Source organism: Nitrosomonas marina, from assembly GCF_900111605.1.
GTDB classification, from domain to species: Bacteria; Pseudomonadota; Gammaproteobacteria; order Burkholderiales; family Nitrosomonadaceae; genus Nitrosomonas; species Nitrosomonas marina_A.
Map to the genome: position 1 here is coordinate 1 of NZ_FOIA01000004.1, position 57671 is coordinate 57671.

The window sequence follows — 57671 nt, forward strand, 5'->3', positions numbered from 1 at the left end:
GATAAAAACTTATACCAATATCGACATTTAGTGGAAAATGCATTCTTACATCTGAAGCGTTGGAGAGGCATTGCAACACGATACGCAAAGAATGCCGCATCGTTTCTGGCGGCTGTCCATATACGGTGCATCGCTATTTGGGCTAGTATCTTATGACGACACTATCTAGGATCGTAAAAAAAATTAGAAAGAAGCTTTGCTACTGCTATTGTTCGTAAAATTTGCTGGTTTAAGAACTGTGCCTGTAAATCTTGTGAAGAATAGGCCTGTGAAATTAGATGCTAACCATAACCAAGCAAGCGGTATTTACGATTATTTTTTTATAGCAAATAAATTTATATATTGCAGCAAAACTATCATTCTTGAAACAGCTGCTTAGCGTAATGCAGCCGCCTTCCAGTTACAAAATCTCAAATTAACCTACAGTTCTGGTGCTGATTTAAAAAAATGTATGAAAATCGACAAGCTCGTTCATGAATCGATTGGATCATTTGGTTTATCAATGAAAGTAATAATAAGTATCGATTCAATATAATTAGGTTATATGATTTATGCATTGTTTCTATTCTGGGTTGTAACAACTTAAATGGAGAACCACAAATGATAAACAGTCCATTTCTATTTTATTTGCCAATAATAATACTGGCGATGATATGCAAATATTTTTTAAAAAAAGGAGGAATTATCCTCAAAATGGATGGTTTTCTCCCAAGAAAAACGGGCAATAGAGAAAAAGATAGTAAATGGGCATCGACCGTTTCAAATATTGTAGTTTTTGGTTCAATTATATTTTTAATTGATATGTGGATCAGATTTATACAAACGGAGGCAGCTAAAATACCCGCGCTTAGTGGAGGCGAGTAAGTGGCAAAATATACACCGCAACAAGTTGCAGATTTAGCTCGGCCCATAGCAAGTAAAATTGACGAAGCTATTCAAAATGGAGGTGAAGCTACTTCAGTCGCTGTTGCGACGGAGCAAATGACAAGAGAAGGCGCGCCTTCTCTTTCTCTTGGCACTATGTCAGCAGTAACAGTCATCGCTTCCTACGTTGTGAATATTGCTGGAAACGAGGCTGCCAGTGGAGCAATGGGAGCAATTGCTAGGCAGCTTGCTGGCGTAAATATTTTTGTAGAATTTCTTGATTTAGAGTTTGATTGGGATGATGTGGCTGCATTATCGACAGCTGTTGGAGCCAACTTATTATCGAACCCATCACCTGATCCTGTAACAAAAAAATTGGGCATAGCATTTTTATTTTATGGCGAAACAATACCTTTCTGGAATTGGATTGGATTTACATTTGGGGCTAATTTATTACGAAATTGGGATCCTCTTGGACTTTACGACGATATCAACACAAACTATAACCAATCTAAAAACTGGATGCCACCTCGCACAGATCCACTGGTGCTCGATCTTGATAACGACGGTATCGAAACCATTGGCATTGGAAATACTGTGGTGGTCTTTGATCACGATGGCGACGGTATTAGAACCGGTACAGGCTGGGTTAAAAGTGATGACGGTTTCCTGGTACTTGATCGTAATGAAAATGGTACGATCGATACCGGTGCGGAATTGTTCGGGGTTGATACGGTAAAAACCAGTGGCGCATTGGCGACTGACGGATTCGATGCGTTGGGCGATCTGGATTCAAATGCTGATGGAGTGTTTGGTGCGAGCGATGAAGCGTTTGCATTGGTTCAGGTTTGGCGCGATTTCAACCAGAACGGGATTTCAGCCGCTAAAGAATTGTTTTCCCTGGCAGAACTCGGCATTGTCAGTATCGACCTGAATGCCACCAACCAGAATGTTAACTTCGGCAACGGCAATGTGCAAACGGCAGCAGCAGCGCATTTAACCGTCGATGGCGAGGGGCAGACGGGCAATCTGGATTTGGCGAACAATTCGTTTTACCGTGAATTTACCATCAGTATTCCGTTGACCGAAGAAGCTAAAAATCTGCCCGATAGCAAAGCATCCGGCTTAGTACGCGATTTGCGTGAGGCAGTCAGTCTGTCGCCAGCTTTGGCAAGTGTGTTGACAAACTATGCCAGTCAAAGCAGTCTTGCTGGCCAACGGGCCTTACTTGATGATTTGTTATCCGCCTGGGCGCAGACGTCTACGATGAAAACCAGCATCGAGCAGGCCGCCGACCAGAATTTTTTATTGTTATACCTGGTGCCCGGTCAGTCGTGGTCGGATCATGATGCGCACCTGGCTTACTGGAACACCACGGACACCGCATTTCTGGATTCGCTCAGCGCTGAAGCGCGCACTGAATACCAACAGATGTTGCAACAACAGCAAGAGATTGTTGAGATTATCAGTATTCTGGAGCGATTTAACGGCACACCTTTCGTGACTGTCGATGCTGACAAGGTGACATTGGGTAATGGATTCAGCAATACGGTCAATCCGGTACCCGGCATGCTGGGAACGAAAAGATTCTATGTTACCTTGTCAACCCAGCAGATCGAGTTTATGCAACAAAGCTATGAATTATTGAAAGAATCTGTCTATGGCAGCTTGATTCTGCAAACGCGGCTTTCACCATATCTGGATGAAATCGCGCTAAAAGTGAATGAATCATCCGAAGTTTACGTGGATTTTTCGGCGATGGATGCATTGCTGGACAGTCAAAAAGCGGCTGACCCTGCGGCTGCATTGGCTGATTTGATCGAACTGAATAAATATGCCGGTGAAATATTGCAGGATAAGGGTTGGAACGGTCTGGATTTGTTGAGAGACTGGATTGATGCGGACGCTGCTGGTGAACAATCCAGTGCGATTCTGCAGGATCTGGGTGTGAGTATTATCTGGCACAATCAGATGACCAGTGCGAACGACGATATTGTTTTCAGTGAACCGGGCGATGCCAGCATATCCGGGTTTATCGGTAATGATATTCTGAACGGCGGTGCCGGTAACGACAATTTAAGCGGCAGTAGCGGGGACGATATCCTGTTTGGTGGAGACGGCCGTGATTTACTGGTGGGTGGTAACGGTGATGACATCCTGCGCGGTGGCGGTGGAAAAAACGATCATTTGCGCGGCGACCGTGGTAACGACACGTATCTCTTTGCACCGGGCGACGGCGATATATCCATTAATAATAATTATGGGGACGATAACCATGATGTATTACGTTTTTTGGGAGGTATAACACCGGAAAACGTCTCAGCGGCGCGTAACCTAAACAGTCTGGATTTAATCGTAGAAACCACTGGAGAAGTAGTATCGATTTTTAATTACTTCTATGGTGATCTTGCCGGTACATATGTGCTGGACACTATCGAATTCAGAGACGGAACCAGTTGGGATATTTCAACGATTAGATCGCTGGTAATAGAAAGTACAACTGGTGACGACAATCTAACGGGATTCGAGACAGACGATATTATTGACGGTTTAGCCGGGGATGACATCATTGCCGGAACCAGTGGTAACGATAACCTGAGTGGTGGTGATGGTAATGATTCATTAACTGGCGGTGAAGGCAACGACGTATTATCAGGTGGTGCTGGCAATGATGGTTTATATGGTGCTGACGGCAGTGACAATTTGGATGGCGGTGACGGCACCGATATGCTTTTTGGAGGTGCTGGCGATGATATCTTGCGCGGTGGCACCGGTGCTAATGATCATTTGAGGGGTGATGTAGGCAATGATACCTATCTGTACGCAGCAGGTGATGGTAACACTGCCATTAATAACCATGATAAGGGAGACAGTCATGATGTTCTACGGTTTATGGAAGGAATCACGCCGGCTGATGTAACGGTATCGCGCGATACGTATAGTTTGTTATTGACAATACTGACAACCGGAGAACGAATCACAGTCACCAATTATTTTTATCTGGATACCAACAGTAGCTATATGCTGGATGCGATTGAATTCAGTGATGGTACCAGTTGGGATTCATCAACAGTTAAACAATTGGCGTTAACCGGTACGGATGGTAACGATACCATGTACGGATTTACTTCAGACGACATTATTAATGGTCTGGGTGGTGAAGACACGATAAATGGCGGAGAAGGTAACGACACCATATATGGTGGTTTGGGAAACGACTATCTATATGGCGTTGGCGGAAACGATACACTCTTAGGCGGTGACGGTAGTGACTCAGTCCACGGGGGTATGGGTGACGATACTCTCAGTGGTGGTGCTGGTAGCAATGATATTTTAAGTGGTGATGAAGGTAACGATATTTACCTGTTCTCGGCTGGTGATGGCAATACTACCATCAGTAATTATAATACCGACACAAACAGCAATGACGTTTTGCGTTTTGGTACGGATATTAACCCTGATGACGTGCTGGTATCACGAGTCGGTCAAAATTTGTATCTGACGGTGCTAAGTACCGGTGAAATCATCACAGTACAATATCATTTCTATGGTGATCAATACAAACTCAATTCAGTTGAGTTTATCGACGCAACTAGCTGGGACACTGAAGTCCTTGCATTTTTGGTGCTGACAGGTACGGAAGGCGCGGACTATATCACCGGTTTTGCGACAGATGACACAATCAACGGTCTGGATGGTAACGACATATTACGCGGTGATGGTGGCAACGACGTTATTAACGGTGGAGATGGTGCAGACCAAGTTTACGGTGGTGCCGGTGATGATACACTCAGCGGCAATTCTGGTAGTAATGACACATTAGATGGCGGCGCAGGCAATGATGTCTACCTGTTTGCGGCAGGTGATGGGAAGACAACCGTCAACAATTACGATACCGGTGCAAGCCGTCACGATGTGTTGCGATTTGATACCGGAATTGGCCCAGGTATTGTACTGGTATCCCGATTTGGTAATGATCTGAAACTTTCTGTAGAAAGTACTAGTGAAATCATTACTGTAAAGAATCATTTCATCGCCGGCAACCAATACATGCTCAATGCCGTTGAATTCGCCGATGGTACCAGTTGGGATAGCACAGCCCTAGCGCTAATGGCACTGATGGGAACTGAAGGAAATGACAGTATTATTGGTTTCGTTTCAGATGATACTATTAACGGTCTAGGCGGTAATGATACGTTGTATGGTGGGGACGGCAATGATGTAATTGACGGAGGTGATGGTGCGGACAGGCTCTATGGGAACTCAGGTGATGATATACTCAGCGGCGGTTCTGGCAGCAATGACTCGCTAGATGGTGGTGCAGGCAATGATACCTACCTGTTTGCGGCAGGTGATGGTAATACCATGATCAGTAACTATGACACCGGTGCAAACAGCCAAGATATTTTGCGCTTTGATTCGGGTATTTCACCCGATGATATTTTAGCGACCCGAACCGGGAGTTACGATCTTGCGCTAACGCTACAGAGTACTGGTGAGAAAATCACGGTTTCATACTTTTTCTACCTGGATACGGCGCATCCATCATACAGGCTGGATGTAATCGAATTTGCCGACGGCACCAGCTGGAATCCAGATGCCGTGATGCAAAAAGTGCTTCAGGGTACCGATGGTGTAGACGTCATTAACGGCTCTGCAGATGAAGATACGATAGATGGTTTGGGTGGGAATGATACGATCTATGGCAAAAGCGGTAATGATACTTTGTATGGCGGTACCGGAGATGATTACCTGAACGGTTATGACGGTAATGATATGCTTGAAGGTGGAAACGGTAACGATCGGCTTTATGGTGGTTCGGGTGACGATATTCTAAGTGGTGGCACGGGTAGTAGCGATACGCTGAACGGTGGTGCGGGTAATGATACCTACCTGTTTGCGGCAGGTGATGGTAATACCATGATCAGTAACTATGACACCGGTGCAAACAGCCAAGATATTTTGCGCTTTGATTCGGGTATTTCACCCGATGATATTTTAGCGGCCCGAACCGGGAGTTACGATCTTGCGCTAACGCTACAGAGTACTGGTGAGAAAATCACGGTTTCATACTTTTTCTACCTGGATACGGCGCATCCATCATACAGGCTGGATGTAATCGAATTTGCCGACGGCACCAGCTGGAATCCAGATGCCGTGATGCAAAAAGTGCTTCAGGGTACCGATGGTGTAGACGTCATTAACGGCTTTGCAGATGAAGATACGATAGATGGTTTGGGTGGGAATGATACGATCTATGGCAAAAGCGGTAATGATACTTTGTATGGCGGTACCGGAGATGATTACCTGAACGGTTATGACGGTAATGATATGCTTGAAGGTGGAGAAGGGGCAGACCGACTGTACGGAAGCTCGGGTGATGATATTCTTAGCGGTGGTACGGGCAGCAATGATACGCTGGATGGTGGTGCGGGTAACGATACTTATGTCTTTGCAATGGGTGATGGCATAGATTCAATAAGCAATTATGATGCAAATGCGTTAAGTATCGATGTGCTTCAATTTGTCAATATATCGTATGAAAATCTTTGGTTTAGCCGCAGTTCGAATGATCTGAAAATAAATGTGGTTGGTACAAATGATCAGATAACGATCAGCAACTGGTATTTTAACAATTCATACAAATTGGATCAGATTTATGCTGGTTCAGCATCGCTGTCGAATGAAGAAGTTGATCAGCTAGTTTCTGCAATGTCATCATATTCTGCGCCGAGTGGTGAAGATGCGGTTATTTCACAGGATGTGATGGAGATATTACAATCTGTTTTTACAGAATTATGGCTGTAATCAGTAATTAAGTTTAATTGAAATCGAGCTGAGATTTCTGTTATCGGATAAAATATAAAATTTTGTATTGTAATATCTTGTTGTGTAGGTTGTAGATGTCGGTTTGAAGTTGATAGTCATCTGCCCCCTCCTTCCAGACTGTAGCCGGAAGGGTTATAGTTAATGGTTTGAGACAATCTTATCGATAGAAGACGAGATGAGATTTCCAGGATAAACTTGCAATCAAACAACAGTTATATAGTGATTATTGATGATCAGGATAGAGTTGTGTGCACTGTAGGCAGGATGCCAACCGATTGGCCGAGACTTTTATAGCCATGACCTCTTATAACCGTAATGCTTGGACTGCAGACTAATCTGGTCAGAATTAAAAATTTTATACTTTCAGTACGCGAATAAGGTCGGTACCACCGACTCGATGTTGAGTGCCTGCTGTTACGACAACGACATCTCCTGCTTTGATGTAACCCAGCTTCTTGGCCCGGTTTATTGCAAAATCCAGTTTGGCGCTGTCGTCACTGCCTTCCTCGCAGAGCAGCGGGATAACGCCCCAGTTCATGGATAGGCGTCGCGCTACAAGGGGAGAATAGGTTACTGCCAGGATCGGGCAGGCAGGGCGGTTTTTGGAAATCAGGCGGGATGTCAGTCCGGTTTCAGTAAGGCTGAAAATAGCAACAGCCTGGAGCTTTTCAGCCATGTTTACCGCTGACTGGCTGACTACCTCTGGAATAATATTCACCGGATCCATACGGGTTTTTTGCAAATACCCATATTCATTCAGTGATGCTTCTGCTCGCTGGGCGAGAATCGACATGGTCCGTACCGCTTCTACCGGAAATTTGCCTATCGCGGTCTCTCCGGAGAGCATGACTGCTGATGTGCCGTCAAGAATCGCATTGGCCACATCGCTGGCTTCGGCGCGGGTTGGTTTGGGATTGCGTTCCATGGAGGCCAGCATCTCGGTGGCGGTTATCACCGGCTTTCCATTCATTACTGTGGTACGGATGATTTTTTTCTGGAATCCGGGTACTTCTGCGAGCGGCAACTCAACACCGAGATCACCACGTGCCACCATTACACCATCTGCTGCTTTTACGATGTCCTCAAGGTGCTTGATACCTGCTTTGTTTTCGATTTTTGCAATGATCGGTGTGCGACGATCAGTTTCCAGAAAAATATCCCGAATACGATGGATATCCTCCGCACTTTGTACAAAAGATGCAGCCAGGTAGTCTACATCATTGTCAGCTGCAAAATTAATTTCCCGTACAATATCATCCCTGAATTCGGGACTTACTGCACTGACAGCCAATTCAGTGTCTGGTAGATTGACGCTTTTGTTTTCCTTTAAAACGCCGCCATGGATGATCTGGCAGATAATTTCGTTATCCACGATGGATGTTACTTCAAGCTCGATCGCTCCATCGTCTATCAGAATTGGAATGCCGGATTTTACCTCTCTTGGCAGGTTTCTATAGGTTACGGAGACGCCCTTATCGGTACCGATACGTCCATCGGTGTACAAGATAAATTTTGCACCGCGCACAAGTTCTGCCGAGTTGTTTTCAAGCTTCCCGGTTCGAATTTCGATTCCTCGAGTGTCGACCATTATGGCCAGATGTACTCCCATCTCACTGGCAGTATCTCGAATCCGATCCAGTCTGGCCTGATGTTCTTCGATAGAGCCATGGGACAGATTCAGACGGGCGACATTCATGCCCGCAGCAATCATTTTCTTCAGAATATCGGGAGAGTCACAGGCCGGGCCGATGGTTGCAACGATTTTGGTTTTACGCAGGCTGTTCAGATTATTCATTGAGTATTGTTTTAAGACGTCATCTTGTCAAAAGGTAACGAATGGCTTGATAGATAATTAAATTATAAACTAATCGCGGCCACAAATTAACGTCTAAACATGTTGTATATATGTTTGAAACAATTGATTGTGCAAGCGTGTTCAGTATTTGTAGCTTTTTCTGTAGACGGCGGATTAGAATCAGTCTCAATAGCATCCTTTAAGCTCAAAAAGAATCAACAGTCTCAGGGTGTGTTGTCGCCGCTCATTCCTCTTTTGGCAGAGCTGAGAATGGCTGTGGAATTGTGGTTCACGGGCTGATTCAAAGTGGGCTGATTCAAAGGGTCTGGCAGTTCCTTAGCTAAAAAAATCATTGATTTTGGGCCGTTGCCTTAGGCCGTCATCATAACCAAGATTTATAAGTTCACGGGCGAAAACACCTTCAAACAACAAAAAACTTGGCAATCGCCATTCATGGCCCCAACCACCAACAGTACGCAGAAACAGGCGAATTCCACGCGGTAGTTTAACAGCATACCGTGCTGCGATAACGCGCAAGTCTTGGGATGGGCGGATAACCATCACTTTGGTTTTTCTGAGACCGGTTTTCTTGCGTTGCCACCAATTCATATGACCGAGCATATGATTGATTTGCTGCATGCGCTCTATGTCAGTGTTCAGGTTTTCGGCAAACAGGGAATCAAGTGTAAAGCCGGCGATTTCGGCAACACCGGGCTGGTAGTCACCTTCGTCTCCAAGGGGGAGTGTCTCATTGCGTACGCCAATTACCAGGATTCTGTCAGCCCCCATTTTGATGGCTGGCCGCAATGGTTCGGTCATACGTAATGATCCATCAACGAAATATTCGTTACCGATACGTTGCGGTGGAAACAAAAGCGGTAGCGCGGCGGACGCCAGCAAATGAGGTACTCCGATTCTGGTACGAACACTATCACGTCGATGATCGTGCCAATAGAGTGATTCAATACTTGATTCAAAAAAAGTCGTGGCTTCTCCAGTTGAATAGTTTGAGGCGGTAACCGCCAGTCCTTTGAGATGACCTTTCTTCAACTGTGCTTCAACCAGCCGGTCATTTCCTAGCTCGCGCTGTAACAGTTCAGCCAGGGGAGCAACATTGAGAAACGAGGGGGGTTTGTTACTTTTTGTCATGAAGCCGCGCATCAAATTGTAGTCCAGTGTGAATACATTGTGTGTATACAATCCGGTCCAGATGCGTTCCAAACGTAATACCGCGTCAAAAAAATTGTCTGCATCCTGGGCAAGAGCCGTTGCATTTAATGCGCCAGCACTGACCCCAGATATCGACTCGAATGGCAAGCATCTGCTGCCAAATAGTTCGGCTATGGCTTTTAATACACCGACCTGGTACGCAGCAAGGGCGCCTCCTCCGGGCAAAATGAGGCTGGCTGGGCCTTTAATCTGCACGCATATTCTCCTTCAATCCGGATTTTTCATTTGTTCCCGGAAAAACATTGTCGTCTTTCCTATACTGGTGTCCAGTCTGAAAACAGGCCACTGTCCGTAAATCAGTTTGTCCCAGTGTTGTACAATGAAATTTTTCAGGTTCTGGGATACTTGTCATGTTCAGTTCAAGGGGTATTGGTTTTAGAATCATGATTGGGCATGCCCAATGATTCCTCGAATTCCAACTGCGCCTCATCAATGGCATCAAGGATCTGTTTTTTAAATTCATCGCGTGAATAGTGTTCTTCCAGTTTAAGCAGCAGATGCTCGACACCGAGGCCGACTGATATGCCGCCTATGATTCCGCCAAGTGCTGCACCGATTGCAGTGCCAATACCGGGAAAAACAGAGCCGATAGCGGCGCCGCTGGCAGCGCCGGCAGCTGCTCCCCCGAGCACGCTGGCCGCTTTGCCGGCGGCAACCTTAACCAATGCCTTGGCACCCAGGCTGATTGCGCCTTTGGCAATGACTTTTCCTGTGACCTTGCCGGCAATCGCGCCGGTGATCGCACCAGCCGCACCGATACCGCCCGAAATCAGCAACCGGTTCTCCAAATTGATGATAACGCTGTTGCTGGGTGGTTCCTTGATGGCATCCAGTGGGGAATATTGAATGACTTCAGGTTGCTGAGTTACCGGTTCAATCTGGTTTTCGGCGAGTATTACGCTGATTTTATCAAGATATTCGGCACGCAGCTGTTCATTCTTGCGCAATGCGTCTTCTATGGACTGTTGTACCGGGCCAAATGCATTGCCTTGCATCAGGTATGCCTCGAGTTTTTCTGTCATCCAGAGCTCCAGTTTGCCAGTTGCCAGTGCTACGATTCGTTCATATTCTCCAGGCAGACTGTAATACCAGTCCAGATAGTCATCCACATTTTGTGCCATAAGCATAAAACTCTGATCTGATGTTTTTTTAAGTTGAAGAACTGATGCCTCAAGCTCATTAACAATCTCGAAGTAGGCCTGTCGTGTTTGAGCGATGGTGCCCGGTTTGTAATAATCGTCACCAATTTTCTCCAATGATTCGATTTTTGTTGTAACGGTACGTTGCGTATCATGCAGGCGCTCTACAACCTCGGGTGTTGAACGCAGCCAAGCATCGATATACACAGTTGACGGTACGTAAATAAACAGCATGAAAAAAGTTAGCAGTGCAGAGGAAACGGCCAGTGAACGTGGCGGAATACGCGAAGGCGCATCCACGTCCTGCAATGGTGTTAGCACACGGCGATATTCGGATAGCGGCACCATAAAACTGGAGATGGCAAGTGCTATATTGTAGAAAAGAACGGCGCTGCAAAGAAAAACCGCAAGCAGAAAAATAATATCGCTGAATGAATGCAGGTTCCCTAGTGCATATGCTTTCAGCCCCTCGATAAATCCAAGCAGGCGAGTGACTTCCAGTATCAAGATGCTCTGGCTTGTGCCCGTGATACCCTGACTGTTCGCTTCAATTGCTGCGGATAACGAAGCATAGGACGGATATCTGCTTGCCAATTTGATATAAAGTACATAAAAAGCGGCCATTGCCAGTGCTGTTGCCCAGCGCGTCCAAATCAGTGATTTGTGTAATGCGATATAAGGTCTGAATTCCCGTGCTGCCAGCGGTGCGAAAACCGCGTGAAAACATGAAAACACCGGGACGGTCAGAAGAAAGACGATCCACTCGATTTTTTTTGTAACGCCCAGATAAAACACCAGCAAAAAAGTGAATGTGACAGACCAGAGCGCCCAACCGATATATGGCATGAACCGTTTGTTCAAAAACCAGTATAAAATGCCGGGACTGCGAAACTGATTAGCGCGATGAATTCGTTGAATAGTTACTGAATAAGTTGCTGCCATATACAATGGCAGGCCGAACAAAAGGGTCACCAGTAAAACAAACCAGAGCTGCTGGTCGGGGATCATTCCGCCAGCATGATGGGCAGATACCAGCCAGCCCAGCGATAGCACCCAAAAAATAATTATCCTGTTGATTGAAACCATGAATTCAATGCTCTTATTCCTTTTATTTGACCGGAATTGGCTGCTAATCCCCGGTACAATTGTTCTTATAGCGGCCAGACCCAAATAAGCATGGGAATACTGACGCTGACAACCAGGATTTCCAAAGGCAGTCCAAGCCGCCAGTAATCGCCAAAACGGAAACCGCCCGGACCGAGTATCAATGTATTATTTTGATGGCCGATCGGTGTCAGAAAAGCGCATGAGGCGCCTACTGCAACAGCCATCAGAAAGGCATCGTGGTTGACGCCAAGCTGATTGGCGGTGCCTAACGCAATCGGGCACATGACCGCTGCTGTAGCCGCATTGTTCATGACATCCGATAATGTCATGGTAACGATCAGTATCAATCCCAGTGCAATAATGGCATGTCCTTGTGCCAGGCTTTCTAGTAACCCGCGCGCAATCAAATCAGCTACGCCGGTGCTTTGCATTGCACTTGCTACCGGTATAAGTGCAGCCAGTAAAACAATGACGGACCAGTCGATCACCTGATATGCATTTCGAAGCGGTACGATCTGAAGCCCGGTTACAGCTAGTACACCGCACAAAAATGCAATGGCTGGCGGCAAGATTCCGGATACAATAATACCGATTGCCGACAGCAAAATCAGGCCGCTCAACAAAGCCTTACGTTTGTCCGGAAAGCGCAGCGTTCTCTCAGCAAGTGGCACGCAACCCGTGTTTTCCGCAAATTCGGCAAGCGCATCAGGTGGACCCTGTAACAGCAGTACGTCACCGGCCCTGAATTGGATAGTACGCAAGCGCGCCATAGTACGACTGCCGGTTCGCGATAATGCGAGCAAATTAACTCCATAATGCGTTCGCAGTGCTATCATGCTGGGCGATCGATTTACCAGAAACGAAGCTGGCAATACGACATACTCCGCTAAAATGAGTTCGCTGGATACGGGTTTTTTATCTTTTTCGTTATCTGGCTGTTCGTTATGCGCCGATGCTTTTTTTTCGTTTTCTTGGTGCTCAGAACTATCCTCGTCGCTTGCCTGTTCTTCAGTTTTTGCTTCTTCCAGTACTAAACCTAAACTGGATAAGGCATTGGCAAGAGGTTCCGCTTCCGCTTCGATAATCAGAATATCATTTGCGTAGATTTTTCGACTCAGACTTGCCGGTGTTACGCGAACATCGTTTCGCACTAAGCCGACAACCTGCGCATCCGCTGCGCTCAGGGCGGCTTCGACTTCGTGCAAACGCATGCCGACGGCTTTGCTGTCTTCAGGGACCCGGGCTTCTGTCAGGTAGGCGCTGAGATCGAAACCCTCGGAACCCGCCTGCTTGCGTTCAGGAACGAGTCGCCAGCCAAAGAGCGTGATGAACAATACGCCCACTATCGCAACACTTATCCCCACAGGTGTAAAGTCAAACATGGAGAAATATCCCAGTTCTGTTGTTTCTGCGCGTATGCCCGAAACAATCAGATTGGGCGGTGTGCCGATCATTGTGGTCATTCCACCCAGAATTGAACCGAAAGCAACCGGCATCAGTATTCGTCCGGGTGGCATATTCAGTCTGGCCGCCATTTGCAATGCAACCGGGATTAAAATTGCCAGCGCTCCCACGTTGTTCATAAAACCAGAAAGCACAGCAGCCAGACAGGTCAGTGCGACCATTGACAATGTCGGGCCGGATTTTACTGGTAACAGCCATCTTGTCAGCCAGTCAACGGCTCCCGAGCTTTGCAGGCCAGCGCTAAGAATTAATATACACGCGACTGTAATAACAGCGGGATGGCTGAAACCCAGGAAAGCATCAGTGTAACTGACGAGACCGGTTATCGTACAGGCCAGCAATGCCCCAACGGCAACCATATCGTGACGCCAGCGTCCCCATAAAAACAATGCGGCAGTTATCAGCAGTATACCCGCAATCTGTAACTGTTCGACCGTCAATTGGATGCTATCCATTTATATTCGATGCTACCATCCGTCCTGATAAAGCATTAAAAGCGAGGATGCGTTATCAACAAGCGTGGTAATACTGTGACGGTTAAATCTGAGTTCATTCAGTTTCCGCAATTCCGGCGGCAGGATTTCTTTCAGATCAAAATCAAATTGTATCAGCGAGGAAACATGCGCTGCGTTCCGATAGAATTTGCCGGTTTCATCGGTGTTGGAAACCGGATCGTGTATGTCGGCGAGTACATGGATAATGTCATTGAGTGTCTCCTGTGGTAGTGCGGGTGGATAATCGTCGAAAAAATCATCTGGAACCGGTGCGGAGTTAAAAGCGAATGTTTCCAGTCCGAATGCTGAACCCACCGCCTGCGCCAGCCCGCCACCTAGGGAATGTCCGGTTACAATGATCTGTCTGCCTTGCGCACGCTCGACGACATTTCGGGCATAGTCCATGGCATCTTCGAACTGTGTGTCGACAAGTCCAAATGTGAGCAAGGTATCAGCTGCCGTATCGAGTGCAAGTTCTGCAAGCTCGCTGAGAGAGCATGGAAAATCACAGGTTTCTGTTCCACGGAAAGCAAGCACTACTTCATCGGTGTTCGGATCATAGTAAACGCCTGCCTGCATTCCGGAGTTGTTATCTTTTGTCTCGATCAGTATCCACCGATCGATGACTGTGTTGTCAAAATCATAGACAGCGTCTGCCAGATTTGCATAAGGCAGCGAACGGCCCAGCAGATCGACAGCATGTTTCTCTTCCCTGTCGAGCATTCCATAAGGCTTCCAGGTAACATTGGGAATAAAATCAGGGTTGATGTACACCGATACGGATACAAGCTCGAATATTGAAAAATCGGTTTTGTCGGCCAAGGCCAGATTGACCACATAACGTTCTGTGCCGTAGGTGCCGGGCACGTCGACTTTGGGCAAACTAAGCAAACCGTTTATTGTTGAAAAAGACGGACTGTTTAGATCAGCGCTTTTATCCAGACCTGTACTCAATAATCTGAACTGATTGGGGTTATTTGTATCTGACCATGCCAGAGACGCGTTGTAAAACGCCATTTCAGGCTGCTCTTCAATAATGATTTTCTGCAGGCAAAGCAAGCCATTATCTATAATAAAAGTAGCAGGGGCGGTGTGTTCAGAACAGTCAACAGTTGAGGCTCTTGCCGGTGCGATGTTGAGCAGAACGCAACTAGCGACTATCAGTATCAGTAGGTTAGCAAAACAAGTATTCCTGAGCATTATTCTTTCTTTTTACAGTTTTATATATTCGATAAAGATCCGGGAAAATTATAACTCTGAATGCCTCATATGTGATATGTATCTATAATAATCAGTTGCTAACTCGATAGATACATTTTGAGATCACTCATTCTTATGTGCAGCGTTAGCTACACAGCTATTGGATGGAATTTATTTTTAAGAGCAAATGTTGTATCAAACAGCCGTTTTTATGCCTGTGTTTGAACTTGATCGCTTTCTGATTAACTGAAAGAATACCGCAATCAATGTTCGAGAGTTATGCCGTGAATGAATGACAAGGTCGTCAAGAAACAGGATTTGCCAATTGAGTTGGGCGGGCTCAGTAACGAGGATACGCAAAGAATATTGGCGGCAGCAAAGCGCCGTACCTTTATCAGCGGTGAAAAACTGATACGTCAGGGTGATATAGGTACTAGCATGTTTATTATTTTATTCGGGCGGGTACGTTTAAGCATGCTCCAAGAGGACGGTAGTGAACGGGTTGTCAATATGCTGCAACAGGGTGATCATTTTGGCGAACTGTCATTGCTGATCGGTGGTCGTCGTGCCGCAACAGCGACGGCCGTTTTGGATACAACAGTGCTGGAGATTTCAAAGCGTGACTTTTATCAGCTGGCCAAAACTTTGCCCGAGTTTTCAATCAAGCTTAGCCGTACTATTGGTAAATGGTTGCTGGGTGCTCAGTCTCGAAAAATCGTGCGCCATAAGCAGGGAATAATCGGACTGATTCGTACCACCGAATTGACATCATTGATTGCGCCTTCCGTTGTGCATTTTTTTTCCCAGAAAAATAAAGCGATAGAAGTTTTTACTGACCGCTTATCATTTTGGGAGTTAACTGCACATAAAAATTCTTTTCCAATCCATACATTAAATCCATCAACTGACAGAACAAAATTTTTACTGGAATTGATATCCGCCACGAAACGCTGTGACCATGTGTTTATCGATTTGCATGGGGGGCGGATAACTGCGGAACTGCTATTGCAATGTGAACGAATCTGGTGGTTGATTGAGCAGAATCGACCAACTAAACAGGCGTTTATTGAACTGGCCGAAGCGATGCTTCAACAGCATTTGGAACTTAAAAGGCGCATCCAGACTGTCTGGATACAATCAAAATCCTATAACCTGGCGGATAATTCCACCTACGTAATGCCGACAGATCTTGAAGCGGTACGATGTATCTATAGCGCGTATAACAATGAAATGCGGCCTGCAGACCTAACGCGTCTCTATCATATTGCCAGAGACGTTCACATGGGGCTGGCACTGGGCGGCGGTGGCGCACATGGTCTAGCGCATATTGGTGTTATTGCGGCGTTTGAAGAGCATGGGTTGTATTTTGACCGTGTCGCAGGCACCAGCGCAGGCGCGATTATTGCCGTGGGACTTGGAGCAGGATTTAATCCAAAACATTTGCTAAACCTGTTTAACAATGAAATGCAACCGCCCAGATTCATGCGCTTCATACCTAAAATGAGCCAGTTTTATCTGTGGACGTTATTCAGGTTTGGTTTGATAGAGCACAGGTTAAGAAAATATTTGAAAGACCTTATGCTCGAGCAATTGTTGTTGCCGGTACACACGATTTCAGCTGATCTGATCAGCGGCCAAGCAGTTATCCGTTCAAACGGGGGAGCGGTTAATAGTATATTGGAGAGTATTAATTATCCGGTTTTTGGCAAGCCGATCTGGCGGGACGGGCTTGCTCTTGTGGATGGAGGCGTATTGATCAACGTACCAAGTTCCGTTCTCAGAAAACAGTGTGCGGACTATATTGTCGCCGTTGATGTTGGAACTAAATTGCACCCTACATTTGGCAAAAATAATGCGCATACTCTTGAAAGTGAAATGCAGCATGTTGGATATTTCTCTACACTCAACCGCGTTCTTGAGGTCAGCTCACATGAATTGGCCAAATTGCATATGTCAGAAAGCGATTTTCTGTTGACTCCGGATACTTCAGCCTTTCCGTTTGCCGACTTTACGCGTGGTGAGCAGCTTTTCGAATCGGGATATACAGCGGCAGAGAAGGTTATGCCGGAATTGAAGCAGCGCTATGAACGCTTTGTGGAGATGGAATAATGTTTGTCTTATTGCCGGTTCAGATCAAGCGGGTTAACGTTCTTGCCTGAAATTGTTTGAAATTACCCAGGCTGTAAAAAGAAATGGTCATACCAGAACAATTATAAGGCAAGGGAATCAACCTGAGTTCAATCGGTCTCAATGAAATTGCTTGGAGATACGAAGATGCCCTTACAGTTATCGAACATATTGATAGAGTACTAGGTGGAGATGTACTGGCTAAAGAGCGTGCTAATACCGTCACATTTACGACAATTGGTACTTAATTAAAGATCGGGTAACCTGTAAAGACAGCATTGCTAAAACTAAAGGATTTATCAGAAACTATTCTGATGGAGAGTATTTATCTGTTTTTGTTGCAGAATAAACAGTCAACAAGTTATTCATGTTGGATGTCTGAAAGCGCTTCGCATTTTACAGGCACCACAATATTCCGCCGACAGGTGACTACAGGATACTGTGAATGAGCGATAGTTGTTGCGATGGACACCTAGATGCCGCCGAGCTTGAATATCGGCAGCGACGCGTATTGATCATTGTGCTTTTAATTAATGTCGTTTCTTTCGTTGTGATGGCCGCAGGTTCGATTTTGAGTGGTTCATCATCCTTGCTCTCCGGCATGCTTGATAATCTTGGTGACGCACTGACCTACGGACTGAGTCTCGCAGTTGTCGGAGCAAGTCATTTGGCAAAAGCAAGAGTAGCCCTTTTCAAGGGAGTGCTCATCGCAGCAGCTGCATTAATCGTCGCTACTCAAATTTATCGGCATTTCCTGCATCTTGAGGTTCCAATGGTTGAGGCTATGGGTATCGCAGCCTTAGTCAATCTTTTCGCAAATCTCATCTGTTTGTGGCTTCTGACCCCTTTTCGCCATAGTGATATCAACATGTCTTCGGTGTGGGAGTGTTCCCGAAACGACACTTTTGACGGTGTCGCGGTGTTAATCGCGTCATTCAGTGTATGGATATTTGGTTCGGCCTGGCCAGACATTCTGGTGGCCATCATACTGCTCCTGTTGTTTACCAAATCCGCCCTTCGAGTTCTTCGCGGTGCGTGGAACGAACTGAAGAAATCTTCTTAACGGCCATGTAGCCAGGTTGCTACTTGCATTTAATTTTAAGCAAGCAGCGAAAGTACTGAAAACTGTTTAATGCTTGCAGGTGGGGTGACATAGCGCATAGTTACGTAGGTGTCCAGCGGCGATCAATGAAGCGCCAATAAGTGTTGTGGCACGTTCTACGTGCTTGCCCAACGCTTCTTGTCCCATAATTGCAGTGAATATTAAAACAATTAATCCGGTCAGACCTAATAGAGCGACGCTCCAGCTCTTGTGTCGTTTGCAGCTAGATGAAAGAGAGATGAGGCTAAGCGGGATAACTAACCCTAACAAGAATTCATGAAAAAATTCTTGTCCGAATACAGAAACAGCCAATCCCGGAAATAAACTCAGCAAGAAAGGAAGGCTGAGACAATGAAAGGCGCAGATTGCTGAAGTACATATAGCGCATTTATCCAAAAGGGAAGTATATTTTGAGAAATTAATCATCAAAGTTCATCAAGCTTGGTTATGATACGTTATAACATAACAAAGTTTAAATCAGTATGTCTATGGATTTCTTTCTGTTGTCAGTCTAAAAACCGTATATGAATAATTCTTGTTAGGCTGGCAAGCACGTTCAGACAAACAGGCTAAAGCGCGTAGTGCTTCCATTGGCTGCTGACGCGGGGCATTAGATTTTGATAAGCGGGGGTGGGGAGGTACGAAAAAGTCCGGCTATTACCAATAGAGAACCTTGAACGTGCATTGGTTGCCCACAATACCGAGAATTGGCTTCGCCTGGTGATGATCTGAAAGACTTTGAGGTAGTGTTGTGTTGGTCAAATAGCTATTGCTTATAGATTCGGAGCTTCCTTGAAGACTTTAATTCTGATCGGGTTAGAGTGATTGCGCAGTTCACGATTGGCTTTTTTATTAACCGCGTCAAAAAGGTAGCTGGTTTCAGCTATGTCTTATCCTGCTTCAGAATCTGAAAAAGAATACTGAGGTTACGAATGCGCAAACAGATAAGTGCGTGGCGTTTATGTGGATTAATTACGCTAATGCGTGAAGAACTGGCGCGACATTATTTGGTCAATGAGGTATTCACATGCGTGGATGCGACAATTTGTCACATTTTCAATGAAAGTGGTTGACATTACAATTCTTTCTCACTACAGATATAAATATAATTTGAAGAAGTTTTTTTATTGATTAGTTTCCAATTTATTGGGACAAGTCTTCACTGCTTCAATAAAAACCCACTGTTATTTAAAGGAAATACATTATTCAAATGAATAAAAATAAAAATATTTTTTTACATAATACAAATTATGTATTGATCTTGCTAATTCTTTCAATGGGAATCAACCTTAATGCTTACGGGCACGGCGATGAGGATCATGGGCACGGTAATGAGGATCATTCTGGATCTACAACGGTAGTGCCTGGTCTTCCGGAATGTCAGATTCTTACTGCAGCACGATTATTTGACGGTATCAATTTTCCCCAAGATAACAAGGCTGTTCTTATCGAAGGAAATAAGATCAAGCAAGTCGGTACCTTGGCAGAGCTAAGTAGTCAGTGCGCAAATCAATTGGATTTAGGAGATTCAACCATATTGCCGGGTTTTATCGAACGTCACGGCCACATTACATTTCAGAATGTCAATAAAAGTGTTGTGTTGAAAAACGGTATCACGACGGCACAGGATGTCGGCGGTCCTTTGAAAGCGATGGAGGGCGGTCAAGGCACATTGCGATTATTAAGCGCGGGGCCTATTATTCAAGCTGTTGACGGTTATCCACTTAATATTTTCGGTGGTGATGGCGGCTTTGACAAAATTGGAATTACCGTTTCATCAGTAACCGAAGCCGAAGCGGTCGTGCAGGAATTGGTAAGTGGGGGAGCATCAGCCATTGTCATTTCTCTGGAACCCGGTGGCGAACCAGGAAGACACTGGATGACTCATGGTAATCCGATTCCGGCTACACCTTGGCCAATGCTTTCTGCGGAGATTACGCAAGCCATCGTGACCAAAGCACATGCGCTTGGAAAACGTGTAATGGCATTTGTAGGCGAGGAATCTGGCTTAATTCGTGCTCTGGATGCCAATGTTGATGAGCTGGTTCATATGCCGTGTGCTGAGATCAGTGATGATTCGCTGCAACGAATTACGGACGACGGTGTTACGGTTGTTACTACGCTCGACACCCATTCAACTTGCGAGCATATGTTCGGCAATGCGGTCGAGCTTGGTATGAAAGGCGCCAAGGTAATTTACGGTTCCGAAATTGCGCATGATGATGTTCCTTGGGGAATTAATGGACAGGAGTTGCACACCATGTTACACGCGCTGAGCGGAGAAGAGGTTGATTTCGCAGATGTTGTCAATGTTATTAAAGCTGCAACGTCAAAAGCTGCGGAAGATCTTGGCCTTCCTGGCTTGGGTACATTGACTCCGGATGCCCCGGCAGACATAATCGCCGTAAGGGGTAATCCATTTGAGAAATTCAAAATCCTGGAATACCCAGATTTGGTTTTGTCCGGCGGACGTGCAGTTGTCAATAATTATATCAATCAACTATCCGAGGAAAAGATCGACTGTTTCTTTAATTGGGCGGAAGGGAAATATTTCGGAGTTTTGTCGCCTGCTGGCGCGACTACGCAAATTTCCGGCGTTTACAGTTATCGCTATTATCCGGGTACTAAAGCTTATTTGGGTGTATCCTCGGCCGACCATCATCTTTATTACATGAATGCAGGTGAAGGCCAATTGCACGACCAGGGCTTGTTGGTTAATTGGCTGCCGGTATCTGAATGCAATATATAATTATTCAATCCAGAAAATTCACACAAGCATTCGATATTATTTGTAAATAATCAGAACTGAAAAAGTTTTTGCTGAAAATTTTCAGCAAAAACTTTTTCAGATTTGACTCAGTAACCCACGTGCCTGAAACAGAATTTCAATTGTAGGAAATACATACCGAAGTGTTGCTTTAGTCCATGAATGGAATCTGTCCATTGAAAAACGGGTAACAGTCTTTTAAAGTATGAAGTATTAAAAATATTTCATACTGATTACGCGTCATGATTTTCATTGAATCTCCTGTTCCGATGAAATCGGGAGTACTCAATATCCTTGGAGAAGTACTGGTTGAAGTTTTTGAGAAATACGATGCGAAGCTTCAGCCAATTGTATACACAGCACAAACACATTGTGAACGACTGAGCCTCAGTCAAAAACGAGGTGTAGGATTTGCAAAGTGTAAAGAGATGTCTGCACCCGATACGTAAGTATGCAAATTCTGCTTTTGATACCAGCAGATTCGGGAAAGGTTTCTTTGCAATTCTGCTGGTCTCGATGGCGGTCGTTGTATTCAATACGAGTATTGCAGCAGGTATTCCAACACTGAGTGAAATCGAGGTGCGCGCGAACACCAGAGAACTAATTGGTGTAGCCGATTCTGCGAATGAGGGTACGGTGCTCAAAGAACAACTCGACCAGCGCGTGGTATACCGTCCGGGTGAGCTGCTGGAGACAGTGCCTGGCCTGATTGTTACACAGCATAGCGGCGAAGGTAAGGCTAATCAGTATTTTTTGCGCGGATTCAATCTTGACCATGGTACCGATTTACGGGTTATCGTGGACGGAATGCTGGTCAATCAGCGTTCACATGGACATGGGCAGGGGTGGGCAGATACAAATTTCGTCATACCGGAATTGGTCAGCGCTGTTCAGTATCAGAAAGGACCTTATTACGCAAATCAAGGAGATTTTTCATCGGCGGGTGTTGTTAACATGCGGTACTTAGATACGCTTCCTGCTGGTATTGCCAGTTTCAGTGCTGGCGATCAGGGCTTCAATCGGGGTGTGGTTGCTAAATCACAGGCGATGGGTGGTGGCAATGCGTTGTTTGCACTGGAACTGCTCAGAAAAAACGGTCCGTGGACTAATAAGGAGAGATATAAAAAATTCAATAGTGTTTTGCGTTACAGCCAGAATACGGGCAATACCCGATTCAATGTCACTGCAATGGGTTACGGTGGCCGGTGGAATGCAACTGATCAGATCCCTCAACGGGCTGTCGCTGATAATCTCATTTCGCGACTGGATACGATTGACCCGACCGATGGCGGCGAGGCGCATCGATTCAGCCTGTCAACTGCGGTTGAGCATCAAAGCCACTTCGGTATCACAAAGGTCAATTTGTATACATTGCATACCAATCTTGCGTTATTTTCAAATTTTACTTATTTTCTGGATGATCCGGTCAACGGTGATCAGTTTGTGCAAATTGACAAGCGTTTCCAGTCAGCGCTGGATTTGAGTCACGCATGGATTAATGAATTTGCCGGTCTTGCGTTGGAAAATTCCATCGGCTTTCAGTTTCAAAATGATGTCATTGATAACGGATTGCTGAAAACGAGAGAACGTAAAACGCTCTCGACTACCCGTAAGGATCACATTTTACAGAACAGCATCGCGGTTTATTACCAGAACAGCGTGCAGTGGCTGGAAAAATTTCGAACAGTAGCTGGTGTCCGCAGCGATTTTTACTGGTTTGACGTTAACAGTAATCTGAATGTGAATTCGGGTCAAGCATATGACAGTATGACCAACCCCAAACTAAGTGTAATTCTGGGCCCCTGGCTGCAGACGGAATACTATTTTAATTATGGCAGCAGTTTTCACAGCAATGATGCGCGTGGAACAACTACGACAATTGATCCCAAAACAGGCGAAGCCATCGATCGAGTGCATCCGCTAGTGCGCTCAACAGGGTTTGAAACAGGATTTAGAACAGCAATATTGTCAGGGATACAGGCGTCGCTTGCTTTTTTTCGTCTAGACATTGATTCAGAATTGCTGTTTGTTGGTGATGCAGGGACTACCGAGGCTTCCAGGCCTAGCAGGCGGGACGGACTTGAAGCTTCAATTTTTTATAAGCCATTGGAATGGCTGACGATTGACCTTGATTATGCGATAACCCGGGCGCGGTTTACAGATTTTGATCCCGCAGGCAACCATATTCCTCAGGCAATACGAGGTGTTGGTAAAGCCGCAATTGCATTGAATAATCTGGGCCCATTTTTTGGCGGACTGCAATTTCGTTACTTCGGAAAACGAGCACTGACCGAAGATAACAGCGTACGCACCGACCCAACCATCACTTTAAATGGTCAGCTTGGGTATAAAATCGGCAGAAGAGCGCAGCTTGTATTGCAGGCGTTTAATATATTGAATTCACATGATCATGCTATTGATTATTTTTATACATCGAGATTGCCTGGGGAGCCGGCGGAAGGCAAAAATGATACGCATTTTCACCCTATCGAAACCCGTGCATTACGGGCCAGTATAGTTGCTCACTTTTAACCGCCGGTTCTCACAGCTAAATTGTGAAACGGGTAGCGTCCTCTGATTTGTTAAAACACTGACAATCCTGTTGCCATTCGTCTGCAAAAAAAGTTGGAAATGGATGAAAATTTTATTGAATGGAAAATGTATGCTTAAATGTGCAATCTATTTTAATTATTAGCAGGAGAGATCAATGGCAAGAGCGAGTGCAAGACATATTCTGGTCAAAACTGAAGACGAATGCAATGAATTGAGGAGTGAAATTGTAAATGGTGCGCAATTCAGTGACTTGGCTGCAAAACATTCTTTGTGTCCGTCCGGTAAGCAGGGTGGAGAACTGGGTGAGTTTGGCCCCGGTCAGATGGTGAAGGAATTTGACACCGTGGTTTTCAGTGCGCCAGTAGGCGAGGTACAGGGACCGGTTAAAACCCAGTTTGGCTATCATCTCGTTGAAGTGACTGCACGAGAGGAGTAGCGTATTGAAAAAATCAAGCGATTTTGGAATGTCAGTCAATATGATCAGGGGAGCGGCAGGCTCCCTTTTTAGTATTCAGCCTGCTGTTGATTTTGCGCACCGGTTTGATGGATCTGTTATCTGCAGATAATAACCGGTGGTCGACGGTTAGAAAGCTGCTCGGCTTTGTTGCACCTTACAAACGACAGGTTTTATATGGGCTGTCAGCTTTACTGCTTACTGCGGCTATCACTCTGTCGATTGGGCAAGGAATTCGCCTGCTGATAGATCAGGGTTTTGCAACCCAGTCAAAAGACCTATTGGGTCAGTATGTATTGGTTTTTTTAGGTTTAGTATGTGCATTGGCCATAGGCACATTTACTCGTTATTATTGGGTTACCTGGCTCGGTGAGCGTGTGATTGCTGACATTCGATGCAAAGTATTTAATCATCTTATTCATCTGCACCCCGGTTTTTTTGAGAATAATCGTGGCCTTGAAATTCAATCCCGTTTGACCGCAGATATGACGCTGCTGCAATCGGTGATTGGTTCATCGATTTCGTTTGCATTGAGAAATTTCATTATGATGTTAGGTGGTATCGTCTGGTTGTTTATTACCAATGCGAAACTCACTGTGATCGTAATGATATGTGTCCCGTTAGTTGTCGTTCCCATTTTGATTTTTGGACGCAGAGTCCGTGGTTTGTCAAGAATAAGTCAGGATAGGGTGGCTGCGGTCGGCGCTTATGTCGGGGAAATTCTCGGTCAGATTAAAACGGTACAGGCCTATAATCATCAACCTATCGACCAGCGCAAATTTTTCGATTCTGTAGAGGAAGCTTTTAGAGTCGCGAAGCATCGGACTATACAGCGTGCGTTATTGGTGACAATGGTGATAGTGCTGGTTCTAGGCGCTGTTGGTGTCATGCTCTGGATCGGGGGTATCGATGTCATTGAAGGCCGTATCAGCGGTGGGGAACTGGCTGCATTTGTTTTCTATAGCGTGATTGTCGGATCGGCTGTAGCCTCGATATCGGAAGTAATTGGTGAACTGCAACGTGCGGCAGGTGCTGCGGAACGAACTATGGAATTGCTCCATGCACCGAACGAAATTACATCGCCACAAATAAAACAATTGCTTCCCAGGGTTTCCGGTCAGATCGAAATTGATCGAATATCCTTTGCTTATGCTTCGCGTCCGCAAACTCCGGTGATCGACAAGTTGTCACTGCGCATTCATGCAGGTGAAACTATGGCCCTGGTAGGCCCGTCAGGCGCTGGTAAATCGACGCTGTTTGATCTGCTGCTGCGTTTTTTTGACTGCCGGTCGGGATGTATCAGACTGGAGGGCATTGATATACGACAACTGGATCTGTTCGACCTGCGCCGATGTTACGCATTAGTATCACAGAACCCTGCATTGTTTTATGGCACTATTCTTGAGAATCTGCAATATGGAAAACCTGATGCCGATCAAATAAGTGTTGAGGCTGCGGCGAAAGCCGCATATGCACATGAATTCATAGAGGAACTGCCACATGGATACCGGACAAAAATTGGTGATCTTGGACTAGGGTTATCAGGCGGCCAAAAACAAAGATTGGCAATTGCACGTGCAATTCTAGCTGATGCCCCCATTCTGCTGCTTGATGAAGCAACCAGTGCGCTGGATGCGCAAAGTGAATTCTGGGTACAACAGGCATTGAAACGATTAATGATCAATCGCACTACACTGGTGATTGCGCATCGATTATCAACTGTGCAGTCGGCCGATCGCATTGCGGTACTCAACCATGGGCGATTGGAGGCACTGGGCACGCATGCTGAATTAATGACGACCAGTCATTTGTATGCACAACTGGCTACTTTGCAATTTCAATCTGAGTAACGCCGTAAATAGCTTGAAACGTTTGCCAAAATGTCGAAATGTGAATATGAAATTGGTAAAATACGCGACCAGGCAAAATAAAACTCATTAGTTGGGGCGAACAAGATTTTTACATTGACTGAGCTAGCAGATCAGTATAGAATCCCGCTTTTTTTAGGCGTAGAGAAGATTATAAGGTCTTGTTCCAGGATAGACAGGTATAGATGGCATCTTGGATAACAGTTAAACCACTTGTGATTGTTCTACGCTGGCAGTTGTTAATTACAATTGTGGCGACATGTGTATTGGCACTGCTGATGGATTTGCAGTATGCCGTATCGGCATTTCTCGGAGGAATGGTTAGTATTATCTCCTCAGCGGCATTTGCGATAATAGTCTCACGTCACAAAGGTTATTCAGCTGGCGGGACAATTAGGACAGCTTTAAGAGCAGAAGCCGTAAAGATTTTTTTAACAATTACCTTGCTGTGGATTGTGTTCAAAACGTATGACGGCGTCAAAGCATATGCATTCATTGGCATTTTTATATTAACGGTGATTGCACACAGCTTGGCATTGTTTGTATCAGATAGCAAAAATACAGACCGCATCAACTAAAATTTATTCTTACTATATAACAGGTTGCGAATGGCAGCAGATTCAGAACTAACCCCAACGAAATATATTGATCATCATTTGACGCATATGACGGTGCAAGTCAATGAAGGCGCATTCTGGACATTGCACATAGATACACTGGTGACATCAATACTTCTCGGTTTTCTCGGCATCGGGTTTGTGTGGCTTGTTGTGCGTAAAGCGACACCCGGTGTGCCGAGCAGGCGACAGGCATTTGTTGAATTGATGATCGAATTTATCGATAACGAAGTGAAAAATACATTCCATGGAAACAGGCATGTCTTTGTTGCGCCTACCGCGTTGACAATTTTTGTCTGGGTGCTCTTGATGAATACCATGGATATCATGCCAATCGATATCACGGCATGGGTTACGGAAAATGTTTTTGGCTTGCATTACTGGAAAATTGTACCTACTACGGATGTGAACACGACGTTTGCACTGGCGCTGTCCATTTGGTTTTTAATGATATTTTTCAGTGTAAAAGTTAAAGGGCTGGGCGGATGGATGCACGAGTTGTTTTGCACGCCTTTTGGGAAGAATCCATTGCTGTGGATTTTGAATCTGCTTTTTAATTTTATTGAATATGTATCCAAGCCATTGTCGCATTCGCTACGTTTGTTCGGGAATATCTATGCAGGGGAGATCATTTTCTTGCTGTTAGGCATGTGGGCTGCGACTGGAGTGGCGGGTGCGTTCTTTGGTGCAATACTCGGTGCGGGTTGGGCTATTTTTCATATTTTGATTGTGACGCTACAGGCATTTATATTCATGATGCTTGCTGTGGTTTATATTTCGATGGCGCATGAGTCGCACTAACTAACTAATTAATTAAAAGTTTTTTATTGGAAATCTTTAATCATAAACTAAAGGAAAAGGCATGGAGAATATAGAGTATTTGGCATTGATTCAAGCATACACCGGGATCGGTATTGGTCTGATGATTGGATTGGGTGCTGCAGGTGCTTGTATTGGTGTGGGTGTGATGTGTAGCCGTTTTCTGGAGGGTGCTGCGCGCCAGCCAGAAATGATTCCGACTTTGCAAGGTAAAGTGTTTCTGCTGCTCGGCTTGACTGATGCGTCATTTATTATTGCAGTAGGTTTGGCAATGTTGTTTGCATTTGGTAATCCATTGTTGGCAGTTATACAATAATTCAATTTTGTTTAAAACCAATATGGGTTGGTCATGAATATTAACTTTACATTAATTTCTCAGGCGCTTGCATTTTCAACATTCATATGGTTTACAGTTAAGTTTGTCTGGCCGCCATTGTTAAAGGCAATTGAAGAGCGCCAGAAAACGATTGCAGACGGTCTGGCGGCAGGAGAGCGCGGGAAGCATGAGCTGGAACTGGCAAGTCAACGATCTTCAGAAATTTTGAAAGAGGCTAAACAGCAGGCGGCAGAGATTATTCAGCAGGCTGAGAAACGCGCTTCAGAGATTGTTGAGGAATCTAAAAAAACAGCTAAAGAAGAAGGTGGTCGTATTATTTCAGGCGCGAAAGCAGAAATAGACCACGAGATCTTCAGTGCAAAAGAAGCGTTGCGCCAACATGCTGCAGAACTGGCAATTGCAGGCGCATCAAAAATTCTTCGCAGGGAAGTCGATGCAAAAGCACATGCAGATTTGCTTGCAACAATTGAGGAAGATTTAAAATAATGGCAGAAGCAGTAACGGTTGCCCGGCCCTATGCTGAAGCGGTCTACAAGCTGGCAGTAGCTAAAAATAAGCTTTCTGATTGGTCGAATATGCTCAGGGATGCGGCGGACATATCTCAGCAGGAGCAGATTAAAGGGCTTATAGGAAATCCGGTCGTGTCGGCAAAACAGCTCGGAGAATTGCTGCTTGAAATTGGCAAGTCCAGGTTTAATCAGGAAGGCCGTAATTTTCTGTTAATGCTGGCAGAAAATAATAGAATCGGTATTCTGCCACAAATAAGTCAACTTTATGAGCATCTAAAATCACAGCATGAAGGTATGCTCGAAGCAACCATTATTTCGGCGTTTGAAATGGACAGCGGACAATTAAAGAAATTAGTGGCGTCACTGGAGCGGAAATTCGACAGGAAAATAGACGCAAAAGTTCAGGTGAATCCGGAGTTAGTCGGTGGCGTGATTGTAGAAGTTGGCGATGAAATATTCGATGCTTCCATTCGCGGTAAACTACAAGCAATGGCTAGTGCCCTTAAAAGCTAGGAGTTAAAAAGAAATGCAGTTAAATCCATCCGAAATCAGTGAGCTGATTAGAAATAGGATAGAAGGACTTGCTGATACAGCAGAAGTACGTACGCAAGGTACCATTGTCTCGGTAACAGATGGTATTGTTCGAATACATGGTTTATCGGATGTCATGCAAGGTGAGATGCTGGAGTTTCCAGGCAATACCTATGGGCTTGCACTTAATCTGGAAAGGGATTCAGTAGGTGCTGTGATCATGGGTGCATATGAGCATATTTCTGAAGGAGACACAGTTAAGTGCACTGGAAGAATCCTGGAGGTTCCTGTAGGAGAAGGATTGCTTGGGCGTGTAGTAAATGCCCTTGGACAGCCGATTGATGGAAAAGGTCCTATTACTTCTGAAAGATCGGAGCCTATTGAAAAAATTGCTCCAGGTGTAGTATGGCGCAAATCAGTGGATCAGCCTGTTCAAACTGGTTTGAAGTCAGTTGATTCTATGGTGCCTATTGGTCGAGGCCAGCGTGAGTTGATAATCGGGGATCGCCAAACGGGTAAAACCGCTGTAGCAATCGATGCGATTATTAACCAGAAAGGCCAGGATATGCTCTGTATTTATGTGGCTATCGGGCAAAAAGCATCATCAATTGCGAATGTGGTTCGCAAACTAGAAGAGCATGGCGCTATGGAATATACGATCGTGGTAGCAGCAACCGCATCGGAATCAGCAGCTATGCAGTTTATTGCACCCTATTCCGGCTGTACGATGGGAGAGTTTTTCCGTGATACCGGTCGTGATGCACTAATCGTTTATGATGATTTAACAAAACAGGCATGGGCATACCGCCAGATTTCACTACTGCTTAGGAGGCCGCCAGGTCGTGAAGCATATCCGGGTGATGTGTTTTACTTACATTCACGCCTGTTGGAAAGAGCGGCTAGGGTTAATGCAGATTATGTGGAAAAAGAGACAAATGGTGCAGTAAAAGGTAAAACAGGGTCGTTGACTGCATTGCCTATTATTGAAACACAAGCCGGCGACGTTACAGCGTTTGTACCAACAAATGTGATTTCAATTACTGACGGACAAATCTTCCTGGAAACAGACTTGTTTAATGCCGGTATACGTCCTGCTATCAACGCAGGCGTTTCTGTTTCGCGTGTTGGTGGTGCGGCACAAACGAAAGTCATTAAAAAGCTGGGTGGTGGTATACGTCTGGCGTTGGCTCAATACAGAGAGTTGGCGGCATTTGCACAGTTCGCATCCGATTTGGATGAGGCGACTCGAAAGCAGCTTGATCGCGGTAAAATGGCTACAGAGCTGATGAAGCAACCTCAATATGCTACATTGAGTGTCTCAGAAATGGCATTGACGTTGTTTGCAATCAACAACGGCTATTTTGATGATGTAGAAGTAAATCGCGCACTTGCATTCGAAGCAGCGCTGAAAAGCTATATTCGTGGCCAGCATGCATCAATTTTGGAAAAAATTGAAAGCACCAAAGAACTTGATGCGGATACTGAAAAGAAACTTGTGGCTGCAATAGAAGAATTCAAGAAAAACGGAACCTACTAAGCAATGTCAGGCAGCAGAGAAATACGCAATAAGATCAAAAGCGTAAAAAATACGCAGAAAATTACTCGCGCAATGGAAATGGTTGCTGCATCCAAGATGCGCAAGGCTCAGGACCGTATGAAAAAAGCCAGGCCGTATGGTGAAAAAATACGTAATGTTGCTGCGCATATGAGTCGTGCAAACACCGAATATCGGCATCCATTTTTGGTTGAGCGTGATACCGTCAAACGCGTTGGTATAATCGTGATAACTTCTGACAAGGGTTTGTGCGGTGGACTTAATACAAACGTGCTTCGCCGTGCCCTGAGCGAAATCAAATCATGGCAATCTGAAGGCGAAGAGGTTGAAGTCAGCTGTATAGGCAGCAAGGGCCTGGGATTCATGAACAGACTCAAAGCAAATGTCATATCACAGGTTGTCGGTTTAGGTGATAGACCGGATATGGAAAAGTTGATTGGAGCAGTTAAAGTTGTGCTGGATAGCTACAATGAAGACCGCTTTGATCGCGTCTATATCTTTTATAATCGTTTCATCAATACCATGAAGCAAGAGCCTGTTATGGAAAAATTGCTGCCGCTCAGTGATGAGAAGATGAAATCTGACCAAGACAGCGATAAAAATGCATCGTCTACCGGCTGGGATTATATTTATGAGCCAGAAGCGAAACCGGTTATAGATGATATTATGGTTCGCTATGTAGAAGCGCTCATCTATCAGGCAGTGACGGAAAATATGGCTTCTGAACAATCTGCGCGAATGGTGGCAATGAAGGCGGCATCAGATAATGCAGGTAACGTAATCGATGAATTAACACTTGTTTATAACAAGTCACGGCAGGCGGCTATTACCAAAGAGTTGTCGGAAATTGTGGGCGGCGCAGCAGCTGTTTAAATAAAAAGTATTTAGGATAAAACAATGAGTCAAGGAAAAATTGTTCAGTGTATTGGTGCGGTGGTAGACGTGGAATTCGATCGTGATTCCATTCCAAAAGTTTACGATGCATTGGTAATGGAAGGTTCTGATCTGACATTGGAAGTTCAACAGCAACTGGGTGATGGTGTGGTACGCACAATCGCGCTAGGCTCTTCCGATGGTTTGCGTCGCGGCATGACAGTTACGAATACCGAAGCTGAGATTACAGTTCCGGTTGGTACTAAAACACTTGGACGGATCATGGATGTACTGGGTCGTCCAATAGACGAAATGGGTGAGATTGGCTCTGAGCAGGTAATGTCAATTCATCGTCAGGCACCAGCCTTTGATGAATTATCGGCGTCGACTGAATTGCTCGAGACCGGTATTAAAGTTATTGATCTGATTTGCCCATTTGCTAAAGGTGGTAAAGTGGGTCTGTTCGGTGGTGCAGGCGTTGGTAAAACTGTCAACATGATGGAGCTGATTAGGAATATCGCTATTGAACATAGTGGTTATTCCGTTTTCGCGGGTGTCGGAGAGAGAACACGCGAGGGTAATGACTTTTATCATGAAATGAAGGACTCGAACGTACTGGATAAAGTAGCATTGGTTTATGGACAAATGAATGAACCACCAGGGAACAGGCTTCGCGTTGCTCTGACAGGCTTAACCATGGCTGAAGCATTTCGAGACGAAGGCCGGGATGTCCTGTTCTTTGTTGACAATATATATCGTTATACACTTGCCGGTACAGAGGTGTCAGCATTATTGGGGCGTATGCCTTCTGCTGTAGGTTATCAACCCACACTTGCGGAGGAAATGGGGCGTTTGCAGGAACGTATTACATCAACTAAAACAGGTTCAATTACATCCATTCAGGCCGTCTATGTGCCCGCCGATGACTTGACTGACCCGTCGCCTGCAACAACCTTTGGCCATTTGGATGCTACTGTAGTGTTATCAAGGGATATAGCATCACTTGGAATTTATCCGGCTGTAGATCCGTTGGATTCAACATCGAGACAGCTCGATCCCTTAGTTGTTGGAGAAGAGCACTATAATACCGCTCGCCAAGTACAACAAACATTACAGCGTTACAAAGAATTAAGAGATATTATTGCGATTCTGGGTATGGATGAGCTGTCAGCCGAAGACAAACTGGCTGTTGGCCGGGCACGTAAAATCCAGCGCTTTCTTTCCCAACCTTTTAATGTGGCAGAAGTATTTACCGGTGCACCAGGCAAATATGTACCTTTGAAAGAAACGATTAAAGGATTTAAAGGCATTGTTACTGGAGAATATGATGATTTACCGGAACAGGCATTTTATATGGTTGGCAGTATTGAAGAAGCGGTAGAAAAAGCCAAAAGCATTCAATAACGAGTATATACAAAAATGGGTACAGTTTTTCATCTGGATATTGTCAGTGCCGAAGAATCTATTTATTCGGGTCCCGTAGAGTTTCTCGTTGCGCCCGCACTCATGGGCGAACTGGGTATATATCCGCGACATACACCTTTGCTGACGAAGATTAAGTCAGGAATGGTAAGAATCAAAGCGCAACTAAAAGAAGAAGAATTGGTGTATGTCTCTGGGGGAATGCTTGAAGTTCAGCCAGATGTAGTTACAATATTGGCCGACACAGCGATACGTAGCCACGACCTGGATGAGGCGAAAGCAATAGAGGCAAAACGCGCAGCTGAAGATGCAATGAAAGACCGAACTTCAGAGCTGGATTATGCTCGCGCGCAGGCCGAATTAATGGAGGCTGTAGCGCAATTAGCAGCTATTGAGAAGTTAAGAAAACGCAGACATTAGTACAATATTCATGAATATAAGCTAGGGGCGACAATTGGATGTCGCCTTTTTTTTTATCAGTGATCTTTGTTATTGATATTTAACGAGCAAATCGGAACTGGATAATTACTTCATCTCCAGTAATACGTGTGGTATTGTGCGTTTTCAGACGCAGAGTTGGTGTACGGAACAATAATACAATCTAATAACCAGTTGAGTAAATCGCATGGTTTCGCAAGAGGGGAGTGTTTACGATGACGTCTGAACTGAATATAGTTATTTTGGCAGCAGGTAAGGGAAAACGCATGCATTCATCTATGCCTAAGGTGTTGCATACACTAGCTGGCAAAGCATTGCTCGTGCATGTTCTGAATTTGGCAAATGAACTGGCCCCAAATCAAATTTGTATTGTGATCGGTCATGGTGCAGATCATGTAAAGAATGTTATTAATGATCCAAACCTGACATGGGTTACACAAGAGCCTCAATTAGGAACGGGACATGCAGTTTTACAGGCGAAACCACATTTAGATAAGAAAGGTATGACCTTAATACTATATGGGGATGTGCCTCTTGTCAGCCTTGCATCTCTTAAACTACTTGTAGATGCTACAAAAAAACGTGCATGTGGCATTCTCACAGCAATACTTGACGATCCTTATGGCTATGGACGGATTATTCGTGACGAAAACAGTGGTGAAATCAAAAACATAGTTGAGGAAAAAGACGCTAACAGCGTACAAAAGGCGATAACGGAAATCAACACCGGAATCATGGTTATTCCAAATGAATATTTGCATTCATGGCTGCCAAAACTGGAAACTAATAATGCTCAGATGGAATATTACCTGACAGACATTGTTAAGATGGCAGTTGCACAGGATGTGCCAGTGGTGTCTTCACCCGCCATGCACAGCTGGGAAATAATGGGCGTCAACAGCAAGGTGCAGCTGGCAGAACTCGAGCGGATCTACCAGAATAATTACGCGCAAAATTTAATGGAAAAGGGAGTTCTATTGCGTGATCCAGCAAGGTTAGATGTTCGCGGAGAGTTAATTTGCGGTGCGGATGTTGAGATTGACGTTAATTGTGTCTTTGAAGGAACAGTTATTTTAGGTAACCAAGTTAAAATCAAAGCTAATTGTCTGTTAAAGGATGTCTCAGTATCAGAGAAAACTACAATACTGTCATTCAGTCATATTGAAGATGCAAAAATTGGTGCAAATTGCAGAATCGGCCCGTACTCAAGAATCCGACCGGAAACGCAGCTTATCGACAATGTACACATTGGTAATTTTGTTGAGGTAAAAAAAAGCAGTATTGCATCTGGCAGTAAAGTAAATCATCTCAGTTATATTGGAGACACTACGATCGGGGAGAATGTCAATATCGGTGCGGGCACGATAACTTGTAATTATGATGGCGCCTACAAACATCAAACAGTTATCGAGGATAATGTGTTCGTTGGCTCCGATACGCAACTGGTTGCACCGGTAACAGTTGCATATGGTTCCACTATTGGTGCTGGATCGACGATAACCAAGGATACCCCTAAAAATGAATTAACCCTTTCAAGATCAAAGCAGATCAGTATATCCGGATGGAAGCGTCCATCGAAAACATAACCGTTTTGCATATTAATTACTGGTACAGGAATAAATCGTATGTGCGGAATTGTGAGTGCTGTTGCAAATAACAATGTTGTTCCCGTCTTACTTGAAGGATTGTTACGTCTTGAATATAGGGGATACGACTCAGCAGGCCTGGTGATTACCAATAATGGACTGCAGAGACTGCGAACTGCTGGTCGTGTTGCCGAGTTGAAAAAAAAGGCTGAAGATCAAAGTACTTATGGACTAGCGGGTATTGCGCATACACGGTGGGCGACGCATGGTGAACCATCTGAACGGAATGCGCATCCCCATTTATCAGGAACTGATTCCAGAATTGCCGTTGTTCATAACGGTATTATCGAAAATCATGAATCAATGCGCAAGCAGTTGCAGGCAGAGGGCTATGAATTCGTGTCGGATACGGACACTGAAGTCATTGCACATTTGATTGCATATAATTTAAAAAATACGACGGATCTGCTGAAAGCGGTTTGTTTGTCGATATCTGAGCTGCAGGGTGCGTACGCCATCGCAGTGATGGAAGAGGAAAATCCCGAACGAATCGTAGTCGCCCGTAACGGCGCCCCATTATTATTAGGATTGGGTGAGGATGGTATTTATGCGGCCTCGGATGCGTCCGCGTTGCTGCAGACAACCCGCAATATGATTTATCTCGAAGAAGGCGATGTTGCTGAGCTGTATAAAGATCAATACCATATTTTCGATTGCTCGGAGGGTTATATAGGCAGGGAAGTTCAGCGACCTGTTCATCAAAGCGATTTGACGAGTGATGCGATCGATATGGGACCATACGATCACTTTATGCAAAAGGAAATCTTTGAGCAGCCGAGTGCCGTGGCTAATACGCTTGAAATGGTATTTAATGCTCAATCTGTTTCTCCCGGTCTGTTTGGTAACGCTGCCGAGAAAATATTTTCGAAAACGCATAGTTTGCTTATTCTTGCCTGCGGTACAAGTTACCATGCTGGCCTCGTTGCGCGGTACTGGATGGAATCCGTCGCTGGACTGCCATGTGCCGTTGAAATAGCCAGTGAATATCGTTATCGTAATCCTGTTGCAGATCCTCATACGCTGGTTGTGGGTATATCTCAATCTGGCGAGACTGCAGACACGCTGGCTGCGATGAATTATGCGAAACAACTGGGCCATTTACACAGTCTTGCAATCTGTAACGTTGCAGAAAGTGCGCTGATCAGACAGACGGATTTGCGGTTTTTAACGCGTGCAGGGCCGGAGATTGGTGTTGCTTCGACAAAAGCATTTACCACGCAACTTGCTTCGTTATTGTTATTAACTGTGTTGCTGGCAAAGATGCGCAACAAGTTATCGATTGAAAAAGAGCGCGAAATGATTGCCATGTTACGGCACTTACCAGCTGCGCTGCAAGCATCGTTGCAGATAGAACCTGAAGTACAAGAGTGGTCGCAGCGTTTCTCTGAAAAACGTCATGCGTTGTTTCTTGGTCGTGGAATGCATTATCCGATAGCGATGGAAGGTGCATTGAAGTTAAAGGAAATTTCATATATTCACGCCGAAGCGTATGCATCTGGGGAATTAAAGCATGGTCCGTTGGCACTGGTAGACAGGGATATGCCGGTTGTTGCCATAGCGCCAAATGATCAGCTGCTGGGGAAGCTTAAATCAAATTTGCAGGAAGTAAACGCCCGGGGCGGGGAATTATATGTATTTGCTGATGCGGACACTGAGATTGAAGAAAGTGATAGTCTTCACGTTATTCGACTGGCTGAGCATGCGGGCATTCTGAGTCCGATTTTACATACGATACCGCTGCAATTACTGGCTTACCATGTTGCCCTTGTCAAAGGTACCGATGTGGACAAACCCAGAAATCTTGCAAAAGCGGTAACGGTGGAATAAATGAAACTGTTTGAATTTTTCTTTGGATTCATGCTGTATTGAGTGCTGTATTTTTCTTTTTTCCTGGTTGTGGCGAATGGTAAGATAAACTTTCTTAATACAGGATATAAAATAAATGGCAGGTCACAGTAAATGGGCAAATATCAAGCATAAGAAAGCAGCACAAGACGCCAAACGCGGTAAGATTTTTACCCGCTTAATTAAAGAAATAACCGTAGCTGCCCGCTTGGGCGGCGGAGACCCAAACAGTAATCCGCGATTGCGTCTCGCCATGGACAAAGCGTTTGGTCAGAATATGCCCAAAGACAATGTGGAGCGTGCTATAAAGCGTGGTAGTGGCGATCTTGAGGGCGTCAATTACGAAGAAATCCGGTATGAAGGTTATGGAATTTCAGGTGCTGCGGTGATGGTCGATTGCATGACGGATAACCGTATGCGAACTGTTGCGGATGTGCGTCATGCATTCAGTAAATTCGGTGGTAATTTGGGTACTGATGGTTCGGTTGCTTTTCAATTCAAGCATTGTGGACAGTTTATATTTGCGCCGGGTACACCGGAAGATAAACTTATGGAAGCAGCACTGGAGGCCGGGGCCGAAGATATTATCAGCAATGATGATGGAAGTGTTGAAGTCGTTACTGCACCTTATGAATTTGTTTCTGCGAAGGAGACAATGGAAAATGCCGGCTTTACTGCGGAATTGGCAGAAGTGACAATGAAGCCTATCAATGAAACCGTTTTAACTGGTGACGATGCGGTCAAAATGCAGAAGCTGCTTGACGCACTGGAAAACCTGGATGACGTTCAGGCTGTTTATACCACAGCGGTACTTGATGAGTAAATTCAAACACAGGTGGTCATATTCGAATTCTAGGTATAGATCCGGGATTGCGTACCACAGGATTTGGTGTTATTGACTGGCGCGCGCATCAATTAAAGTATGTCGGTAGTGGGTGCGTAAGGACTCCTAAAGGCACATTACCGGCCCGTCTTAAGTTAATAATGGATAATCTGCGAGAGATTATTTCACACTACCGGCCCGACCAGGTTGCTGTTGAACAAGTGTTTGTCAATGTCAATCCCAAGTCGACGTTATTATTGGGGCAGGCCAGGGGAGCAGCAATCTGTGCGGCGGTGCTACATAATCTTGATGTGTCTGAATATACTGCACTGCAAATTAAACAGGCAGTTGTTGGAAACGGACATGCACACAAAGACCAGGTTCAGTCCATGGTAATACAGTTACTTAGCCTTACAGGTATTCCCGGAAAAGATGCTGCCGATGCGCTGGCTTGCGCAATTTGCCACGCGCACGGTGGTTCGGGATTGGGCAAGTTTTCGTCGGGCTTGCGTATGAAAAGAGGAAGACTGGTTTGATCGGCAGACTGCAGGGTATTCTGCTGGCGAAGCAGCCGCCGCGAATCGTACTGGATGTCGCGGGCATCGGTTATGAAGTCGATGTGCCGATGAACACTTTTTTCGATCTTCCGGCACCGGGTGAACAGGTGATACTGTATACGCATCTTATGGTTCGGGATGATGCGCATTTGTTATTCGGTTTTGCAACCGAGAAAGAACGTGAAGTTTTTCGTCAACTTGTCAAAATTTCAGGAATCGGCGCAAGAACTGCGTTGGCACTACTATCCGGCATGACTGTCGCCGATTTGCAACATGCTGTCGAATCGGATGATAGTGCACGGCTGGTGAAAATACCCGGAATCGGAAAAAAAACAGCGGAACGACTTTTGCTGGAATTGCGAGGGAAACTGGTTGCCGCTGCTGACGACTTGACTTCCTCAGTTGGTACTGCTGACCAGACTCTAGACGTAATGAACGCGCTGTTGTCTCTGGGTTATAATGAACGCGAAGTTGACTGGGCGATCAAGCAGATACCTCCGGATGCGACTGTGACGGAGGGTATTCGCCGTGCTTTGCAGCAATTGTCAAGGGATAAATAAATTTCGGCGTTATGATTGAAACGGACCGACTAATCAATGCTACTACATCTTCATCTCAGGAAGAAGTCCTGGAACGCGCTTTACGTCCGAAAATGCTTGAGGATTACGTTGGTCAGGAAAAAATCCGCGGCCAATTGAGTATTTTCATCGAAGCTGCACGCCGACGCCAGGAGGCACTGGATCATGTTTTGTTGTTTGGCCCGCCGGGACTCGGTAAAACCACGCTGGCGCATATCATCGCCAGAGAAATGACCGTCAATTTACGTCATACGTCCGGTCCCGTGCTGGAGCGTCCCGGCGACCTTGCTGCTTTGCTGACAAACCTGGAGCCGAATGACGTGTTGTTTATCGATGAAATACACCGTTTGTCGCCAATGGTTGAAGAAATTCTGTATCCGGCGCTGGAAGATTATCAGCTGGATATTATGATCGGAGAAGGCCCGGCAGCACGATCTGTCAAACTGGATTTGCCGCCGTTTACACTGGTTGGTGCAACTACGCGTGCCGGTATGCTGACAAATCCGCTACGCGATCGCTTCGGTATTGTTTCGCGGTTGGAATTTTATACAGCGAATGAATTAAGTAAAATTGTGGAACGATCAGCCGGGTTGATTAATGTAGAGATGACACCGGACGGTGCTTTGGAAATTGCGCGACGTTCACGGGGTACGCCGCGCATTGCTAATCGCTTGTTGCGCCGTGTGCGTGACTATGCCGAAGTCAAATCCAATGGTCAGGTGACGAAACAAATTGCTGATGCTGCCTTGAGCATGCTGGATGTCGATTCGACTGGTCTGGATGTCATGGACAGAAAGCTGCTATTGTCTGTTTTGGAGAAATTTGAAGGTGGGCCGGTCGGTGTTGATAATCTTGCCGCTGCTATCGGAGAAGAACGTGACACCATTGAAGATGTGCTGGAGCCGTATTTGATTCAGCAAGGATTTCTTAAACGTACACCACGGGGCCGTATGGCGACAATTATCGCTTACCGTCATTTTGGACTGCCATTGCCCAGAAGTGGCATACAGGGAGAGTTATGGGAAGAATGAGAACCGTTCTTGCCCGATTTAATCATTTTAATTGTTTTCAATTATGCAAACTCATACATTGCGTTTTATTATCGCTATTCTGCTGACTGTAGTGATTATGCTGTATTTTTATACGGACCGGGAAAAAAAACAATACAGTCAATCGGCTGAGCCAGCCGTAGCACAAATTCTGGCAGAAATCTCCACCTGGGAAAAGGAGCCTTTGCTCAGGCATCTTGCGCCGGAAGCGAAACAGACCATCACCGACGAGCAACTGGATCAATTGCTTGATCACTATCGCAGTTTTGGCAGATTTTATTCCATTGATGAACTGGATTTTTCACGCATATCGAGTGTATTTTCCTTGTTTGGTGAAAAGCGGCTTAATTACTCTGGTGTGGCGGAGTATTCGAGCGGCCCGATTAACATCAACATAACCCTGGTTGAACGAGGTGGTTATTATCTTGTTTATAATTTTACTTTGAGCAGAGCATCATAACAGAAGCGGACCACAATTCTTGGCAGGTGGCTTAGATTCAGGCATTCTCTTCGTATTTTACGCCACTATTTTCAACATCGATGGAGAGCGATACGATAACAGAAATAACTTTATTATCAGATGATTGATTAAAAAATCGCTTTCGCAGTTGTACCGCTCCTTCTTCGACGCATTGTACCTTGCCTATCAATGAACACAGTAGCTACTGAATATTTTTCCATGTGTCATTGGTGCAAATATGTCTGTAGTAAGAGTAAGTCGGTTCCAGTACCGCAGACTATTTGTCCAGTAAACAAATGGTCATGATTATCATAGATTGCCTGTATTGATTATTCAACCATGTCAGATGATGTTCCAACGGTGGAATGGTCAGGCATGTTCCCCGTAATCCAGTAAATGCCGATCTCCGTATAATTCACTTTTGTTGTTTTTTGGTAACTAGACGATAGCCGGCGGGAAGGCGTTGCAGACTGCTAAAAATAGTTCTATGCGATTACCACGGTTCCTAAAAGGGCAAAAGTTTTCGCTGTTCTTGTTGAATCAAGATAGTTTCCCATCGGTGTGATGTGTTCATTGGAAATCTGAACCGGTCCGCAGTCATTTAAAATTTAAATTTTATGTGTTGTCATCGATTTTGTCTTGTGCTGATTGTTCAAGTACATTATTCAATACAATGTTAGTGAATTGAAACATCACCCATGAAGAAGAAAAAGAAAACAGCGAGAAGAGTTGTTAAAGGAAAAACAGCAGGATATACAGGGACGCTCAGGCGCTGGTTCTGGCGATTGTTTCTGCTGTTGATTTACATGTTGTTTGTGTATCAGCTTTGGTTGATGAGTCATGTGCTTTACTGGAAACACAACAACCCGCCGAGCAGTGCGTTTATGGAGTCCCGGATGAAAATTTTGCGTGAAGAGAATCCGGCTGCATCGCTGCGTCATACCTGGGTGCCTTACAGGAAAATTTCTTATGAAATGAAACGGGCGATTATTGTTGCTGAGGACAGCAAGTTTCTTCAGCATAAAGGTTTTGACTATGATGCAATTCGGAATGCGCTGAAGAAGAATTTATCACAAGGTCAAATAACAGTTGGCGGTTCGACTATCAGCCAGCAGCTGGCTAAAAATCTTTTTCTTTCCGAGCAGAAGTCCGTATGGCGGAAATTTCAAGAAGCCATTATTACAGTAATGCTGGAAACCGTGATGTCCAAGCAGCGTATTCTGGAGATTTATCTGAATATGATTGAGTGGGGTAACGGCGTTTTTGGTGTAGAGGCAGCGGCTCAGCATTATTTTGGTCGATCGTCTGCGTCTTTAACAAAACGGCAGGCGACATATCTGGCGGCTATGGTGACCAATCCACGTTTTTATGATAAGAATCAAAATTCTCCGCATTTATTGAGAAAGCGAGATATTCTGCTCAATCGTTTGCATTCGGCGAAGATACCCTGAAGGTTCAGTTGAATAGACGCCTATCGTACAGGCATTGTTTTGCCTGTTTATTACGTTTGTCAGTCTTGCTTCAAAGCGTTTATGCTATTGCAAGAATAACGACTAACGAAGTGCTTTTTGTTTCGTTGAGCATGGTTCTCTTTTTGCCTGCGATGATTACGAGAATACACAAGGATTGACCTGCTATGACTGAAAAAAATAATAACGAAGAAAACGAGAAACTGCATACTCAGTTACAGCGCGTTATTTCATTGCTAAATAAATACAAGTTGTTGCAGGGTTTCGTCGATCTGCAGAGTGAAACAGGTAACGCACTTGCAGAATCGGCCATCCAGAAAGAAAATCTGAAAGAGTTGCAGCGACTGGTGGACAAACTTCATCCGGCGGATATAGCAGACCTTCTGGAATCTTTACCGCTGGAGGACAGATTATTGGTCTGGGGACTGGTCAGACCGGAATATGATGGTGACGTATTGCTGGAAGCCTCCGACGCCATACGGGAAACATTGATTACGGATATGGGGGCGCATGAATTGGTTGCAGCTGCTGAGCAATTGGATGCAGACGAGATCGCGGACCTTGCGCCTGATTTGCCTCAGGATGTGATGGAGGATGTTTTTCGGTCGCTTCCGATTGCTGAACGAGAACAGTTGCGTGCAGCCATGTCATATCCGGAAGATGCCGTGGGCGCGTTGATGGACTTTGATGTGATTACAGTCCGTGAAAATGTGCGTCTCGAGGTTGTATTACGCTATTTGCGTCGTCTTGAAGAACTGCCTGACCATACGGATCAACTGTTTGTCGTTGACAGAAATGAACATTTGAAAGGGGTGCTGCTGATCAACAAAATATTGGTTAGCGACCCTGAAATGCTGGTTGCGGATGTTATGACCAAAGAAATGATCACGCTGCATCCGGACGATAAGGCGCAAGATGCCGCGCACGCATTTGAGCGTTATGATCTGGTTTCTGCTTCTATCATCGACCATGACAAGAAGTTGCTAGGTCGTGTAACCGTAAATACGGTAATTGATTTTATACAGGAAAAAGCTGAATATGATGCGCTGAATCTTGCTGGTTTGCGCGAAGAAGAAGACCTTTTTGCGCCGGTGCTGCGAAGCGTGCGAAACCGATGGGTATGGCTTGCGATTAACCTGGTTACTGCATTTATCGCCTCGCGTGTGATTGGCTTGTTTGAAGATTCTATAGAAAAGCTGGTTGCACTTGCGGCGCTCATGCCGATTATTGCCGGTATAGGCGGTAATTCCGGTAATCAGACAATTACCATGATTGTCCGTGCGCTTGCGTTGGAGCAAATTAAAGCGGGAAGTGCCTGGAAGCTGATTGGCAAGGAAATTGGTGTCAGTGTCGTCAATGGCCTCATCTGGGGGGGCGTGGTCGGATTGTTTACATTTGCAATTTATCAGAACGTAGAACTGGGTCTTGTCATGATGTTGGCGATGTTGCTGAATCTGCTTCTTGCTGCATTGCTTGGTGTGTTAATTCCGCTAACATTAAGGAAGCTTGGTCGAGATCCGGCATTGGGTTCCAGCGTAATGATTACTGCGGTTACCGATAGTGGTGGTTTTTTCATTTTTTTAAGCCTTGCAACCCTGTTTTTGCTATAAGCAAGTTAATTGTAATTTTGCTAAAGGATCTGCCAGAAAATAATAGTGTTTGAGAATGATCCAAAAATACAATGGCCATATTTCGTGATATCACTTTGAATTTTTTGCCTCTTGACGAGTGTAACATGTCTCTTTAACATAAGGCTGGGAAATGGCTTTCCAGGCTGTTTTCGGGTTTTTCGTTAACCATTTAAAGGGCTTATTATGTCAAAGTTTAAAAAAGCTTTATTTTGCGGTATTGCTCCACTGTTAATGGCCGGTATGTTGAGTGTTACATCACAAGCTGTTGCATCTGGAGAACGGTTGTATGGTCGATTCACACAAGATAACGAATTGTATACACCTAGAAATTATCGTGAGTGGGTCTTCATTGGTTCTAGTGTTACACCGAATGATATGAATGATGGCGCCGCTGCATTTCCAGAATTCCATAATGTTTATATAGATCCGGGCAGCTTCGAATACTGGAAGAAAACCGGTGAGTTTCGTAACAATACTGTAATAGTGAAAGAGCTTGTCAGCGTTCGAGGAAAAGAATCGCCTAGTGGAAATGGTTATTTCCCAGGTGAATTTAATGGCATTGCAGCTATGGTCAAAAGTGAGAAACGATATCCCGATCGTCCGGGAAACTGGGCTTATTTTGGATTTCCTGAAGGTGCAAGACATGGTGCGATTCAGGAAGACTCGGCCTGCTCAGCATGTCATCAAGAGCATGCGGCACAGGATCAGGTATTTACCCAGGGCTATCCAGTATTGCGTGCAGCCAAACCATAGAAACTCAGGCAATCTGGTTTGAGATCAGTCATTCATCGACTGATACCTTTGCATTATGACGGACTTCCGGCCAACCGGCCAGAAGTCCGTTTTCATTTATCCTGTTTCAGGAATAAGACGCTTAAAAGTTATTTTTCCATTCGCGTAATGCGGTAAAGACATCAAGCGGTTCATGCAGCTTTTTTCCGGCATACAGACTGGCTGTTCTGATTATTTCAGGGTGATTGCAGCGTAGAAACGGATTGCATGCTTTTTCCATTGCTATGGTTGAGGGTAGTGTTGGCTTGTTGTTGCAGCGTAGCTGACTGGCATGTTGTTCCAGTTGCTGAAGATCGACGTTATCGGGTTCTGCAGTTCGGGCAAAACTGATATTGCTAAGTGTATATTCGTGAGTACAATAGACCAGAGTGTCATCAGGCAAGTCTGCCAGTTTTTGCAGCGATTGGTACATTTGCTGCGCGGTTCCTTCGAACAATCGCCCGCAGCCACTGGCGAACAACGTGTCTCCACAAAATAGTATGTGTTTTTGATCTGGCCCGGGTGGCAGTCCAAAATAGGCAATATGTCCCAGCGTATGTCCAGGCACTTCAATTACTTCGAGTGACAGAGATAATGACGGGAGGACAACTATTTCTCCATCTCGCAAAGGATGAGACACGGTTGAAATCGCTTCGTGCTCTGGGCCGTATACCGGCACATCAAACCGGTCTAGTAGTGCGAGGTTACCGCCAGTATGATCATTGTGATGATGTGTAATCAAAATAGCGTCGAGTTGCAGTTTTTTCGACTGCAGATAATCAAGTACGGGGTGTGCGTCTCCCGGGTCAATAACTACAGCAGACGCTGTGTCGTGAACTATCCAGATATAATTATCTCTGAATGCGGGTATTGGATAAATACGCAATGTCGTCATGTCAGTTTTTAATGATGTAGAATTTTGTAGAATTTGAGTGAGTATCCTTATAGCTTAAATTAAAATATAAGCTCTGACCAACCTTATGAACCGTTTAAATTTACAGGTATGACTGCAATAACCGCTCGGCAATGGTTTGCAACACCTCTCGGACAGTATGTTGTCGAACATGAATTTTTATATTTTGACCAGGCAGTTGCAAATATTTTTGGTTATAACGCCATGCAATTAGGCATGCCATACTTTGATTTTCTGAGAATGAACCGCATGCCGTTGCGTTTCACAGCGGGTACCGAGTGCGATAACGAAATGAAAGCAGCCAGTGATCATCTGCCAATTGCCGGCGATACGATTGATCTGGTAATCGTACCCCATGTTCTTGAGTTTAATAAAAATCCGCATCAAATTCTACGGGAGGTTTATCGTGTGCTGATCCCCGAAGGTCATGTCGTTATTTCCGGCTTTAACCCAATCAGTTTATGGGGTGTACACAATTTTTTTGTGTCAGAGCGAGAAGAGTTTCCTTGGAATGGAGATTTTATTGCATTACCGAGGTTAAAGGACTGGTTAAAACTGTTCAATTTTGAGATGAAAGGCGGCAAACTGTGTTGCTATACGCCGCCTTTCAAACAGGATAACTGGCGTCAGCGATTCAGGTTTATGGAAGATGCGGGTGATCGCTGGTGGCCAATCTCAGGCGGCGTATATTTTTTGCACGCGGTTAAGCATAAATATGGTATGCGTGTAATCAAACCTAGTTGGAAAAGCAGTTTGGCCGGAAAAAAGAAGATCGCTGCTGCTACGCAGCGCATTAAGCAAAGGAATTCATAGCAGGTCTGCAATTAAACAAAAGGTGACGAATTTGTGACTAATGTTGTGCAGATCAAAAAATGATGAAAGAAACTAGAGTAGTTAAAATATACACTGATGGTGCCTGTAAAGGAAATCCGGGTATTGGTGGGTGGGGTGCTGTTTTGAGATATGGTGCGCACGAGCAGGAAATATTCGGTGGGGAAAAACATACAACCAATAACCGAATGGAGCTGATTGCTGCAATTCGAGCGCTGGAATTGTTGAAACGATCCTGCAAGGTGCATTTATATACGGATTCACAGTATGTACATAATGGTATCAGTCAATGGATGCAGGCCTGGAAGGCGCGGAACTGGAAAACAGCTGATAATAAGCCGGTCAAGAATGAGGATTTGTGGAGAACATTGGATCAATTATCGCAGAAGCATGATGTGGAGTGGCTCTGGGTCCGTGGTCATGCTGGACATGAAGGTAACGAGCGTGCCGATGCGTTGGCAAATCGTGGTGTCGATAAAGTTATAGCCGAACAGCTTTCCTGATCATGCGGCAAATTGTACTCGATACTGAAACTACAGGGCTGGAATACAAACTTGGGCATCGGGTCGTTGAAATTGCTGCAGTTGAGATCAGCAACCGGCAGCTAACCGGAAGTCATTTTCATCATTATCTGAATCCGGGGCGCGACAGTGACGAGGGTGCGCTCCAAGTGCATGGTCTAACCCGTGCATTTCTCGAAGACAAGCCAAAATTTAAAGAAATTGCCAAAGATTTCCTCGATTTTATTTATGATGCAGAGCTGGTAATACATAATGCACCATTTGATGTGGGTTTTTTAAATCAAGAGCTCGGTCTTGAGAGATTGTCATCCATAGATGCGTATTGCGCGCGCATCACCGATACACTCAAACTGGCGAAAGATCTGCATCCGGGCAAACGTAATAATCTTGATGCCTTATGTGAACGTTATAAGATCGATAATTCGAAAAGAACACTGCACGGAGCATTGCTTGATGCAGAACTGCTCGCCGAAGTTTATCTTGCGATGACTCGTGGTCAGGAAAGTCTGATGATGGATCTGGACAGTGATATGCAGACCGGCGGTCAAATTGAATATGATGTCAGCAATCTGAATCTGCGAATAGTAGTTGCGAGCGCTCAGGAACTAGAGCTGCATAACCGTTTGCTGGCAGGAATTGCCAAAGAAAATGGCAATCGATGTATATGGAAAAATATGGAGTGCTAAATCTCTATTGAGTATTAATGATTATTTCCATTTACCGGCGGCAACCAGTTTGTTTTTAAGTCCAGGCAACGGAAAATTTTGTTCGTATGCTTTTTTGGCGTGAAGCAAGGCCTTTTCATAGTTTCTCTTTTTTAAATAGAGTAATCCTAAATTATAGTTAGTTGTGGGGTTGTCAGGTTCAATATCGTTGGCAATTTGTAATTGCTCCAGCGCCATGTCCAGTTTGTTTTGTTTGAGCAGGTGATTACTAAAGATCACGCGGACTACTGGATCTTTCGGCTTGAAACGGATTGCTCGGTCAAAATAGCATAAAACAGTATATCGGGTTCCTTCAGGTCTGGATATTTTGTCTCTTAAAGCAAGTCTGCTCAATGTGTGCAGCGCTTTGTGATGGTTAGGAAAAGCGCTTAACGTGTAGTTCAAATCTCCACCAATTGAGCTTGTCGTACCTGCGATCAGATTCTCTACATTACGATCAAAGTGATGTGTTTCGACAACCTTTAGTTCTTCTTTTTTTGTTGGGTCAGTGTAGTCAAACGGTCCAAATGTCGTATTGTCCACTTCACCACAATATGGTCCGGCAAAAACTGGTCCCGTGATCATCACAAACAGAAGTGCCAAGATCCAGATATTTTGCTGATTTTTGTATTTAAATGTATCCATAGGTGGTGAGTGCATCTCATTGCCTAGATTGACCTGACTGAAAGTTTTTAACTAGACTAACTAGATCTTTCAGGATATCAGGATAAAAAGATAACGCAATCTTGCCATTAAAAGGAATAAACTGACAATAGTTAATCGGCAAAAAAAACAGCAATACTATCTGGCGGTATAAAAAATCTTATGAAGATTCCAACAAACCTGAGCAAAAGTTAATGGCACGGCTTTATCTGGTGCGTAGAATGTGACCATTAAACCGTTTTTTTGGAATGGGTTCAGGAATCAAGATGAAATGGATATTGACTCTGAAACGGTATCGGGATTGACCTTTGTTGTTTAAATATTTTAATTCGGGAAGCGGCTGGCCGGATATGAAAAATAATCCTGCTTGTTCACTGAACCTGAAGAATAAACAATATTGATCAAAATCCTGAAAAAACGATGGAAAATAATAAGCAGTTAAACGTGGCATTTGCGGATAAAAAAAATCCTTCATTTATTCACGCAGTGACATGCTTCATGGGCGTGTTTTTAATGATTTCATTGGGGTTGTTTGTTTTCGAGGCCAGTTTGCACGCGATCATATTTCTTGCTTTGGTCTGGACTGCCATGCAGGCGGCTTGGCTTGGTCACTCTTTTCTTGCGATCAGGCAGATGATGAATCATGGCATTTATAAAGCGCTGCCGGCATTGTATATTTTTATGCTGATTGGAATGGTAATTGCCAGCTATATGCAAAGCGGTACGATTGCCAGTTTGTTATTTTACGGACTTGATTTCCTCAATCCTGTAATTTTTTTGCCTGTTGGATTGATTTTATGCTGTCTGATGTCAGTGGCAACTGGTACATCGTGGGGTACCGTTGGCACACTGGGGGTAGTTCTCATGGGTATTGGTGACGCAATGGGTATTCCATTGCCGGTTGTCGCCGGTATGATTATCTCGGGCGCTACATTTGGCGATAAACTGTCGCCAATTTCAGACACAACGAACCTGGCCGCCATGAGTGCTGAAACAAGTCTTTACCGCCATATCTATTCCATGTTGTTTACTACAGTACCCACGTTCTTGATTGTGTTGTGTCTGTTTGTTCTGATTGGATTAAAGTATGCTGATGCGCAACTCTACGATGCGACAACTGAAACGACTAACAATTCTGTCAGGTTGGCGTTAAACAATGCTTATCTGCTAAATCCGACGATTACACTGTTGCCGTTATTGGTCATGTTTGCTATGAGCATCAAGCGGTACGCGCCAGAAGTCAGTATGTCGATCAGTATTTTTATCGCCATGTTGATTGCAATTGTGTATCAGGGGAAAAGCGGTATCGATGTTCTGAACGCGCTCTGGTTAAATTCTGAAGGGTCAACCGGTATTAAAAATCTGGATGAGTTGCTTGGACGCGGTGGCATATATAGTATGGCATGGACACTGCTATTGTCGATTATGGCACTGGCATTGGGTGGCATTTTGCATCACGCCGGGTTTTTGCGGGTCATGCTGATAAACATTATCATGTTTATCAGACGCATCGGCACGCTGATCGCAACTACAATTGCTGCAGGGTTTGTCTGTAATCTTGCCTTGGGTGAAGCGTATATCTCGATTATTTTGAATAGCCAGTTATTCAAAGGATTCTATGAAGAAAAAGACATCGATAAAGCGATATTGTCCCGTTCAGTAGAGGAAGGTGCGACGCTGACAGCGGCGCTGGTTCCCTGGACAACTACTGGTACTTTTTATGCTGCTACACTTGGTGTTACAACGCTGGAGTATGTGCCGTATGCCTTGTTGAATCTGCTCAATCCCTGCTTTGCCATTATCATGGCATATCTTGGCATCGGTTTGTTGAAGAACATGCGTAAAATTGTATGAAGTATGAATAGAATATCGCGTAATTTGTGAGTCAGTGGAGAGGTCGATCATTGGTACCGCTTGTATGTTTGGTTTGTTTCAGTATATACTCCTGAACTGGCTGTTGTTTTATTAATCAGAAAAGAAATATTAATAATAATTACAGATAGTTTTTTAGATTAAAATATTATAGCTATCTTTCAAATATTCGATAATTATTAGGAGAAGCAATGAAATTTTCAGTTTTTTTAGCAGCGTTACTCGCACTAGTTTTATCCGGTTGCGGTGGTTTGTTTGATTCCGCAGATATGGGTGATCCCAATATGATAGACATGGAATGTGAGTTCGGTATTGACGGCAACGGCAACTGCCTGGCTGAAGGTGCAGATCCACGTCCTTATGGTGGTAAAAGCAAACCAGGTCATTAATTCAGACTTTAATAGCCAATATCTGTCCTCACTGAGTTGAGGTAAACAAAACCGCCTCCAATCAGGCGGTTTTTTTTTGCTGTAAAAATTCAGCAGGTTGCTATGTCGTCGGTATTGTTATCCGTGGCCTTGTATTTGTCATATAGGAAAGACAATGTTGATGGATTTGGATTTGAGCTTGTTCGATTGGTAAGACGCTAAAACGATAGCATCTTGTATGGTAAAGAACTATGTCAGCGTTAATACATCGGAGAATTTGCTGCGTGCGATACTTTCCAGATACCTTCTGGCCCTTTGACTGACACCTGCACCGTGTTGAAGATAGGATTGGGCGGCCTGGCTGGGTGAATATTGGCTTACTTTGTATCCCTGTGTTTCTAACTCTGTAAACGATATTGATGTTACCGTGAGACGGCCTTTACCTAATTTGATGATTTTGTATTTGCTGCCATTTCTGGTTACTATAATTGCCGTCTGGCGATGATGATTGACGACCACGGTTGGTTGCATAGTTGTTTGTCTGGGCAGTTTACGTTACGGTCTGCACTGTTCTGAACATGTTTTGTATCATCTGTAATAAAAACCGATTTCGGTTGATATTCCAAGGTGTAAATCTCGGGAGTTGATAAACATCAGTACTTGCGGTTGCGGTTCCCCAGGCAGTTGATACAGCCGCATCAAAGCCGATTTTTTTAAGCATGTTAACATGTTCGGTTAAATAATCCCGATCGGGTTTGCCATTTGGATATGCGAAAAAACGAACGGGCGCCTGTAGGATATTTTCTAATATGGTCTTGCCTTGTTCAATTTCGGCGTATGCTGCAGAAGCTTCCAGACGCGTCAGAATCGGATGGGTAACAGTATGTCCGCCGATCTCCATACCGGCGCCATGTAGCTGTCTGATCTGATCGGGATTCATCATAACATTCCCTGGCAGTGTTCCAGGTATTAAATTGCATAATCGATCCAATTGCTCAGATCTCTCATCATATGGCAGATACTTGAACGTTTCAATCAGTGTTAATACAGTTTGCCGTCGTTGTTCCAGTGTACCGATTTCATGCTTACCCAGTCCGATTTTGTCTAAATCCAAAACTGGGCCGGATGCGCGACGTAAAAATTCTATGAGTTTGTCATTCCACATCATACTGCCGTCAATAAAACCGGCTGCAATAAAAAACGTTGCCGCTAGATTGTATTTTTGAAGAATTGGCAAAGCAACTTCGGCATTATTGGCGTAACCATCATCAAAAGTAATACAAGCCGCTCGGCTCGGAAGTGTGTTGTCCTGCAGTCTTTGAATGGCTTCATGCAACGGAAGTACATTGAAATAACGGGACAAATGGCAAATCTGTGCTTCAAAGCTATGTGCATCTTCCTGGCCAGGAAACAGTTCATCGGGTTTCAGTGGAACCCGATGATAGAGGACAATGGATAACCGCGCACGACTTCCTGCTGGAGAGAGCAGTGAAGTGAATGTATTGACAAAGGTTGTTTCTATTTGAGCTAAAAAACTAGACACTGTGTGTATCCTGCTGGCGTTGTCCGCTCATGATAAAGGAATGGCTGAGTAATTGTCCCAAGAAAGGGAAATGGCCAAAGAACCATCTGGCAGCACGCGTTTCAATAATCCACTGATAACGGTACCAGCGGGCCGGTAATATGGGTAACCAGTGTAATTGGACATTAATTAAACTGTTTTTTTTCATTAAACGACGCAGATTTTTGACTGATTCATAGCGTAAATGCATCGGTTTATTTTGAATCCGGCGACTAATTTGTTCCCAAATATGGGGAAGGCACCGGCTATTGAGAGCATCTATACAGATGTATCCGCCGGGTTTGACCGCTTTGGACAGACTGACAACCGCATGGCTTGAATCATTCAGAGCCTGTATAACACCAAAACAAATTGCGCCATCGAAATAACCTTGTTTTAACGGTATTTTATTGATATCCGCTACACACCATACAATTGACGATTCTCCTTTTAGTCTGGCTTTCTGTAAAGACGGTAAGGAATAATCCAGGCCAACGACTTCTCCGCCCTGTTGTACGATAAATCTGGAATACGTACCGGCTCCACAGCCGGCATCAAGCCATTTTTTTTTATTCGTGAAAAGATTGTTACTGTGCCATATTTCCTTGAATTTGCGCAGACGTGCATCCAGGCCTGTAGGTGACCATCCGGCAATACCTGCATCATCTTCTGCCTGCTCGGCAAAATTTTCAAATCTTTTTCGCCATAGCTTTTCAAATGAGCGTGGTTTGTTCACATCTAATTTGTTTAGTGAGATTGATGTTTAATTTTGTTCAGCCAGTGATTGATAAATAGCCTTGTAAGGTGCGACACAGACTGCCCAATTGCGTTGGTGTCTCACTTTTTCGATCCCGTTATTGATCAATGTGGCAAAGTCTGACTGAAAATAAGCGGTTCTTAATAGTGTAACCAGATTGTCTAAATCGCCGGCCTTGAATAATAAACCATCTTCATGGTCAATAATCAATTCCTGATGACCGCCAACATCAGAAGCAATACACGGTTTTCCCATAGCCATGGCTTCCAATGGTTTCAATGGTGTAACCAGTTCAGTCAACCGCATGGGCAGTCTGGGATAAATAAGTAAATCGATTATGCTGTAATATTTCATTACCTCATTATGATTGACTCTGCCTGTAAAGGTAACACGGTCAGAAATGTCAAACCGGGAGACCATTGCTTTTAATGCGGATTCAGCCTGGCCACCACCAACCAGTAAAACATGAAAATCCGGGCATTCATCTTTTAAGGCAGCTACTGCTTGTATCAGTAACTCCAGCCCTTCGTATTCATAGAAAGAACCGATAAATCCAAGTACTTTTTTGTTATCCAGATTTAACTGGCGGCACAGAAGCGAATCTTTTTCCTGGATAGGATAAAATTTTTCTGTATTGACGGCGTTGGGTATGACCGTAATCTTTTCAGGAGAGACGCCGCGTAACTGAATGTCTTCTTTGAGGCCTTGACAGATGGTAGTGATATGGTTCGCACGTTTGAGTACATAAGTTTCAAGTGCTCTGGATATTTTATAGCGCAAATCATTTTCCTGGCATGTGCCATGACTGACTGCGGCATCTTCCCATGATGCGCGCATCTCATATAGTACGGGAATATTATATTTCTTTCCGATGTGTAAAGCAGCCAGGCCATTAAGGCAAGGCGAGTGCGCATGGATAATATCGGGTTGCTCAATAGATAAGACCAACTCAATCCGTTTTATTAATGTCAGTACAACATCAAGCTGATTGAACAACGGCAGCCTGTTTAGAAATGAAGGATATGTCCGATAAAATGACAGTCCGTCAACAGTTTCAATCGCATCAATGCATTGACTGTTTTCGGAATGTTTGCTGCCAGTGACTAACGCTGTTTGTATACCCATCTGGTGCTGAATTGACAAAATTGCACGGGTGCGAAAGGTGTAACCGCTGTGCAAGGGCAAAGAATGATCAAGCACGTGCAGTACTTTGATATCCTTATCCATGGCTTGTGCGATTACTGAACATTCGGGCTAGAATAATTAAAATAAGAATGCCTGATGCAGCGTTGAAGAAAATAATAAAGAGGACTGTGTGTTTAAGTGATAACAACTCTTTTTGTTGCTGAGCGCTGTCGGGGTCGGGAAATAATCGAATCTCTTGATTAATGCCCAATATTATACCTGTTATCTGTTCGGCCATTCTGGAAAAGGATCCCGTTATCTGAATAAGTGGATTGGAATCATAGCTGAACACATCATTTGCCCATATCAGAAATAACTGCGGCATGCCGCGCTGATAATAATCCAGCGCAACCGAATCATTCTGAAAGCCGAATTGTGTTTGATTAATTTTCTGGATGATCAACTGGGTTCGGTCAGCGTTGAGCAACTGCCGAAACTCTAAAACAGAAAGCGGTTCACCATGGCGATTGGTGACATAAAAAGCGTTATAGGTGTCAATAAAGACCCACTTGTCAAGTTTCTGATCATAAATCTCATTAAAGGCATGTCCGTCTCCGTTATAACGATCGAAGGACATTCCCCATTCTCTGACAGGAATACCGAGTGTATGCGCGATACCATTAAAAACCTGGGTATAGTCCGAACACCACCCAGTACCTTCATCCTGCATTTTCTTTAAAGCATCCTCTGTATTGGACTGAATCGGCCCACCGTAACGCTCACGCTCAAGGATTTTTTGTGCAGCAAGCAGGAACTTATCCATTTCGGACATGGTCTGGCTGATGGGCAGAGAGTCAACAAATTGTAGAAAATATGGCGGCGGTGTATGAGTTTCATTCTTGAAATCTGTCGGAAAAGCCGATGGGTTCCAGTTAAAATCTTCGAGTTGACCAGGTTGGTGCACGAGGGAATTACGTATTCGTGCTGCTTCTTCCGAGGGGGTTGCTAAAGTGAATAAATAGATACAACTGGCGGCTATGCCCAGAGTCAACAAACCCAACTGCAGAAAATACCGTCTTTTGATCATTTCCAGCACATTCCTATATAGGTTGCACGAAGTTTATCCCTTTCCTTCATATTGACTAAGTCTAAGATAATTTGTTCTTTACGGGAAGATTCAATTAGTGTAGTCGTCAGATGCGGATCCGAAATGCCGACCACTATGATTTCACTTGTGGACAGCAGATTTTCATAGTCTGTTGTCATTAGTGATCCGATATGCGGAATGCTGGTCTCTATAAAATATTTGTTTGCACCAATCAATTTCGAAATATTGACCTCAGGATCATAAATTTTCAGCGAAAAACCTTTTCCAATCAGTTTTTCGGCCAAATCCACAAGCGGACTTTCGCGCAAATCATCTGTTCCGGATTTAAAACTGAGTCCTACAAAACCGATTTTTTTTAATCCGGCTTGTGTGATTTTCTGTAAAGCACAATCCAGATGTGCACGATTGGAAGGCAATACGCCTCTGAGCATGGGGATGTCGACATCGTTCTGTTTGGCGATGTAATTAATTGCTCTGAGATCTTTGGGAAGACAGCTGCCGCCAAACGAGAATCCGGGTTTCATATACGCGCTGGAGATGTTCAACTGTTTATCTTTGCAGATCAGGTCCATAACCGCATGCGGGTCGACCTGTATCGATTCGCACAGACGGGCAACTTCATTGGCAAAGGTGATTTTGAGTGCATGAAAGATATTGCAGAAATATTTCATCGTTTCTGCTGTGGCTATATCTGTGTAAATAATTTCAGCCGGCAGACCTGAGAATAATTCTTCAAAAACTGCTTTCGGTTTGTCTGAAGAGAGGCCGACTACCGTAAATGGCGGCTTATAGTAGTCCTTGATGGATGATCCCTCCCGCAAAAACTCGGGCTGAAAGCATACGTCAAAATCAATGCCGTTTGACTTGCCTGAAAACTTTTCCAGTAGTGGTATTAATGTGTTGATGACAGTACCTGGAAGAAGGGTCGAGCGAAAAACGATGATATGATGATTGTTTTTTGATTTTAGTGCTGCACCTAATTGCTCGGTTAATCGCAATACTGCTGTTTGATCCTGATTGCCATTTGATTGAGACGGTGTTCCAACACATACAAAAGATAACTGGGTCTGCGATACAGCATCCTGAGTCGATTCGGAAAGCTTTACCCGGCCTGAGGCCACGACCTCCTGAACGAGCTCCGGCATGCCGGTTTCAATGACTGGGGATTTTCCCGATTGAATCAGCTCCAGCTTGGTTTTGTCTATATCCACCCCTGTGACATTGTGACCTTCTTTAGCAAGACAGGCTAGAGATACTGCACCAACATAACCCAAACCAAATACGCTGATATCCATTCCAACTCCTAATTTTTTGAATTCAAATTCCTGAAGCTTTACAACTTAGTCCTCTATCAATATCATATTGATAGAGGACTAGATTGTTGCCAGTTTGTTTTACTGTAAATTTATTATATGGATTGCTGCTTGTTGTTTACACAATTCAAAACTAGCGATTCCATTTTTTTCATACTTTTTTGCCAGGCGTGATTGGTCAGCATTCGTTCCCGGCCAGCCTTGGCATACTTTTCTCTTAACGGCGCGGATTCCATAAGATTGATCAGTTTCTGGGCATATTCTTCAGGCGTGTCGGCTGTTAAAAAATGTTCATCCGGTATTGCATCAATGCCACCTGCCGCCAGCTTGCTTGATACGACCGGGACACCCATTGCCATTGCCTCCAAAATTTTATTTTGCGTTCCTCGGGCGATATTCAGGGGTGCTACCATTGCTGCGGTTCTCAAAATATAAGGGCGCACATCCTTAACGCTGCCGGTTACGACAACACCATTTATTTTTTCTAAGGATTTTATTTTTTTTGATGGCTCAGCTCCTACAATATAGAGCTTTGTGTCCGGTATTTTTTCCTGTATCAGCGGCAAGATCTGGTGACAGAACTCAAGCATGCATTGTTGGTTGGGGAAATAATCCATTCGGCCAATGAACGAAATACTGTGCGGGTCGTATACGGTTCCATCAGGTTGAAAAAAATCGGCATCCACCCCGTTGGGGAACCAGTCGGTTTTTAAAGCCGTACCATAGCTGTTGAGCGTATCCAGCTCTGCTTTTGTGGTGCATGTTGTTAAGTCAAATTTTCGTGCCAAGTTTTTTTCGGAGAATTTCATTTTTTTGCCTTCCCACCAATAACCCAGATTGAAAGGAAAAGGTTTGAAACTCCTGTAAGTCAACCATTTTTGGGAGTCCATGTCGCCATAATCGAGTATTTTGGGAATATGCCGGACATGTTCCACGTATTGGGCGACAGAGGAGCAGTGTACAAAGATCAAGTCGAAACTTTCTTCCGATAACCATGTATTGATTTGTTTTTTTAACTTTCGACTAAAAAAATAGGCGAGTGAAGATGGTGTTGGGGTTGGAAGATTTATAATCATCCGGCTCCACTGTACTGCGTCATTAACCAGGCCGATTGTGTATTGATGGCAGTAGTCCTTTATGCCAGAGCACTCATCGAATTCCTGTTGAGATCTTGCCAGCGATGCGACCCATACCTGGTGTCCCTGCTGAGACAGGTATTTGATCATGTTGAACGGGCGGATCTTGCCCCCCCGCTTGGGTGGATATGGAAAGCGATGACAAATGTATAAAATCTTCATTGGATCAATCGTTTTAATTCGTTTTCTAAAGCTTCCGGTCGGGTTTGGTCAAGCATCAATCTTGACCAGATTTCAAAATTCAACAACCCGATCAGAATGTCTGTGTGATCATGCTTTTGTTCGAGATGTTCTTTTATCAATGACTGCACCACTGCTGCGTTAAAAATTCCACGCGCGCTGATGACGTCGGGACTTAACAGTGTCTGCAATAGCGGTAGCAATTCCTTTTTTATCCAGGCCCCCATCGGAGCGCCAAAACCGCGCTTTTTACGATATAGAATTTTTCTGGGGAGTAAGTCGGATAAACATGCTTTTAAAACATATTTAAGCTCCCCGCCTTTTATTTTAAGTTCGGGTGGCATGCTGCACGCCAGTTCGACCAGTTCATGATCCAACAATGGTACTCTGCACTCCAACGAGGTTGCCATAGTCATTTTGTCTGTCAGCATCAATAGATCGTCAGGCAACTGCGTTACACGGTCGACTTCAAAGAGCTTGTGCAATGCAGGAACATCAGCGCAGTTCTGAAAGGCATCTGAAACGATGTTATTTGCATCCCAGTCAATCATGTCAGCCAGTAACTGGTTGCGTAACTGCTCGTCTGCGATTTCAATATAGGATTGATACCGTTTCTCAAAAGGCAATTCGGCTGTCAGCAAAAAGCTTTTTGCAAGACGGCTGTAGTTCAGCCATTTTGAATGGCGATCACTTGGC

The 57671-nt window shown here is 44.6% G+C and carries 49 protein-coding genes and 1 pseudogene (1 of these 50 running past the window's edge); 33 read left to right on the forward strand and 17 right to left on the reverse strand.

What is annotated here, in order from left to right; all coding sequences use genetic code 11:
• The 3 genes and pseudogenes from BMY62_RS02590 to BMY62_RS02600 form a co-directional block, all read left to right on the forward strand.
• Positions 1-156, forward strand: a pseudogene (locus BMY62_RS02590) (IS5/IS1182 family transposase); the annotation flags it as partial.
• A gap of 444 nt (positions 157-600) precedes the next feature.
• Positions 601-864 carry a hypothetical protein gene (locus BMY62_RS02595; RefSeq protein WP_090656202.1) on the forward strand — a complete coding sequence of 88 codons (264 nt, stop codon included), beginning with the start codon at positions 601-603 and terminating at the stop codon, positions 862-864.
• Positions 865-6672, forward strand: coding sequence for a calcium-binding protein (locus tag BMY62_RS02600; protein ID WP_090656204.1), 5808 nt, complete (start codon positions 865-867; stop codon positions 6670-6672). It begins immediately after the preceding gene.
• A 376-nt stretch (positions 6673-7048) separates the two neighbouring features.
• Here BMY62_RS02600 and pyk read toward each other — a convergent pair whose 3' ends face one another.
• The 6 genes from pyk to BMY62_RS02625 form a co-directional block, all read right to left on the reverse strand.
• Positions 7049-8488, reverse strand: a complete 1440-nt coding sequence (gene pyk, locus BMY62_RS02605) for a pyruvate kinase (RefSeq protein WP_090656208.1) — start codon at positions 8486-8488, stop codon at positions 7049-7051.
• A 336-nt stretch (positions 8489-8824) separates the two neighbouring features.
• Entirely contained in the window at positions 8825-9913 is a 1089-nt protein-coding gene (locus BMY62_RS02610; RefSeq protein WP_177170270.1) for a patatin-like phospholipase family protein, read from the reverse strand.
• On the reverse strand, positions 9903-10070 hold the full coding sequence (locus tag BMY62_RS16320) for a hypothetical protein (protein ID WP_218142924.1): 168 nt from the start codon (positions 10068-10070) through the stop codon (positions 9903-9905). Before BMY62_RS16320 ends, BMY62_RS02610 begins: the two co-directional genes overlap by 11 nt.
• Before the next feature lie 7 nt (positions 10071-10077).
• The gene (locus tag BMY62_RS02615) at positions 10078-11943 is read right to left on the reverse strand and encodes a hypothetical protein (protein ID WP_090656213.1); all 1866 of its coding nucleotides are present in this window, start codon (positions 11941-11943) and stop codon (positions 10078-10080) included.
• Between the two features lie 65 nt (positions 11944-12008).
• Positions 12009-13883, reverse strand: coding sequence for an SLC13 family permease (locus tag BMY62_RS02620; protein ID WP_218142925.1), 1875 nt, complete (start codon positions 13881-13883; stop codon positions 12009-12011).
• Positions 13884-13895: 12 nt separating this feature from the next.
• Positions 13896-14939, reverse strand: coding sequence for an alpha/beta hydrolase (locus BMY62_RS02625; protein ID WP_256207398.1), 1044 nt, complete (start codon positions 14937-14939; stop codon positions 13896-13898).
• 471 nt (positions 14940-15410) lie between these two features.
• Here BMY62_RS02625 and BMY62_RS02630 point away from each other — a divergent pair, with 471 nt between their 5' ends.
• Both BMY62_RS02630 and BMY62_RS02635 read left to right on the forward strand, forming a co-directional pair.
• The gene (locus tag BMY62_RS02630) at positions 15411-17231 is read left to right on the forward strand and encodes a patatin-like phospholipase family protein (RefSeq protein WP_090656217.1); all 1821 of its coding nucleotides are present in this window, start codon (positions 15411-15413) and stop codon (positions 17229-17231) included.
• 463 nt (positions 17232-17694) lie between these two features.
• Positions 17695-18312 (forward strand): cation efflux transmembrane domain-containing protein, encoded by a 618-nt coding sequence (locus BMY62_RS02635; RefSeq protein WP_090656223.1) that lies wholly within the window; start codon positions 17695-17697, stop codon positions 18310-18312.
• 66 nt (positions 18313-18378) lie between these two features.
• On the opposite strand, the gene BMY62_RS16670 is transcribed toward BMY62_RS02635, so the two are convergent.
• Entirely contained in the window at positions 18379-18777 is a 399-nt protein-coding gene (locus BMY62_RS16670) for a MerC domain-containing protein (RefSeq protein WP_090656227.1), read from the reverse strand.
• A gap of 784 nt (positions 18778-19561) precedes the next feature.
• Between BMY62_RS16670 and BMY62_RS02645 the strand changes: the two genes are divergently transcribed.
• The 23 genes from BMY62_RS02645 to BMY62_RS02760 all read left to right on the forward strand — a co-directional run bounded on the left by BMY62_RS02645 (position 19562) and on the right by BMY62_RS02760 (position 43905).
• Positions 19562-21100 (forward strand): amidohydrolase family protein, encoded by a 1539-nt coding sequence (locus BMY62_RS02645; RefSeq protein ID WP_090656230.1) that lies wholly within the window; start codon positions 19562-19564, stop codon positions 21098-21100.
• 534 nt (positions 21101-21634) lie between these two features.
• The gene (locus BMY62_RS02655; protein ID WP_090656235.1) at positions 21635-23650 is read left to right on the forward strand and encodes a TonB-dependent receptor; all 2016 of its coding nucleotides are present in this window, start codon (positions 21635-21637) and stop codon (positions 23648-23650) included.
• A gap of 175 nt (positions 23651-23825) precedes the next feature.
• Complete coding sequence (locus BMY62_RS02660; protein ID WP_090656238.1) at positions 23826-24107, forward strand: peptidylprolyl isomerase; 282 nt, start codon at positions 23826-23828, stop codon at positions 24105-24107.
• A 107-nt stretch (positions 24108-24214) separates the two neighbouring features.
• Entirely contained in the window at positions 24215-25975 is a 1761-nt protein-coding gene (locus tag BMY62_RS02665) for an ABC transporter transmembrane domain-containing protein (protein ID WP_177170272.1), read from the forward strand.
• Positions 25976-26178: 203 nt separating this feature from the next.
• Positions 26179-26571, forward strand: coding sequence for an ATP synthase subunit I (locus BMY62_RS02670; RefSeq protein ID WP_090656241.1), 393 nt, complete (start codon positions 26179-26181; stop codon positions 26569-26571).
• 30 nt (positions 26572-26601) lie between these two features.
• Complete coding sequence (gene atpB, locus BMY62_RS02675) at positions 26602-27411, forward strand: F0F1 ATP synthase subunit A (RefSeq protein ID WP_090656244.1); 810 nt, start codon at positions 26602-26604, stop codon at positions 27409-27411.
• 61 nt (positions 27412-27472) lie between these two features.
• Entirely contained in the window at positions 27473-27745 is a 273-nt protein-coding gene (gene atpE, locus BMY62_RS02680; protein ID WP_090628087.1) for a F0F1 ATP synthase subunit C, read from the forward strand.
• 33 nt (positions 27746-27778) lie between these two features.
• Complete coding sequence (locus tag BMY62_RS02685) at positions 27779-28252, forward strand: F0F1 ATP synthase subunit B (RefSeq protein WP_090628084.1); 474 nt, start codon at positions 27779-27781, stop codon at positions 28250-28252.
• Positions 28252-28788: a F0F1 ATP synthase subunit delta gene (locus tag BMY62_RS02690; RefSeq protein WP_090656247.1), complete on the forward strand. Its 537-nt coding sequence runs from the start codon at positions 28252-28254 to the stop codon at positions 28786-28788. The genes BMY62_RS02685 and BMY62_RS02690 overlap by 1 nt, the downstream gene beginning before the upstream one ends.
• A gap of 13 nt (positions 28789-28801) precedes the next feature.
• On the forward strand, positions 28802-30343 hold the full coding sequence (gene atpA / locus BMY62_RS02695; protein WP_090656250.1) for a F0F1 ATP synthase subunit alpha: 1542 nt from the start codon (positions 28802-28804) through the stop codon (positions 30341-30343).
• A gap of 3 nt (positions 30344-30346) precedes the next feature.
• Entirely contained in the window at positions 30347-31234 is an 888-nt protein-coding gene (gene atpG, locus BMY62_RS02700) for a F0F1 ATP synthase subunit gamma (RefSeq protein WP_090656251.1), read from the forward strand.
• Between the two features lie 24 nt (positions 31235-31258).
• Positions 31259-32638 carry a F0F1 ATP synthase subunit beta gene (gene atpD, locus BMY62_RS02705; protein WP_090656254.1) on the forward strand — a complete coding sequence of 460 codons (1380 nt, stop codon included), beginning with the start codon at positions 31259-31261 and terminating at the stop codon, positions 32636-32638.
• A gap of 15 nt (positions 32639-32653) precedes the next feature.
• Positions 32654-33076: a F0F1 ATP synthase subunit epsilon gene (locus tag BMY62_RS02710; protein ID WP_090656256.1), complete on the forward strand. Its 423-nt coding sequence runs from the start codon at positions 32654-32656 to the stop codon at positions 33074-33076.
• Positions 33077-33309: 233 nt separating this feature from the next.
• Positions 33310-34680: a bifunctional UDP-N-acetylglucosamine diphosphorylase/glucosamine-1-phosphate N-acetyltransferase GlmU gene (gene glmU / locus BMY62_RS02715; RefSeq protein ID WP_218142926.1), complete on the forward strand. Its 1371-nt coding sequence runs from the start codon at positions 33310-33312 to the stop codon at positions 34678-34680.
• A gap of 39 nt (positions 34681-34719) precedes the next feature.
• Positions 34720-36567, forward strand: coding sequence for a glutamine--fructose-6-phosphate transaminase (isomerizing) (gene glmS, locus BMY62_RS02720; RefSeq protein ID WP_090656259.1), 1848 nt, complete (start codon positions 34720-34722; stop codon positions 36565-36567).
• 115 nt (positions 36568-36682) lie between these two features.
• Positions 36683-37408: a YebC/PmpR family DNA-binding transcriptional regulator gene (locus BMY62_RS02725; protein WP_090656262.1), complete on the forward strand. Its 726-nt coding sequence runs from the start codon at positions 36683-36685 to the stop codon at positions 37406-37408.
• Between the two features lie 20 nt (positions 37409-37428).
• Positions 37429-37944 carry a crossover junction endodeoxyribonuclease RuvC gene (gene ruvC, locus BMY62_RS02730; RefSeq protein ID WP_090656265.1) on the forward strand — a complete coding sequence of 172 codons (516 nt, stop codon included), beginning with the start codon at positions 37429-37431 and terminating at the stop codon, positions 37942-37944.
• On the forward strand, positions 37941-38525 hold the full coding sequence (ruvA, locus tag BMY62_RS02735) for a Holliday junction branch migration protein RuvA (RefSeq protein ID WP_090656268.1): 585 nt from the start codon (positions 37941-37943) through the stop codon (positions 38523-38525). The genes ruvC and ruvA overlap by 4 nt, the downstream gene beginning before the upstream one ends.
• 11 nt (positions 38526-38536) lie before the next feature.
• Positions 38537-39574, forward strand: a complete 1038-nt coding sequence (gene ruvB / locus BMY62_RS02740; RefSeq protein WP_090656271.1) for a Holliday junction branch migration DNA helicase RuvB — start codon at positions 38537-38539, stop codon at positions 39572-39574.
• Between the two features lie 43 nt (positions 39575-39617).
• Positions 39618-40052, forward strand: coding sequence for a hypothetical protein (locus tag BMY62_RS02745; protein ID WP_090656567.1), 435 nt, complete (start codon positions 39618-39620; stop codon positions 40050-40052).
• A gap of 698 nt (positions 40053-40750) precedes the next feature.
• The gene (mtgA, locus tag BMY62_RS02750; protein WP_090656274.1) at positions 40751-41503 is read left to right on the forward strand and encodes a monofunctional biosynthetic peptidoglycan transglycosylase; all 753 of its coding nucleotides are present in this window, start codon (positions 40751-40753) and stop codon (positions 41501-41503) included.
• A 185-nt stretch (positions 41504-41688) separates the two neighbouring features.
• Positions 41689-43131 (forward strand): magnesium transporter, encoded by a 1443-nt coding sequence (gene mgtE, locus BMY62_RS02755; RefSeq protein WP_090656277.1) that lies wholly within the window; start codon positions 41689-41691, stop codon positions 43129-43131.
• A gap of 204 nt (positions 43132-43335) precedes the next feature.
• Positions 43336-43905: a cytochrome P460 family protein gene (locus BMY62_RS02760; protein WP_090656281.1), complete on the forward strand. Its 570-nt coding sequence runs from the start codon at positions 43336-43338 to the stop codon at positions 43903-43905.
• A gap of 121 nt (positions 43906-44026) precedes the next feature.
• Here the strand turns inward: BMY62_RS02760 and gloB are convergent, their stop codons facing one another.
• Positions 44027-44818 carry a hydroxyacylglutathione hydrolase gene (gloB, locus tag BMY62_RS02765; protein WP_177170273.1) on the reverse strand — a complete coding sequence of 264 codons (792 nt, stop codon included), beginning with the start codon at positions 44816-44818 and terminating at the stop codon, positions 44027-44029.
• 108 nt (positions 44819-44926) lie between these two features.
• Here gloB and BMY62_RS02770 point away from each other — a divergent pair, with 108 nt between their 5' ends.
• From BMY62_RS02770 to dnaQ, 3 genes are read left to right on the forward strand one after another with little or no spacing between them, the layout of a single operon-like run.
• Positions 44927-45649 (forward strand): class I SAM-dependent methyltransferase, encoded by a 723-nt coding sequence (locus tag BMY62_RS02770; protein WP_090656284.1) that lies wholly within the window; start codon positions 44927-44929, stop codon positions 45647-45649.
• A gap of 59 nt (positions 45650-45708) precedes the next feature.
• Positions 45709-46170, forward strand: coding sequence for a ribonuclease HI (gene rnhA / locus BMY62_RS02775; protein ID WP_256207399.1), 462 nt, complete (start codon positions 45709-45711; stop codon positions 46168-46170).
• Between the two features lie 2 nt (positions 46171-46172).
• Positions 46173-46874, forward strand: coding sequence for a DNA polymerase III subunit epsilon (gene dnaQ / locus BMY62_RS02780; protein ID WP_090656287.1), 702 nt, complete (start codon positions 46173-46175; stop codon positions 46872-46874).
• Positions 46875-46895: 21 nt separating this feature from the next.
• Here the strand turns inward: dnaQ and BMY62_RS02785 are convergent, their stop codons facing one another.
• Positions 46896-47537, reverse strand: coding sequence for a tetratricopeptide repeat protein (locus BMY62_RS02785; protein ID WP_256207400.1), 642 nt, complete (start codon positions 47535-47537; stop codon positions 46896-46898).
• A 438-nt stretch (positions 47538-47975) separates the two neighbouring features.
• On the opposite strand from BMY62_RS02785, the gene nhaC reads away from it, so the two are divergent.
• Together nhaC and BMY62_RS02800 are read left to right on the forward strand one after the other, a co-directional pair.
• Positions 47976-49409 carry a Na+/H+ antiporter NhaC gene (nhaC, locus tag BMY62_RS02795; protein ID WP_090656293.1) on the forward strand — a complete coding sequence of 478 codons (1434 nt, stop codon included), beginning with the start codon at positions 47976-47978 and terminating at the stop codon, positions 49407-49409.
• Between the two features lie 209 nt (positions 49410-49618).
• Complete coding sequence (locus BMY62_RS02800; RefSeq protein ID WP_090656296.1) at positions 49619-49816, forward strand: hypothetical protein; 198 nt, start codon at positions 49619-49621, stop codon at positions 49814-49816.
• A 228-nt stretch (positions 49817-50044) separates the two neighbouring features.
• On the opposite strand, the gene BMY62_RS02805 is transcribed toward BMY62_RS02800, so the two are convergent.
• From BMY62_RS02805 to asnB, 8 genes are all read right to left on the reverse strand, one after another.
• Positions 50045-50326, reverse strand: a complete 282-nt coding sequence (locus BMY62_RS02805; RefSeq protein WP_090656299.1) for a hypothetical protein — start codon at positions 50324-50326, stop codon at positions 50045-50047.
• 19 nt (positions 50327-50345) lie between these two features.
• Positions 50346-51338 carry a polysaccharide deacetylase family protein gene (locus tag BMY62_RS02810; RefSeq protein WP_256207401.1) on the reverse strand — a complete coding sequence of 331 codons (993 nt, stop codon included), beginning with the start codon at positions 51336-51338 and terminating at the stop codon, positions 50346-50348.
• Positions 51331-52092: a class I SAM-dependent methyltransferase gene (locus tag BMY62_RS02815; RefSeq protein WP_177170274.1), complete on the reverse strand. Its 762-nt coding sequence runs from the start codon at positions 52090-52092 to the stop codon at positions 51331-51333. Before BMY62_RS02815 ends, BMY62_RS02810 begins: the two co-directional genes overlap by 8 nt.
• Positions 52093-52119: 27 nt before the next feature.
• Positions 52120-53340, reverse strand: coding sequence for a TIGR04063 family PEP-CTERM/XrtA system glycosyltransferase (locus BMY62_RS02820; RefSeq protein ID WP_256207402.1), 1221 nt, complete (start codon positions 53338-53340; stop codon positions 52120-52122).
• The gene (locus tag BMY62_RS02825; protein ID WP_143058740.1) at positions 53333-54325 is read right to left on the reverse strand and encodes a transglutaminase domain-containing protein; all 993 of its coding nucleotides are present in this window, start codon (positions 54323-54325) and stop codon (positions 53333-53335) included. The genes BMY62_RS02820 and BMY62_RS02825 overlap by 8 nt, the downstream gene beginning before the upstream one ends.
• Entirely contained in the window at positions 54322-55641 is a 1320-nt protein-coding gene (locus BMY62_RS02830; RefSeq protein WP_090656308.1) for a nucleotide sugar dehydrogenase, read from the reverse strand. Before BMY62_RS02830 ends, BMY62_RS02825 begins: the two co-directional genes overlap by 4 nt.
• Before the next feature lie 113 nt (positions 55642-55754).
• Positions 55755-56957 carry a TIGR03087 family PEP-CTERM/XrtA system glycosyltransferase gene (locus BMY62_RS02835; protein WP_090656311.1) on the reverse strand — a complete coding sequence of 401 codons (1203 nt, stop codon included), beginning with the start codon at positions 56955-56957 and terminating at the stop codon, positions 55755-55757.
• A protein-coding gene (asnB, locus tag BMY62_RS02840; RefSeq protein ID WP_090656313.1) for an asparagine synthase (glutamine-hydrolyzing) crosses the window boundary here: on the reverse strand, positions 56954-57671 show its 3' end. Its footprint extends 1214 nt past the window's final position; the window shows 718 of its 1932 coding nt (coding positions 1215-1932); its start codon lies off the right edge, out of view; the stop codon is at positions 56954-56956. The genes BMY62_RS02835 and asnB overlap by 4 nt, the downstream gene beginning before the upstream one ends.

Coding starts and splice junctions, on each gene's coding strand:
- gloB (WP_177170273.1), bottom strand. CDS start 44,818: ATGACGACATTGCGTATTTATCCAATACCCGCATTCAGAGATAATTAT.
- dnaQ (WP_090656287.1), top strand. CDS start 46,173: ATGCGGCAAATTGTACTCGATACTGAAACTACAGGGCTGGAATACAAA.
- BMY62_RS02655 (WP_090656235.1), top strand. CDS start 21,635: ATGGCGGTCGTTGTATTCAATACGAGTATTGCAGCAGGTATTCCAACA.
- BMY62_RS02770 (WP_090656284.1), top strand. CDS start 44,927: ATGACTGCAATAACCGCTCGGCAATGGTTTGCAACACCTCTCGGACAG.
- BMY62_RS02665 (WP_177170272.1), top strand. CDS start 24,215: ATGGATCTGTTATCTGCAGATAATAACCGGTGGTCGACGGTTAGAAAG.
- atpG (WP_090656251.1), top strand. CDS start 30,347: ATGTCAGGCAGCAGAGAAATACGCAATAAGATCAAAAGCGTAAAAAAT.
- BMY62_RS02800 (WP_090656296.1), top strand. CDS start 49,619: ATGAAATTTTCAGTTTTTTTAGCAGCGTTACTCGCACTAGTTTTATCC.
- atpB (WP_090656244.1), top strand. CDS start 26,602: ATGGCAGCAGATTCAGAACTAACCCCAACGAAATATATTGATCATCAT.
- BMY62_RS02670 (WP_090656241.1), top strand. CDS start 26,179: ATGGCATCTTGGATAACAGTTAAACCACTTGTGATTGTTCTACGCTGG.
- BMY62_RS02630 (WP_090656217.1), top strand. CDS start 15,411: ATGAATGACAAGGTCGTCAAGAAACAGGATTTGCCAATTGAGTTGGGC.
- BMY62_RS02710 (WP_090656256.1), top strand. CDS start 32,654: ATGGGTACAGTTTTTCATCTGGATATTGTCAGTGCCGAAGAATCTATT.
- atpA (WP_090656250.1), top strand. CDS start 28,802: ATGCAGTTAAATCCATCCGAAATCAGTGAGCTGATTAGAAATAGGATA.
- BMY62_RS02625 (WP_256207398.1), bottom strand. CDS start 14,939: ATGGCGTTTTACAACGCGTCTCTGGCATGGTCAGATACAAATAACCCC.
- BMY62_RS02760 (WP_090656281.1), top strand. CDS start 43,336: ATGTCAAAGTTTAAAAAAGCTTTATTTTGCGGTATTGCTCCACTGTTA.
- BMY62_RS02595 (WP_090656202.1), top strand. CDS start 601: ATGATAAACAGTCCATTTCTATTTTATTTGCCAATAATAATACTGGCG.
- BMY62_RS02745 (WP_090656567.1), top strand. CDS start 39,618: ATGCAAACTCATACATTGCGTTTTATTATCGCTATTCTGCTGACTGTA.
- BMY62_RS02805 (WP_090656299.1), bottom strand. CDS start 50,326: ATGCAACCAACCGTGGTCGTCAATCATCATCGCCAGACGGCAATTATA.
- pyk (WP_090656208.1), bottom strand. CDS start 8,488: ATGAATAATCTGAACAGCCTGCGTAAAACCAAAATCGTTGCAACCATC.
- nhaC (WP_090656293.1), top strand. CDS start 47,976: ATGGAAAATAATAAGCAGTTAAACGTGGCATTTGCGGATAAAAAAAAT.
- BMY62_RS02725 (WP_090656262.1), top strand. CDS start 36,683: ATGGCAGGTCACAGTAAATGGGCAAATATCAAGCATAAGAAAGCAGCA.
- BMY62_RS16320 (WP_218142924.1), bottom strand. CDS start 10,070: ATGACAAGTATCCCAGAACCTGAAAAATTTCATTGTACAACACTGGGA.
- BMY62_RS02835 (WP_090656311.1), bottom strand. CDS start 56,957: ATGAAGATTTTATACATTTGTCATCGCTTTCCATATCCACCCAAGCGG.
- atpE (WP_090628087.1), top strand. CDS start 27,473: ATGGAGAATATAGAGTATTTGGCATTGATTCAAGCATACACCGGGATC.
- BMY62_RS16670 (WP_090656227.1), bottom strand. CDS start 18,777: ATGATTAATTTCTCAAAATATACTTCCCTTTTGGATAAATGCGCTATA.
- BMY62_RS02820 (WP_256207402.1), bottom strand. CDS start 53,340: ATGGATAAGGATATCAAAGTACTGCACGTGCTTGATCATTCTTTGCCC.
- BMY62_RS02830 (WP_090656308.1), bottom strand. CDS start 55,641: ATGGATATCAGCGTATTTGGTTTGGGTTATGTTGGTGCAGTATCTCTA.
- BMY62_RS02635 (WP_090656223.1), top strand. CDS start 17,695: ATGAGCGATAGTTGTTGCGATGGACACCTAGATGCCGCCGAGCTTGAA.
- BMY62_RS02690 (WP_090656247.1), top strand. CDS start 28,252: ATGGCAGAAGCAGTAACGGTTGCCCGGCCCTATGCTGAAGCGGTCTAC.
- glmU (WP_218142926.1), top strand. CDS start 33,310: ATGACGTCTGAACTGAATATAGTTATTTTGGCAGCAGGTAAGGGAAAA.
- BMY62_RS02620 (WP_218142925.1), bottom strand. CDS start 13,883: ATGGATAGCATCCAATTGACGGTCGAACAGTTACAGATTGCGGGTATA.
- glmS (WP_090656259.1), top strand. CDS start 34,720: ATGTGCGGAATTGTGAGTGCTGTTGCAAATAACAATGTTGTTCCCGTC.
- BMY62_RS02645 (WP_090656230.1), top strand. CDS start 19,562: ATGAATAAAAATAAAAATATTTTTTTACATAATACAAATTATGTATTG.
- mgtE (WP_090656277.1), top strand. CDS start 41,689: ATGACTGAAAAAAATAATAACGAAGAAAACGAGAAACTGCATACTCAG.
- BMY62_RS02660 (WP_090656238.1), top strand. CDS start 23,826: ATGGCAAGAGCGAGTGCAAGACATATTCTGGTCAAAACTGAAGACGAA.
- BMY62_RS02825 (WP_143058740.1), bottom strand. CDS start 54,325: ATGATCAAAAGACGGTATTTTCTGCAGTTGGGTTTGTTGACTCTGGGC.
- mtgA (WP_090656274.1), top strand. CDS start 40,751: ATGAAGAAGAAAAAGAAAACAGCGAGAAGAGTTGTTAAAGGAAAAACA.
- rnhA (WP_256207399.1), top strand. CDS start 45,709: ATGATGAAAGAAACTAGAGTAGTTAAAATATACACTGATGGTGCCTGT.
- ruvB (WP_090656271.1), top strand. CDS start 38,537: ATGATTGAAACGGACCGACTAATCAATGCTACTACATCTTCATCTCAG.
- BMY62_RS02615 (WP_090656213.1), bottom strand. CDS start 11,943: ATGGTTTCAATCAACAGGATAATTATTTTTTGGGTGCTATCGCTGGGC.
- BMY62_RS02685 (WP_090628084.1), top strand. CDS start 27,779: ATGAATATTAACTTTACATTAATTTCTCAGGCGCTTGCATTTTCAACA.
- BMY62_RS02785 (WP_256207400.1), bottom strand. CDS start 47,537: ATGGATACATTTAAATACAAAAATCAGCAAAATATCTGGATCTTGGCA.
- atpD (WP_090656254.1), top strand. CDS start 31,259: ATGAGTCAAGGAAAAATTGTTCAGTGTATTGGTGCGGTGGTAGACGTG.